Source organism: Salinicola halophyticus (assembly GCF_003206695.1).
Lineage (GTDB): Bacteria > Pseudomonadota > Gammaproteobacteria > Pseudomonadales > Halomonadaceae > Salinicola > Salinicola halophyticus.
On record NZ_PZJN01000010.1, the window covers coordinates 1 to 57,671 of the forward strand.

Consider the following 57,671-nt stretch of genomic DNA (forward strand, 5'->3'; position numbering starts at 1 on the left):
GCTCGGAGGCATCCGGTTGCGACGAATCGATCGGGTTTCGCGTGGTCAGGCCAGCGGCTCGTATATCCCCGCCTCCCCCTTCCGGCCCGGCGACACCTTTAGCCGTATCGACCGGTAATGTAATCCTCGGTCCGCGATTCGCTCGGCTGGGTAAATATCTTGGTCGTGTTGTCACACTCGATCAGGCTGCCCAGATACATGAAGGCGGTGATATCCGAAATACGCGCCGCCTGCTGCATGTTGTGGGTCACGATGACGATCGTGTAATCCTGCTTGAGCTCGTTGATCAGATCTTCGATATAGCCGGTCGAGATCGGATCCAGCGCCGAAGTCGGCTCGTCGAGCAGGATCACCTCCGGTTTCACCGCAATGGTACGCGCGATACACAGGCGTTGCTGCTGACCGCCGGACAGCGCCTGCCCGCTCTGCTTGAGCTTGTCCTTGACCTCGTTCCAGAGTGCCGCCTTTTTTAGCGCCCACTCGACCCGCTCTTCCAGCTCTCGGGCCGACAGCTTTTCGTACAGACGAATCCCGAAGGCGACGTTATCGAAGACCGACATCGGGAACGGCGTCGGCTTCTGAAAAACCATGCCGACGCGCGAACGTAGCAGATTGAGATCGACGCCCGACTGATAGATGTCGTAATCGTCGAGCAATATCTGTCCTTCGGTGCGGATCCCCTCGTAGAGGTCATGAATCCGATTGAAGCAGCGGATCAACGTCGACTTGCCGCAACCCGATGGCCCGATGAACGCCGTCACCTGACGCTCGGGAATTTCCATGGAGACGTTCTTGATCGCCTGGAATTTGCCATAGTAGAGATTCAGATCGTCGACGCGCAATTTGGTGGCGATCTGCGGCGCTGGCACCTCACCGGGACCGTCGGCGTCGCGTTTCTGCTTGAGTTGAAGTTCGGCTGTCATGGCAGTCTCGCAGCTGGAAATCAGGAACGCTGGCGCGAGAAATAGCGCGCCGCAATGTTCAGAATCAGAATGGCAGCGGTCAGGATCAACGCCCCGCCCCAAGCCAGCGCCACCAGGTCGGGAATGAAGGCGTTGATCGTCATGTTCTGGTAGATGGTCATCGGCAGGTTGGCCATCTCGCTACCCAGGTCGAAGAAGTTCCACTGGTTGGAGTTCAGCGAGGTGAACAACAGCGGTGCCGTCTCGCCACTGATCCGCGCGAAACCCAGCAGAATCCCGGTCAGGATGCCCGCACGCGCCCCGCTGTAACACACTCGTACGATGATCCAGTAGCGGTGGGCGCCGAGCGCCGCCGCGGCTTCACGCAACGAATTGGGAATCAGGCGCAGCATGTCCTCGGTGGAACGGATCACCACCGGCACGATGATCACCGTCAGTGCCAGTACGCCGGCCCAACCGGAGAAATTGCCCATCGGTACCACCACCATGGCATAGATGAAAAGGCCGATGATGATCGACGGCGCCGACAGCAGAATGTCGTTGATGAAGCGGATCACCTTGGCCATCATCCCCTTGCCACTGTACTCCGCCAGCCAGGTACCCGCCGCCACGCCGATGACCGTCCCGATCACCGTCGCCGCGCAGGTCATGATGAATGTCCCCCAGATCGCGTTGCCCAGGCCGCCACCGGTCATCCGCGTGCGCTCGACGAAGGTCGCAGGCGAGATCGCCCCCAACCCTTTGGTCACCAGCGTAAACAGAATCGCGAACAGAAAGGCGAACCCGATCAGGGTCGCCACCTGACACAGCACCATCACTAACTGACTGAGCCGTTTGCGGCGGCGATAAAGCGGCGTTTGACTGATATTCATGGTTCTCTCCTGCCGCTCAGGCATGTCGACCGGTGCTGTTGCGCAGCAGATAGCGCGCGAAAGCCAGTACCGCGAAGGTGATCAGGAACAGAATCAGACCCAATGCCAGCAGCGCCGAGCGCTGAGAACCGTCAGATTCGGAAAACTGATTGGCGATCAGGGCCGCGATCGAGGTGCCCTGCCCGGTCAAGGTGGTGTTGAGGAACAGGTTATTACCGATGACGAACGTCACGGCCATGGTTTCGCCCAGCGCACGCCCGAGTCCCAGCACGACCCCACCTACCAGGCCAGTCTTCACTGACGGCAGGATAACGCTGCGGGTGACTTCCCAGGTAGTGCAGCCCAGACCATAGGCGGACTCACGCATAACCGCGGGCACGGTATTGATCACGTCCCGGCTCACGGCGGTAATGAACGGAATGATCATCACCGCCAGAATGATACCCGCCGTCGTCAGACCGGTGCCGGCAGGAAAGACCGTGGGGAACCAGGTGCGCAGCAGTGGCGCCAGCACCTCCATGCCCCACATGCCATAGATGATCGAAGGTATACCCGCCAGCAGCTCGATCAAGGTACTCAGCGGCTGGCGCAGAAATCCGGGGCATTGCTCGGTCAGAAAGATGGCAATGCCAAAAGAGATGGGTACCGCTATGACGATCGCGATGAACGACGTCAGCAGCGTACCGTAGATTGCCGGCAGCGCGCCGAAGACTTCGACGTTGGCCGCCCAGCGATTTTCCGTAAAGAAGTCCAGGCCATAACGTTGGATCGCCGGCCAGCTGGACACCATCAGTGACGCGATAATTGCCCCGAGCAACAGCAGCACCGCAAAAGCGAAGGCGAACAACATGCGCTCGAACCACACATCGATGCGGGCCTTGCGCTGAAGCCGCTTCTGGGTGGCATCGCTGAGATGGCCCAGGCCGCTGGCTTGAATCGCGTTGGAGGTGGACATCTTCATTCCTCATCGACTAGCCATCATGCCGCCAACCGGCGGCATTCGATACAGCGCCGCGACGGGGGCGGTTGCCCGCCCGCCGTCGCGGCATGTCATTCAGAGATTACTTGGTCCAGACAGCGTTGCCATCCGAATCCTTGATCTCGCTCCAGCTGTCACGAACCATGTCGGCAACATTCTCCGGCATCGGCACGTAGTCCAGCTTCTTGGCCATGTCGCCGCCATTGCTGTAGGCCCAGTCGAAGAACTCGAGTGCCTGACGAGCAGCGTCGGCGTCCTGGACTTCCTTGTGCATCAGGATGAACGAGGCACCGGTGATCGGCCAGCTCTTGTCGCCCGGCTGATTGGTCAGCACCAGGTACATGCCCGGCGCCTTTTTCCAGTCGGCATTGGCGGCAGCGGCCATGAACGAATCCATATCCGGCGCGACGACCTTGCCGGCCTGGTTCTTCAGGTGCACCAGGCTCAGATCATTCTGTTCCGCGTAGGCATACTCGACATAGCCAATTGCGCCGTTGGTGTTGGAAACCTGGCTAGCCACACCGGCGTTCGCCTTGGCGCCTACACCGGCAGGCCAGGCAACGGATTTACCTTCACCCACGGTGTTGGCGAAATCTTCGCTGACCTGCGCCAGATAATGGGTAAACAGGAAGTTGGTGCCAGAGCCGTCAGCACGGTAGACCGGCGTGATCTGGGTATCCGGCAGATCCATATCCGGGTTCAACTTGGCGATGGCCTCGTCGTCCCAGTTGGTGATCTTGCCCTGATAGATATCGGCCAGTGTCGGGCCATCCAGATTGAGCGAGTCGCCCTCGATGCCTTCGACATGGAACGCGGCGACCACGCCACCCATGACCATCGGCCACTGCATCAGGCCATTCTTGTCGAGCTCTTCCTTGGTCATCGGCGCGTCACTGGCGCCGAAGGTGACGGTCTTGGCAACGATCTGCTGGATGCCACCGCCGGAACCGATCGCCTGGTAGTTGAGACCGATGCCGGACTCGTCCTGGTAGGCGTCTGCCCACTGCGAATAGACCGGATACGGGAAAGTTGCACCGGCACCGGTAATGGAGTCCTGGGCCTGGACACCGGCGGCGCCGAGAACCATGGAGCCGGAGATGAGCGCTGCGAAGACATGTTTAAGCATAGCGATATCCTGTTTCCACCTTGAATGCGTGAGCGATAACGACGTTGCGAAGGTTGCCAACACTCTCAGCGCACACCGTACTTCAGTGTCGTGACAGTTTTATGACACCCATGCAACTACGTTAGCGAAGGTCTCGAGATCGTGCTCGTCTCTAGCGAAAAAGCCATCGCGATCGCCTGAAGCTTCAGGCTCGCCAATGAGCATCAATATGGCTTGAGGCTTGAGTACTGCAACCTTCGCGCAGCCACGATGACAAGATTTGATGACAGCAGGATGACAATCGTCAGGCCGGGTAACGATGATGCGGGTTCAGGTAACGGCTCAGGCAGTGCTTTCGTCCTGTCCCACTCGCTGTTTGAGTGCCCGACCCGCCAGAACTCTGACCCCGACATTGGCCAGCAACGTGGCTCCCAGCATCGTTAGCACCGTTGGCCAGGCGCTGGCCAGCTCGAATGCCCCGACCAACGCGCCGGAAACGGCGCCGCAGGTGAACTGGAGACATCCCTGCAGAGCGGTGGCGGTGGCGCTCATGTGAGGGAAATGATCGAGCATCGAGGACATGGCATTGGGGCTGATCAGCCCCTGCATGCCGACGAAGACCACCATCAGTGGCGCCACCGTATAGATGGAATCCAGCCCGGTTGCGACCATGGTGACCAGCAGGAGACCGGCGGTGAGCTGAACGCCCAAGCCCAACAGCAGGTTCTGCTGGGGGGTGCGGACCTTCAGCAAGCGGATGTTGAGCCGGCTGGAGGAGGCCATGATCAGAATATTGGCGCCGAAGACGAACGGATACAGCGTGGTCGAGAGACCGTAATGCTCCATATAGAGATACGGCGAGCCGGTAATGAAGGCGAACATGCCGGCGAACGACATCGATACCGCACCGATATACCCCATCGCCTCGCGATGACGCAGTACGCTCCTGTAATTACCCAGAATCTGGCGTACCGACGGCGCCTGCGGGTCGCGGCCATGAGTTTCGGGAAGATGCCGACCGAGCAGCCAAAGTACGAACGCGGCGTAGACCGCCAGAAACAGAAAGATCAGCCACCAATTCGCCAGATGCAGCAGCGCGCTGCCGATGGCTGGCGCGATCAGCGGCGCCATCATCAGAATCATCATCATGGTGGACATGACCTTGGCAGCCTCGCGCCCACTGAAGCGGTCACGCACGATCGCCGCAGAATTGACCACGCAAGCGCCGCCCCCCAGGGCCTGAACGAAGCGCCAGCTCCATAGCGAGGCCAAAGAGCCTACCTGCGTCAGCGCTAAGCTTGCGATCAGAAACACCACCAGGCCGGTCATCAGCACCGGCTTGCGTCCGTAACGATCGGACAGTGGCCCACAGACCAGCTGTCCGAACGCGAACCCGAGCAGAAACACGCTGAGCGATAGTTCCGTGTGATGCACGCTGGCACCGATCGAAGCTGCCAGCGATGGCATCGCCGGCAGGTAGGCATCGATCGCCAATGGCGCCAGTGCCGTGTTGGCAGCAACCAGCAGAGCCAGACGGCGGGCGGTCAAGGTCGTCACACTATCTCCTTCAGAACGAACCGGACATCATCGAGAACGCGCCGGTAAACCAACGAAAGCCATGCAACTAGCGCAAAAAACGCCTCACCGGGGCGGCAAGGCGTGGCGGGGATCAAGGGATCGCTGGCAACGTGGCAGTAATGACACCGCCCAGGCATGAGCGCCTAACGCCCTTAGCTGTGCGAAGAAGCCTTGGTCCGCTGTGATTCGAGCAGCTCGACGAACGGCTGAAATTCATGTCGATTGTGCTCGCTCATGTGCATGAGGATCCGGTGGGCTTCGAGAATCCGCCGCTGTATGGCGCTCTCATCGGCTTCGACGTGCGGCAACACATCCAGCTCCGAGGGCTCGGTCAGCGGCGCCTCGAGCAGAGTGAAATAGCGGGCAAACCCCATCACATCCAGCATGCGGCGCACATCGGGATGTTCGGCGATGATCGTCGGCGGATCGTCGAGCCGCCCCTGCACCGCCATCGCCACCTTGGCCAGAAACCCTAACGCGGTCGAGTCGACGTTGGTCGCCTGGCGCAAATCCACCATCACTGCCCGCAAGCCGGGCAGCTCGGCCAGACGTTGCGCCTCCGCATCCAGCGTGGCGCACAGTGTCAGCCGCACGTCACCGCACAGCTTGAGCACGAATACGCCCGACTCGAATGCCGCCTTGATCCGCCCTTCATTCATGGTCGAAACCGCTCAGTGTCATCATACTGAGATCATCCGGCAGTTGATCTCCCAGCGCCAACCCGTCCCTCAGGTCATCGACGCCGGTACAATGTGTCGTGCGGTGCTCGAGTTCCTTGAGCCGCGCGCTTAATGAATTCTCCGGCAGACATTCCAGTACGCCGTCGGAGCAGAACCAGAGCCGAAAGGACTCGGGCAGTGGACAGCCATAGATGGGGTATTCGACATCCGGAAACAAGCCCACCGGCGGGCCTTTCCCCCCCAGATAGGCACTCCGTCCCTCGGCCTGAAGAATCGGCATCGGCAACTGTGCGCCGAGCGCATAGTGCAGAAAACGGCGCTCATGGTCCAGCACGCCGGCAAAGACCGTGGCGTGCTTGCCGATGCCGGTTTCCAGCAGCTCTCGATTCAGCTCGCCCAGCCACCGTGACGGGAAGGCTTCCGGCAGCAACGTGCGCCACTGGGCCAGCCAGCGATTGCACAGATATTTCAACAGCACGGTGACGAATGCCGACGAAGCTCCGTGCCCGGCGACGTCCGCGAAATAGAAGAAGCTGTAACGCTCGTCGCAGCGTTGAAAATCCAGAAAATCACCCGACAAATAGAGCGAGGGGGCAAACCAGTAATCGCAGCGGACGCCGAGATGGCGGATGCCGGACGGCGGCAGCAGCTTGCGCTGCACGTGCCCGCCCGCGCGCTGATCCTCGCGAAGCATCTCGAGATGTTTCTCGAGCCGGTCGTTCAGAGCCTCGAGCTCTTTCCGACTCTGGCTATGTTCTCGCGATAGACGATCCTGCTCCAGCGCCCGTTCCACCAGCCGTCGCAGAATATCCGCATGTTTCAAGGGCTCGACCAGATAATCGATCAAACCGGCATCGATCGCCTTGTGCAGATCGCCGTCGCGCTGACTTTCGCTGATGACAATGGTGGGTTGCCCCATCGCCAGCTGCTGCCAACCGTCGTGGGACACGGCGCGCACATGCGCTACGACCAGATCGCAGTGCCCCGGCAAGGCCGCGATCGACGCCGCGGCGTTCAATACCACGTCGAGACGCGACAGCGCCTCGATCAGCCGCTCGCGATCCGGCCCGGGCAGGTCGATCAAACCGATCACGGGCAACTCATCCAGCGGCATATTGGACACGGGCTACTCGGCGAAGTCGTCTTCACTGTATTCGAAATCGTCACCGAAACCGCCGCTGGCGAACGGATCTTTACCCGCGGCTCCGTTGGTGACCTCGAACTGACGACGCTGCAGATAGGCATCGCGAATGAAGCTGTAGCGATCTCCCTGGATCAGCTTCTCCTGGTCGAGCAGGCCGGCTCGCAGATCCACGAAGCGCAGGAACGTGAGACCGTAGCGCCACTTGTCGTCCTCGACATAAGTGACCGGGTACGTGTAGGCGTCGACCGGCAAACCGCTGGTATCGCGAACCGTGCTGGGCCCCAGCAGCGGCAGTACCAGATAGGGGCCTGAATCGAAGCCCCAGACACCCAGAGTCTGACCGAAATCTTCCGTGTTCTCATTCAGGCCCATTCGCGTTGCCGGGTCGAGCACGCCGCCCACGCCCAGCACGGTATTGACCAGGAAACGGCCGGATGCGACGCCAGCATTGCCCCACTGCCACTGCAGGACGCTGTTGAACACCGTGCGAATCTCGCCCAGGTTGGAGAAGAAATTACCCACGCCGTCCTGCACCGGATCGGGCGTGACGGTGTCGTAGCCCTGCGCGACCGGCTTCAGCGCATAGCGATCAAGGGTATCGTTGAACTGATAGACGCCCCGGTTGAAGCCTTCCCATGGATCTTGAGGATTGGAATCTTCCCCGGTCGAGGCGCAGCCGCTCAGCGCCGCTGCCATGCAGACGCCGCCCAGCCAATGGATCGATTTCATTAACACGCATTCCCTTTACGCAGTATCACACTGCCCGCACTGTAGCCCGCACCGAAGGAACACACCACCCCTACATCGCCCTCCTGCAGATCGTCGCGATGGAGGTGGAACGCGATGATCGATCCGGCGGAACTGGTATTGGCATAGCGGTCCAGAATTATCGGCGCCTCAGCCAGTGAAGGTTCGCGCCCCAGCACGCGCTGGGCGATCATGTCATTCATGTGACGATTGGCCTGATGCAGCCACAGTTTCTTGACGGAATCTCCCGTCAGCGACTGACTTTCCAGATGTTCGAGAATCAACGCCGCCACCAGCGGGCAGACCTCCTTGAACACCTTGCGCCCTTCCTGGACGAAAAGCTTGTCCAGCGCCCCCTCATCTTGATCCGCCAGACGATTCAGAAAGCCGAAATTATTGCGAATGGCATTGGAGAACCGTGTGGTCAGACGCGTGCCGAGCACCGTGAAATGTTCCCGATCCTGAGCGAGATGATCCGCTTCCAGCACGATGGCGGTGCAAGCGTCACCGAAGATGAAATGGCTGTCCCGATCACGAAAGTTGAGATGCGCGGAACAGATCTCGGGATTGACCACCAGCACCCGCTCGAGGCTGCCGGCGCGAATGGCATTGGTCGCCATGTCGATGGCAAACGTCGCGCTGGAACAGGCCACGTTCATGTCGAAAGCGTAGCCGCCGGCACCGAGCGCCGCCTGCAGCTCGACGGCCACGGCCGGGTAAGGACGCTGCAGGTTGGAACAGGCGACGATGATCAGGTCGAGCTGATCGGCACGGATTCCGGCCTCGTCCAGCGCCTGCCGGGCCGCTTCCATGCCCATTTCGGCCTGCACCGACAGCGTATCGTTGGCCCGTTCGGGAATTCGCGGGCGCATGCGTTCGGGGTCCAGAATGCCGCTGGCTTCCATCACGTAGCGACTTTCGATACCCGACGCCTTGACGATGAAGGCTTCACTGGAGTGCGCCAACGGTTCGCGCTCGCCGCGTGCGATGGCTCCCGCCTGACGGGTATTTTCCGCATCGACCCAGGCATTGAAGCTGGCGACCAGCTCGGCGTTGCCAATCGAATCCGGCGGCGTGAACAGGCCAGTCGCGGTAATCACGGCTTGCGTCATTGACTCTCATCTCCCGCGGCCTCTGCCGCTATTACGGTTTACGTGTTCCCACTTGCGGTGGATGCACTGAAGCGAATCCGGTCGCTCACACGGTCTGCCCGGTGATCTCCTGCCAGCGGCGGGCCAGACGTTTTTCCGATACGGTTTCGAGCGTGCCCAACTGCTGCGCGAATAGCGAGACGCGCCACTCCTGCAGCCACCAGCCGAATTCGACCAGCTCGGCATCCACGATACCGTCGCGGTACGTACTCTGGCGGCGGGCGTCGACCCGGGCTTCCCAGGCCTGGACCTGCTGCATCGACAACTGATCGCGACGCAGATCGCGGGGCGCCTTCTCGAGCCGGAGCTCCGCCGCCTCCAGATAGCGCGGATAGTGCGACAACCACGCACCGGCATCACGTACGAAACCTGGGTAGACGAGACGCTGCATCTGCGCCTTGAGGTCACTGTAGGTGAGGGCGAGCGATAGCGTGACATTGCCTTTCAATGCCTTGGTCACCGCCAGATGCGCCTTGAGCGCCTTGTCGATATCGCCCAACAGCGCTTCGGCGTAGGCCACCAGCTCACCGCGCCAGGCCTCGAGGCGAATCTCGAAAGCCTCGCGGGAGCGCGGCAACGGATCGGCGGCCACCGTCTGCGCCAGACACGCATCGATCAGGTCACGGGCAAGCTGTTCCCGAGTCCCAACCTTGGCGAACAGCAGCGCGCACTGCTTGAGCGCGGGCAACTCACGCTGGATGTAGCGCAGGGTATCGGGGAGCCGACGCCGCGCCAGCTGAACGATCCCGTCGCGATGGGCGGCCTCGGCGCGTTGCGCATGATCGAACCAGGCGATCTGCAGCCCATCCCCTTCTGCCACCATGGCAGGATAGACCTCGACCTGAATGCCGGCCTGGCTGGTGGTGCGTGATGCCGGCAGCGCCTTCTCGGGAAAGTCTTCGAGGCGTTCAGCGGTCTCTTTCGGGGTTTCCGCCATCGCCCTGGCCCCTTCCGCAGCAGCCTCGCCGAAACGCGTCTGCAGCGCGCGCAGGTCGCGCCCCTCGCCCAGCACCTTGCCATTGTGATCGACCACGCGCAGGTTCATAACCAGATGCGGATCGAGCTGATCGTGGCGCCAGGACGATGCTTCGAGGCGTGTGCCGGTCTTGATTCGCAGAAACTCCCCCAGCGCCTCCTCGACCGGACGCTGATCCGGTACCAGGGTCGCCAGCGCGGCATCGACCCAGTCCGGAATCGGTACCACCTGCCGGCGCATGGCCTTGGGTAATGCCTTGAGCAGCGCAATGCATTTTTCCCGCAACAGCCCTGGCACCAGCCAGGACAAGCGGCCTTCCGGTAATTGGGCGAGCATCACCGCCGGCACGGTCAGGGTGACGCCGTCATCGCTGGCCCCGGGCGCGAAGTGGTAACTCAGCGGGTAACGGACGCCATTGAACGTCAGCTCATCGGGATACTGCTCGACGCTGACGTCGTCGGCCTCTCGCGCCATCAGCGCGGCCTTGTCCAGCTTCAGAATGTCCGGCGACTCGCGCTCGGCGAGCTTGCGCCAGTTCTCGAAGCTGCGTCCGCCAGCGATCTCCGCCGGCACCCGCTCGTCGTAAAACGCGAAGAGCGTTTCCTCGTCGATCAGGATGTCGCGCTTGCGGGCCCGGTCCTCGAGATTCTCGACCTCGGCGACCATCGCCCGGTTGTGCTCGAAAAACGCGGCCCTGGTCTGATAGTCCCCTTCCACCAGCGCGCGGCGCAGGAATATCTCGCGCGCTTCCTGTGGATTCACCTTGGCATAGTCGACCCGGCGACCGGTGACGATCGGCAGTCCGAACAGCGTGACCTGCTCCAGCGCCACGACCTGGGCGCGCTTGCGCTCCCAGTGTGGTTCGCTGTAGGTACGCTTGATCAGATGCGCCGCCTGCGGCTCGATCCACTCCGGCTTGATTCTCGCCGCATCGCGAGCGTAAAGGCGGCTGGTTTCCACCATCTCCCCGGCCATGACCCATTTGGGCGGCTTGCGTGAAAGCCCGGATGCCGGATGAATCAGAAAGCGTCGATTCCGCGCCCCCAGAAACTCGCGACTCTCCGGCTGCAACTGCCCCAGGTTGGAGAGCAGACCGGCGAGCAGCGCCTGGTGCAGGCGCTGGGTATCGACCTTGGGCAGGCCCTCGGGCTCGCTGTTCGCAGTGGCGCCAGCAGTCTCCGCGACACCGTTCGACGTCGTCGTATCGCCCTCGGGCGGGGACGCCGGTGCGGCCTCGCGAGGCTGCATGGCGGATGACAGCTCGAGTTTCATCTCGCGGGTCAGCTGACGCAGCTGGCGGTAGGTATCGTGCCACTCGCGCAGACGCAGATAGTTGAGATACTGGTCGCGACACCAGCGTCGCAGCTGGCTGCCGGAGAGCGTCTCGCGCATGGCATCGAAGCCGTGCCACAGATTGAGCCAGGCAACGAAATCGGAGTTGGGATCCTCCCACTGCTTGTGGCGCTGATCTGCGGCCTGGCGCTTATCCGCTGGCCGCTCGCGAGGATCCTGGGCCGCCAGCGCGCTGACCACGATCAGTACTTCGCGCAGACAGCCGAACTGTTCTCCCGCCAGCACCATCCGCGCCAGACGCGGGTCGATCGGCAGCCGCGCCAACTGTCGCCCCAGGTCGGTGATACGTTCGCCACCATCGACCGCCCCCAGCTCGAACAGCAGTCGATAGCCATCCTTGACGAAACGCGCATCCGGCGCATCGACGAACGGAAAATCGAATACATCGCCGAGCCTGAGCGACAGCATCGACAGGATCACCGAGGCCAGATTGGTGCGCTGAATCTCGGGTTCGGTGAACTCGGGGCGCGAGAGAAAGTCCTCTTCGCTGTAGAGTCGCAGGCAGACGCCCTCGGCCACGCGCCCGCAGCGCCCCTTGCGCTGATTGGCACTGGCCTGGCTGACCGGCTCGATCGGCAGCCGCTGGACCTTGGCGCGCGCACTGTAACGGCTCATGCGGACCAGGCCCGGGTCGATGACGTAGCGTATCCCCGGTACCGTCAGCGACGTCTCGGCGACATTGGTGGACAGCACGATGCGCCGCCCCGCGTGGGACTGGAACACCCGATTCTGCTCGGCGTTGGAGAGCCGCGCGTACAGCGGCAGAATTTCGGTGCTCTTGAGCTCGGCTCGGCGCAAAAGTTCCGCGGTCTCGCGGATGTCCCGCTCGCCGGGCAGGAAGATCAGAATGTCGCGCGGCCCGCTGTACCAGCGTTTCTCGCGCTCGATGCGTTCGATCTCGTCGACCGCCGCCAGGATCCCTTCCTGTAGCGTCAGATCCTCTTCTTCCCGCGATTCGCGCACCAGCGGGCGGTAGTGCACCTCCACCGGAAAGGCGCGGCCGGATACTTCCACCACCGGTGCCGGCCGGGTCTCGCCGTCGCGCTCGATGGCGAAATGACGCGACAGCCGGTCGACGTCGATGGTCGCCGAGGTGATGATCACCTTGAGATCGGGCCGCCGTGCCGTCAGGCGTTTGAGATAGCCGAGCAGGAAATCGATGTTGAGGCTGCGCTCGTGGGCCTCATCGATGATGATCGCCTCGTAGCGCATGAGATCCGGGTCGTGCTGCGTCTCGGCCAGCAGAATGCCGTCGGTCATCAGCTTGACCAGCGTGTCGTCGCTACTCTGGTCGGTGAAGCGCACCTGATAGCCGACCTGTTCGCCGAGCGGCACCCGAAGCTCCTCGGCCAGGCGCGAGGCCACCGAGCGCGCCGCCAGCCGGCGTGGCTGCGTGTGTCCGATCATCCCGCGCCGACCCAGCCCCAGCTCTAGGCAAAGCTTGGGTAGCTGGGTGGTCTTGCCGGAGCCGGTCTCGCCTGCCACGACCACGACCTGATGCTCGCGCAGCGCTTCGAGAATGGTCTCGCGCCTGGCGGCGACCGGCAGCGATTCTGGATATTCGAGCGTCACCGGCTGGCGCCGACGCCGCTCGACGGCCTCACTGGAGGCTGCAAGGCGTGCTTCGATCTCCTTCAGCGATCGATCGATCGGCTTGCCGTCACGGGCACGCCGAGCCAGGCGCTCGAGCCGCTGGCGCTGTTCATGGGCGTCGCGAAGCAGGCAGGCGTCCAGGCGAGTTTGCAGATCATTCAGGGCTTGCAGAGACGGGGAAGCGATAGCGCTCAAGAGATCCTCTACGTCGGCGAGACAACGGCGAAAACGGGGTCGTCACCAAAGGCGGTGACGAACCCGTCATTGTAGCGCCGTCAGCGGATCAACTCACGTCCGAAGAGGAATGACCCGTTTTCGCCGGCTTTTCATCGGGTGTTTCACCGGGCTTTTTATCGACCTTTGCACCGCTGTTTTCACCGGCCCTGTCATCAAGCTTCCCGGATCGCGGAGAGGCGTCGTTCGATGACGCGTCACGCAACTCCCGCCGCAGCACCTTGCCGACGTTGCTCTTGGGCAGTTCATCGCGCAGTTCCACGAACTTGGGCACCTTGTAGCCGGTCATCTCCTTCTTGCACCACTGACGAAGCGCTTGAGGATCGAGGCTGTCATTGCGGGCGACCACGAACAGCTTGACCGCCTCGCCGGTCTCCTCGTCGGGCACCCCGACCGCGGCGACTTCGACGACATCGGGATGGCTCGCGACGACCTCCTCGATCTCGTTGGGGTAGACGTTGAAGCCGGAGACCAGAATCATGTCTTTCTTGCGATCGACGATCTTGACGTAGCCATCGTCGAGAATCTGAGCCATATCCCCGGTGCGCAGCCAACCATCGGCGTCCAACGTCTTGGCGGTATCCTCCGGGCGGTTCCAGTAGCCCTTCATGACCTGCGGGCCCTTGACGCAAAGCTCACCCTTCTCGCCACGCGGCAACGCGCGACCCTCGTCATCAATGACCTGAATCGCGGTGCCGGGCACCGGTTTGCCGATGGTGCCGATCTGCGGGGCTTCCGGCGGGTTGACCAACGCGATCGGCGAGGTTTCGGTCAAGCCGTAGCCTTCGACGATGCCCAGGCCGGTAGCCTGCTCCCAGCGCTGCGCCACCGTGGGCGTCAGGGCCATGCCTCCGGAAATCGTCAGCTTGAGGCGGGAAAAGTCGAGCGCCTTGAAGTCATCACGCTGACACAGCGCATTGAACAGGGTGTTGAGTCCGACGAACACGGTGAACGGCGTCTTGGACAGCGTCTTGACGAAGCCCTCGATATCGCGCGGATTGGGAATCAGAATGTTGTGATGCCCGGAAACCATCGCGAACAGGCAGTTCACCGTGAAGGTGTAGATGTGATAGCACGGCAGCGGCGCAATGATCGTTTCCTCTCCCTCGACCAGCGTCTTGCCCACTACCTGCTGGGTCTGCAGCATGTTGGCGATCAGATTGCGATGGGTCAGCATCGCGCCCTTGGCGACGCCGGTGGTCCCGCCGGTGTACTGCAGCGCCGCCACATCATCGCCGCGGCTGGCCACGACCTCGGCCGAATGTCGGCTGCCGGCAGAGAGCGCATCTCGAAAGCTCACCGCGGCGGGCAGCGAATAGGCCGGCACCAGTTTCTTGACATGGCGTACCACACCGTTGACCACCAATCGCTTGGGCCACGGATGGAGATCCGCCATTTCGGTCACGTAGACATGGCGAATGTCGGTCTGATCGAGCACCTTTTCCAGCTTGTGCGCCATGTTGGCCAGCACCAGCACGGCCTTGACGCCCGCGTCACGAAACTGGTGGCGCATCTCGCGCTCGGTGTAGAGCGGGTTGGTGTTGACTACCACGAGCCCCGCCCGCAGGGCGCCGAATACCGCGACGGGGAACTGCAGGACGTTTGGCAGCTGTATCGCGATTCGATCGCCGGGCTCCAGGTCGGTCTCCCGTTGCAGCCAGGCGGCAAAGTGGCCCGAGAGCCGATCGATGTCACGATAGCGCAAGGTATGACCCAGACAGCTGAAGGCAGGCTTGTCCGCAAAGCGGCGGCACGCTTCGGCGATGATATCGTTGATCGACTCGAACGCCTCCATGCCCTCCAGCGGCGCTCCCGTTTCGATGCACGGGCTGACGCTATCGCTCATAGGATCTCCTTGATTCGTGACGGTTATCGTCCTTATAACAGGATCACGACGGCAAGGCGCTGCCACCAAGGTGGTAGGCGAGCGGCAGCGCTGCCTAGCGGAGCCCGATTCACATCGATCTTGCCATCAGGTCCGAGCTTCGATCGAGCTGGCGATGGGTGCTCGAGCCCGACGCTCAGATCGATGGCTCCGAGCGTCGAGCCAGCCGGCGGCGCTTGACCGCGCCCCGCCAGCGTAGCAGCACCCACAGCAGCAGGATGATCGCGATGACGATCCACGTTACCGGACGCTGCGCGTAGGTCTCCAGGTAAGGTTTGGCGATCCGCCACCCCTGCCGAGTCTTGTCGACCGCGATGTCGGCCATCTGCGAGGCGGTCAGGCCATCGAGAAAGGCGTCACTCTCCTCGTCGCCGCTGCCCACGCTATCGTCCTGCTGGCGAGATTCGCTGACGATACCGCGATCGAGATCCGCACCGCTCAGACCGACGGCGGCGTCGGGATTGAGCCGCACCACCGGCAGATCGAAGTGCAGCGTGCGACCCTCGACCTGCGCCTCCGCGACGATCTTGACAGGCAGTGACTCGTTGGGATCTGTCTGAGGCACGTCAATCGTCCACTCACGATCCCCGGTCTGGCGCACGTCGAGCGACCGGCCGGTCAGACTCGCACTGAGCTGGGTGTTGTCGACGTTGAGATCCGGGTGATTGGCGCGAACCACGATTTGGGTGCCATCCGGGCTCAGCACGGCACTCAACGCCGCCACCACGTTGACCGGCTGCACCTGCTGGCGAATCATCTGGTCGCTGCGGGCGGTAATGGTCAGGCGCGCGTTGCCGAGCTGCTCGACGCCCGGCAGCTCTCCACGGAAATGATCATCGGACGCCGATAGCGGGGTCTCGGCGAGCGAGGCGCCATCGAGATCACGTAGCTCGGCGTTAATGCTCAGCCCCTCGGGACGTGCATCGGCGTCGAGCGTCTCGCCGTCGGCTTCAAGCCATACCTCCAGCGGCGTCGAGAAACCGCGATAGAGCGTTGCCGGGAGCTGGTCGCCACGCAGCACGGTGTCGGCCTGAATGCCGATACGGCTATCGGCACCGATATCGCCCTCGATCTGCCATTGGCCCGGCGTCGGGTCGGGTACGGTGATCAGGTCGTAGCGGTCGCTACTCTGCCACTCCACGGAACCCGGGTGATCATCGCGCGAGTAGCGTCGACCGTCGGGACCGACCAACACCGGCGAATCCACGCCCGGCGCGTGAAACAGCAAGGCGTTGAACTCATCGATATCGTCATCGACGCTGAAGCGCTGCTGCTCGTCGAGGGGTATCTGATCACCGGGCAGAATACGATCGAGCACATCGAGGAACGCCCGCAACAGCTCCTCGGGCGTATTGGCGACGGCTGCCAGCCCACCGGTGGTCTGGGCGACCTGTTCGAGCAGCGGCAAGTCGACATTGTCGGAGAGCGCGATGGGATGAACGACGACGCCGCGCGATGCCAGTTCCGGCGCCAGCTCACGGATGATTCGCTGGCGCGACGCGTTGTCGTGGCCGGCCTTGTCGCTACCGGAAGCCGGCAGATCGACCATGCCATCGGTCAACAGGATCAGATGGCGATTGGCGCTATCCGGGCCGGCATTCGCCACCTGACGCAGCGCGCGTTCGATATCGGTGAACTGCTGATAGTCGGTCAATTGCGGCGCCATGTCGCTGGCACGCTGACGCCAGGTATCGGCCACGTCGCCGCTGGGCAGCGGATTGGAGACCGTCGTGCCGAACGTCCAGATCGACCCCCGGGCGCTCGGCGGCAGCAGCGTCGCGGCAAGCCCCAGGGCTTCGGCACGAAGATTGTGGGGGTCGTTGTGCTTCATGCTGCCGGATACGTCGACGACCATTCGCACGTCCGGCGCGGACTGCGCCGACGCCCAGGTGGGAAGAAGCCCTGCCATCAGAGTCACGATCAACAGCAACGCCCGCATTTCTCGCATCCTTGTCGAAACCCGTATCAGAACGCAACGAGAATCGCCCCGTCCGCTCATTCATCGTCTCGCGATCAGTTGACGACCGGCTCGCGCCGACCGCCCGACCTGCCTCGTCCCGCATCGCGCCGGCCGGGCGCGCGCTTCGCGTCTGTCCTGGTCCGCGCGTCGGCATTCCGGCGCTGTACCGGTTTGCGCCGACCGCCCGAGCCGGCGTCGCTATCGTCGTCATCGCGGCGGCGTAGCAGGCGCCACGCCAACAGCCCCAGCGCGCCGCCGATAACCGCGCCCGCCAGCAACAGAGGAGAGGCGCCGGCAACCTGCCCGCCGTCGTGCTGAACCACCCCTACCGCCATTACCACGATAGCCGGCGCCAGACCGGAGTAGGTTTGGCCCGGCTCGAGTAGCGGCAGCGAAAACGGTGCCACCATCCACAAGCTACCGGCGACGACGCCTACCAGCACCAGTCGCGGCAGCAGCGGCAACAGCCGTACGCCCAGATAACCGGTGACCAGAACGATCAGAGACAGTACGCCATAACTCAGCCAGAGTTGCGGCAGGGAATCGGAAAACAGCATGGTAGTGACTCTCGATTCATACGATTTGTGCCATGGTACACTTCAGGCCGAAAAAGCACAGCTCAAGCCAGGAAGCACGGTCGCACAAGCGCCCCGCCCGACCCTCGCGTCGACGCGCCGCGTCCCTGACCGGCGGTAAACTCCTGGCTGTCGTGAGGCAAAGCTTTCTTTCCGATCGATGCTTCGAACGTCATCGCGGCACGGGCTTGTCATCGCCCGAACTCATCGCCGTCCGAACTCTTTACACACGCCGGGTTCGCCGCACCCCGCTCGCAAGGATTCTGCCCGATCATGACCCGCTCGCAGACGACATCGACGCCTCCCGCGATTCACTTTCGTCGCAGTGACGACCCCGATTGGCACTGGCTGGAGTCGCGAGACGATCCTCAGGTCAAGGCTTTCCTGCGGGCTGCCAACCGTGAAAGCGATGTTTTTTTCGCGCCTCTGAAGGCCCTCGAAGAGGCGCTCTATGAAGGCCATCTGGCACGGCGCGAGCTTCAGGTCACCGGCTTGCCGACGGCGCTGGAACGCTTTCGCTACTGGAGCGAGACCGCCAGCGATGCCGATTATCCGCTGTGGTGGCGCCAGACGCTGGACAGCACCACCGCTCCCGAGCTGCTGCTCGATCTCGAGGCCCGCTCGCAGGCCCACGATTTTCTCGAGCTCGGCGACATGGCGATCTCCTCCGACGAGGAGTGGCTGGCCTGGACCGAAGACGCCAGCGGCAACGAATATTTCGATCTCTACCTGAAGCGCTTGCCGGACGGCGAACCGCAACGACTGCGCCGGCGCATCGGGCCGGACCTGGTATGGGCGGAAGACAATCGCACCCTGTTCTTCACGCGTTACGACGCCACCCAGCGCCCGGCCAGCGTGTGGCTGTTGCGCCCCGAGGACGATCACAGCGTGAAGATCTTCGAGGAGACCGACGTCGAATTCTGGGTCGGGCTGGGCAAGACCCGCTCGCGTCAGTGGCTGATGCTGGAGACCGCCTCGAAGGACACCGCCGAATGTCATCTGATACCGGCCCATGCCCCGCTGACGCCGCCGGCATGCGTACGGCCGCGAGAGACCGGGGTCGAATATGCCCTCGAGCATCGTGCCGATACCTTCTATGTGCTGCACAACCGCGAAGGCTCCCATTTCCGGCTGGACAGCGCGCCGGTCTCGCGCCCGGATGCCTGGACGCCGCTGATCCCGCACCGCGATGACGTCACGCTCGAAGGGGTCGACGCCTTCGGCTGGGGCCTGGTCGTCACCGAGCGCGACCATCACGAGGCACAGGTCTATCTGCGCGTGATCGAGCTGGCGCACGATGCCGAACCCTCCAGTGAAGAGCTTGCCAGTATCGCGCTGACGGCGAACGAAACGCCCGGTAAGCGACTCCCTTTATTCGATGCACCCTGCAGCCTTGCGCTCGGCGACACCCCGGATTTCCATACCCGCAAGCTGCTTCTGCGCGAGGAGTCCTTCACTCTGCCGGGGCGCTGGATCGAGCACGATCTCGACAGCGGCGAGCAGCGCCTGCTCAAGGCTCAGCCTCTGCATGGCGACCTACGGCCAGAGGATCTGGCCTGTCGCCGGCTCTGGGCAGAGGGCCACGACGGCGAACGCATACCCGTTTCGGTGGTTGCAAGAGCCGACAGGCTCGGCCAGTCACCGATGCCGACGCTACTCTACGGCTATGGCGCCTATGGCGAAGTGCTGGATCCCTGGTTCTCGATTGCGCGTCTAGAATTGCTCTCACGCGGCGTCGCGTTCGCCGTCGCCCATGTCCGCGGTGGCGGTGATCGTGGCGAACCGTGGTATCTGGCGGGCAAACTCGAGCATAAGGAAAACAGCTTCAAGGACTTTCTGGCGGCACGCCATGCGCTGGTAGGAGAAGGGCTTTCCGACCCCGGTCGAATCGCGGCCTACGGCGCCAGTGCCGGCGGCCTGCTGGTCGGGGCGAGCCTCAATATCGAGCCGGAGGCATTCTGCGCGGCCGTACTCGACGTGCCGTTCGTCGATGTACTGCGCACCATGGAAAACCCCGATCTACCGCTGACCACCGCTGAGTACACCGAATGGGGCAACCCGGACGAGCCCGCCGCGCGGCGACGCATTCGCGACTATTCACCGCTCGACAATCTCACCGCCCAGCCCTACCCCAGCGTACTGCTGCAGGGGAGCTGGCACGATTCGCGCGTTCCGTACTGGGAGCCCGCCAAGCTCTACGCGCGCATGACCGAGCTTGGCAGCGCCCGGGGGCCGATCGTTCTACGAACCGACATGGCGGCCGGACACGGCGGCGCCTCGGGTCGATTCAAGGCGTGGCGGGATAACGCGCGTCAGGATGCTTTCGTGCTGTGGGCCCTGGGATTAGGGCAGAGACTGGATGCGGCATCGCCTGACTCGCCCGAAAAGCCGACCGCGATCGCCCAGCGGAACGATCGCTAACCCCATCATGGCCAGCGTGGCCGAGCGCAGGCAGTTTTCAGACAAAACCTAGGGCCGTTCGTCGAGCGGAATGATGTCGATGATATGCGCCTCGTAGTCGGCCTCATCGACCTCGGCCTCGCTGACGCCAAAGTGGCGCACGCTCATCTGACGTTCGTGCATGCGGCGATCATTGCCGCTGCGCAACGGATGCCAGCTCGCCAGCTTGCGGCCCTCGGCAAGACGTCGATAAGCGCAGCTGTGCGGTAGCCAGTGGAACTCATCGATATTATCGAGACTGAGCTGAGTGCACTCCGGAACCTTTTCAAACCGGTTGTCGTAGTCGCTGCAGCGACAGCTACCGATGTCCAGCAGTCGGCAAGCCACATTGAGCGTGGCGACATCGCCGGTATCCGCGTCTTCCATCTTGACCAGGCAGCACTTGCCGCAACCGTCGCAAAGCGCCTCCCATTCGGGTTGCGTCAGTTCCTCGAGAGAAAAGCGCTCCCAGAATCGTTCGCGCATATCGATTTCCTCACAGGGCTTTTGAACAGGGCTTGTGAACAGAGTTTGGGAACGGACCTTTGGCACCAGGAGTTGCAGTGAACCTGGGCCAGACCCGTCAGGATCACCCATCTCGCGGAGTGAACAGGTCCAGCATTTCCGGATCCTTGGCCGGCGGCATCTGCAGATAGAAGCCCCGCTCGCGGATCGCCGCCAGCACCTGGGCCACATCGACGCGAGCCAGCGGGCGCTCGGGCCGCAACAACATCGTCATTACGGCAATCGGCGGACCAAACTGCTCGCGCAACGCCGGTGGCACCGGCGTCATGCCCTGGGCCTTGTCGAGATAGAGATACATCTCGTCGCGTCTCGGGCTCTTGACCACCTCGCAGATCAATCGATCCGCGACGCTTGGGTCGACACTGGGGTCATTGACGCCCCGGCGCGAGTCGCTCACGCCGTGGCCTGCTCGGCGAGCGCCTGCTGCCATGGCGCCGAAAGCTGCTCTCCGCGCCAGCCACTCGGCAACGGCAACGGTGCCTGGCTGAGATGAGCGCTGACCAGCGCTTCCATTTCCGCCCGATTGGCGAGACGCTCCGGCGCTACACCCAGCGCCTCGGCGCGCGCCTGAACCACCTGTTTCAAAGCCTTCAGCCGGCGCTTGAACGCAGAGGTGGTCGGCACCGGCAGCGGTTCGCCAAGATCGGATTCGTCACGATGATGAGCCGTCTTCACCAGCGCCAGCAGCGCGTCGCCCTCGCGCTTGATCAGACCAGGTGTCATGCCGTCGATGGCCGCCAGCTCATAACGATTCTGGGGCATCGCTTCGGCGATCGCGAACAGCAGATTGTCCTTGACCAGCCACCCGCGCGGCACGTCGCGACGCCGCACCTCGTCCTCGCGCCAGAGCGTGAGTTCACGGTACGCTTCGATCTGGCGCGGCGTCAGGCGCCATAGCTGACGATGCCGGGTGTACCACTGCTCGTGGGCAGCCTCATCGCGACCCAGACTCAGCGCCGCGCACTCCTCTGCGAGCCAATCTTCGCGCCCCAGCTGAATCAGCGCCTGACGCTGCTGTTCCCAGATCGCCGGGAGAAACACCACATCGAGCGCGGCGTAATCGAGCTGGGCCGGCGTCAACGGCCTGTCGAGCCAGTTGGAACGCGTCTCTTCCTTGGGCAGATCGACATTGCAGCGCTGCGCGACCAGCCGTCGATAGCCCATTGCCGCATCGGTGCCCAGAAAAGATTCGGCAACCTGCGTATCCACCAGTGGCGCCAGCGTGACGCCCGCCCACAGCGACAGCACGTCGAGATCCTCGCTACACGCGTGAATCAGCTTCAGCGGCCCTCCGCTCAGCAGCAGCTGGAACGCCTCGCTGACCGCCACCGCCTGCGGATCGATCAGGTAGACCACGTCCCCCGCCGTCAGTTGAAGCAGCGCCGGCACCGGAAAGAAACTGGATTCACGGAAGAACTCGGTATCCAGCGCCACGACATCCGCCGTGATCAGTGCATCATGAGCAGCCTGCAACTCTTCCGGGGTATCGACCCAATGTAGCGAATACTCAAAACTCATTCAGGTTCCTTGCGGCCACGCGCGCGACCCGTGGCAGGCCACGAGATGGCCGGTCTCGGCAAAAGCGCGGGCATCGCGGCAATGTCTCATTCGTGGGAAAACGGCTGCCGACCCTGGAACGCTCGGCTCAAGGTGCCACCGTCGACGTACTCGAGCTCGCCACCCATGGGCACACCATAGGCCAGACGTGAAACGGTCGCTTCGCGACCCACCAGATGCTCGGAGATGTAGTGCGCGGTCGCTTCGCCCTCGATGGTCGGGTTGGTCGCCAGGATGATCTCGCTGACGGTTTCGTGGGAGAGTCGCAGCTCCAGCTGGTCCAGGCCGATATCGTCGGGCCCGATGCCGTCGAGCGGCGACAGGTGACCATGCAGCACGAAGTACTGGCCGCGATACCCTCCGGCCTGCTCGATCGCCAGCATGTCGGCCGGCGACTCGACGACGCAGAGCAGCGCCGAATCGCGACGCGGATCCTGGCAGACGCCACACAGCGTCTCTTCGGTCAACGTGCGACATCGTTCGCAATAGCCGACCCGTTCGATCGCCTGGGTCAGCGCCTCGGAAAGCCGCCGCCCGCCGTCGCGATCGCGCTCCAGCAGATGCAGTGCCATGCGCTGGGCGGTCTTCGGTCCGACACCGGGCAGAACTCGCAGACTCTCCAGCAATTGCTCGACCAGCGGAGAAAAGCTCATCAGAACGGCAGCTTCATCCCGGCGGGCAGGTCGAGCCCGGACGAGACCTCTTCCATCCGTGCCTTGGACTGGGTCTCGACCTTGCGTGAGGCGTCGTTGACCGCCGCTGCCAGCAGATCCTCGAGCAGCTCCTTGTCTTCCTGCATCAGCGACGGATCGATCTCGACCCGGCTGACATCATGACGGCCGTTCATGGTGACCTTGATCATGCCGGCTCCGGCCTCACCCGACACTTCCATCTGGGCGATCTCTTCCTGAACCTGCTGCATCTTTTCCTGCATTTCCTGAGCCTGCTTCATCAGGTTGCCCATGCCACCCTTGAACATGACGAACTCCTTCGAGATTGAATCCATGGCTTGCGAGCGTCACACACGTGCGGTGGTGACGCTCTCTTCGATCAAACGGGCGCCGAAACGCGCCTCCAGTTCCTGAATATGCGGGTCACCCCGGAGCGCTTCAACGGCACGGAGATGGCGTTCGCGTGACTCGCGGTCGCGCTTGGCCTTGGCGGTTTCGCGAGCGCCATCCAGCTCAGCGACATCGATCTCTAGGCGGCGGACATAGCCGAGCCCCGCCAGGGCCTTGCGGATACGTTCGACATGAAGCTCCGACAGCATCGCCGACTGCCCCGGATCCAGCGTGATCCTGAGCACGCTGCCATCGTCGCTGTCGACGACGCAGTGCGCAGCGAGATTGCGGGTCAGGCCGCCGATGTCGAGCTGGTCGAACTGCGCCAGCCACCGCGCGTGATCGAGCGGCTCCGTCGCGGCGGCCGCAGCCGTCTGGGCGATCGGTTCGCGCTCGTCGACCGCCGATGCGAGTTGCGGCGTCGCTTCGACCTCATCATTCGACGTTGGCAGAGAGGGCGCCAATTCGGTCTGTGGCGCAGGCGCAGCGTGCGACAGCGAATCCGCCCGCTCTGCCCAGGCGTAAGCATCGCTATCGACACTGGCGCCGTTATCGAAATTATCGCCGTCGTCGAAATTGGCGTTGCTATCGAATTCGGTTTCGGTAGCGAAATCGCTCTCGGTCTCGATATTGCCGGCACCATCATCGTCGTGATCGTCATCGACGCGATCCGCGGCATCGACGGCGTCACTGGATGGCACGTCTGCCGACGCGGATTCCGGTCCCCGAGCCGCCGGGGATACCGGCGTTTCCGGCGCTGACACCCCTTCTTGCCGCGCCTCGACGGGCTCGGCATCAGTCGCCCATGGCGGCCGGTCATCCATCGCCGGCGGGCTGTCATTCGTCACCGACTGGGCCGGGGCGACATTCTGCTCGACCTGATCCTCCGCTTGAACGGGTTCTTCGCCCTCACCGGTCGCTGTCTCGATCTCTTCTCGCTGACCAGGCCGTGACTGGTCCGTTTCTGACGGACCGCCTTCTGAGCTAGCACCTTCTGACTGATCTACCGCTGACGGTGCAACCTCAGGCCGATTCATCTCCTGATGGCCGGGCGCCTGCTGGCTCGCGGTTTGGCGCGCCACTTCGGGCTGGCCGCCAGCGTGCTGGCTGCCCCGCAGCGGCAGATCGGTCTGCGGCGGTGTCGGCACGCCCTGAGGCCGGAACGCCAGCATGCGCAGCAGCGTCATTTCCAGCGCCGAGCGGGTATCCGGGGCGTTGTCGATGTCTCCTCGCCCCTGCAGCGCGATCTGGTAATAGAGCTGAACGTCCTCAGCCGTGAAGCGCCCGGCCAGTGCCAGCAGTTCGTCGCGATCGCCGTGGCCATTGTCCAGGGCGCCGGGAACCATCTGCGCGATGGCCAGCCGATGCATCAGCCCGGACAGTTCATCGAGCACCCCGGCAAAATCGGGCCCCTGTTCTGCCAGCGCCGCGACCTCGGCCAGCAGCCGTTCGGCGTCGACATCCGCCAGCGCCTGGGCCAGCGCGATGAGATGCGCGTGGTCCAGCGTGCCGAGCATGGCGGCCACGTCTTCGCGCCGCACTTCGCCGTCACCAAAGGCGATGGCCTGATCGGTCAGGCTCATGGCATCGCGCATCGAGCCGTCGGCCGCCTTGCCGAGCAGCCATAACGCCTGGGGATCGAAAGCGACCTGCTCGGCTTCGAGAACACGGGTCAGATGCTCGACGACCCGTTCCGGCGGCATGTTCTTGAGCGTGAACTGCAGGCAGCGCGACAGCACCGTCACCGGCAGCTTCTGCGGATCGGTGGTCGCCAGCAGAAACTTGACGTGAGGCGGTGGCTCTTCCAGCGTCTTGAGCAACGCGTTGAAACTATGCGTCGACAGCATGTGCACCTCATCGATGAGGTACACCTTATAACGCCCCTGGGTCGGCGCGTACTGCACGTTGTCCAGCAGTTCGCGGGTATCTTCCACCTTGGTGCGCGAGGCGGCGTCGACCTCGATCAGATCGACGAAACGGCCGCTGTCGATATCGCGGCAGGTCTGGCACTGGCCACACGGCTTCGAGGTTACGCCCTGCTCGCAGTTGAGACACTTGGCCAGAATGCGCGCCAGCGTCGTCTTGCCGACACCGCGGGTACCGGTGAACAGATAGGCGTGATGCAATCGCCCCTGATCGAGCGCATTGACCAGCGCACGGCTGACATGCTCCTGACCGACCAGTTCGTGGAAGGTACGCGGGCGCCATTTACGGGCCAGAACCTGATAACTCATGCGGCGCGATACTCCTCGCTGATAGGCTCGCGGCTAGGCGTGATCGAAAGGAGTCGGCGCGGGCACGATCAAAGCTCATATCGAAACCACGGTCGAAACGTGCGTGCCAGCGTCGATGATCCGGAAGATCCGACAGTGATCGGGCCATTCTAGCAGGGTCGGGAGAAAACTGACGAGGCGGGAGGCGGCGACTTGGTCGCCTGAATCAATCCATCGCTGGCCAAATTGAACAGAGGCTCAAAATGGAGGCGGCCCCGACCAGCCACATCCCGGCACACGCGACCACCACTACCGTTGCTCCCTTCCGGGCCTGGCGGGGTTTGCGGTTTTGCGTTGCGGGAGGACCGGTAAGGGCCACCATAGCTCGATTCATCAATGCCGGATCTAGCAATCACATGGATGAGATCGAAAGCCGACAAAGCCTGTCTCTTCAAGACGTTGCCGAGCGGGACGTACTATACCAGCGCGATTGCCGGCCGGCAACCGGTGACCGGGATAGCGCTAGCCGATTAGCGGATTTTGCCGACTCGATCCACACGCGGGCCGATCCCAGGCCGAGCCCGGGCTGACGATGCCCGGCTCATCGGGTCGATGGCTTCACCCGCGGCAAAGGAGTGCTATGGTGAATGACGCCCAACATCCATATTTCACCGGGAGCTTCAGCATGGAATATCGTCGTCTCGGCCGCACCGGCCTCAAGGTTTCTCCTTTATGTCTCGGCACCATGACCTACGGCACGCCCCAGTGGCGCGACTGGGTTCTGGACGACAGTCAGAGCCGCCCTTTCATCCAGCAGGCACTCGATGCCGGGATCAATTTCTTCGACACCGCCGACATGTATTCCGACGGCGAGTCGGAACGCGTCGTCGGCAAGGCACTGAAGGATTTCGCGCGGCGGGAAGAGGTCGTGCTGGCGACCAAGGTCTACAACCCGACCGGCAATAAATCTCCCAACGAGCGCGGGCTGTCGCGCAAGCACATCCACCACGCCATCGATGCCTCGCTCGAGCGCCTGGGCATGGATTACGTCGATCTCTACCAAACCCATCGCTGGGATTACGACACGCCCATCGAAGAAACCATGGAAGCGCTCCATGAGGTCGTCAAGGCGGGCAAGGCACGCTACATCGGCGCATCCAGCATGCATGCCTGGCAGTTCGCCAAGGCTCAGTACGTTGCCGAGCGCAATGGCTGGACGAAGTTCGCGACGATGCAGCCGATGGTCAACCTGATCTACCGCGAGGAAGAGCGCGAGATGATTCCGCAGTGCCTCGACCAGGGCGTGGGTGTCATTCCCTGGAGCCCGCTGGCTCGCGGCATTCTCGCCGGCAGCAAGCCGGTGGGCAGCGAAGGCAGCACCACCCGCGCCAAGAGCGACGAGCAGATGCGCAATTGGAAGCTGGGCCTCGATCGCGACACCCCGGTGATCGAGGCGCTGCAGAAGGTCGCCGAGTCCCGCAACGTTTCGCCCGCGCAGATCGCGCTGGCCTGGGTGCTGCAAAAGCCCGGCATTACCGCACCGATCGTCGGCGCCAGCAAATCGCATCATCTGGACCAGGCGCTGGCCGCACTGGAGATCACGCTGACGGCGGACGAGGTCTGGCAGCTCGAGGCGCCCTACGTGCCGCACGAGGTCGTGGGATTCGAGTAGTCATTGGATCCGAATAGTCGTTGGATTCGAGTAGGTGGTGGGCTTCGAACAGCCGCCGCTTCGACCAGGCGTTCGCAGGCGCCGGCCCGGCCCGAGTGGCGGATCGCCATGGGCAGTGGCATCATGCCATGAGTTGTCAAAAGATCGTCATGGTCCCCAGAAACAGCGAGGTAGTGCACGCTAATGTTTGAGAAGATCGAGCGGGTTCCCGGAGACGCCATCCTTGGACTGATCGAAGCTTACAATCAGGATTCCAATCCGCAGAAGGTCGATCTCGGGGTCGGCGTCTATCGGGATCCCGATGGTCACACCCCGATCATGCGCGCGGTGAAACAGGCGGAGGCGCGCCTGCTGAAGAGCGAGACGACCAAGAGCTATATCGGCTCTCACGGTGATCCGCGCTACGGCAAGGCGATTCTGCCCCTGGTGCTGGGTGCCGGCTCACCGGTGCTGGCCGCCAATCGCGCCAGTGCCACCCAGTCACCGGGCGGCACTGGCGCGCTGCGTCTGGCGGCGGATTTCATCCGTACCCAGCTGCCGGGCAAGAGTGTGTGGCTCTCCAACCCGACCTGGCCCAATCACATCGGCATCTTCGAAGGCGCCGAGATTCCGATCCAGCGCTATCCCTACGTCGATGCCGATAATCGCCTCGATTTCGACGGCATGCTGACGGCGCTCAAGCAGATTCCGCAGGGCGATGTCGTGCTGCTCCACGCCTGTTGCCACAACCCGTCCGGCTTCGATCTGAATCAGGATCAGTGGCGTCAGGTGCTGGCCGTTGTTCAGGAGCGAAAGCTGCTGCCGCTGGTCGACTTCGCCTACCAGGGTTTCGGTGACGGTCTGGATGTCGACGCTTTCGGCGCCCGCCTGCTGGCCGACAATCTCGACGAGATGCTGATCACCAGCTCCTGCTCGAAGAACTTCGGTCTTTACCGCGAGCGCACTGGCTGCCTGATCGTGATTGCCAAGACCGCCGAGCAGATGGAAAACGTTCGCTCCCAGATGGCGATCGTCGCCCGCGAAAACTACTCCACGCCACCGTCTCACGGCGCTGCCATCGTGGTCGACATCCTCGAGTCAGAGGAACTGACCCAGCTCTGGAAAAGCGAACTGACCGAGATGTGCGATCGCATCAATACGCTGCGTCGCGATCTAGTCGATTCGCTCAAACCCTACGGGCTCGATCAGCGCTTCGCTCACGTGGCCGAGCAGCGCGGCATGTTCTCCTACACCGGCCTGTCCACCGAGCAGGTCAAGCGTCTGCGCGACGAGTTCAGCATCTATATGGTTGGCTCGGGCCGGGCCAACGTTGCCGGCTTCACTAGCGAGAACCTGCCCTACGTGGCCAAGGCGATCGCAGCGGTGGTCGACTGAACCTGATCCGACGCGGAAATGACGTGGCAGATCGAAAAAATCCCGGCCTAGGCCGGGATTTTTTTGCGTCATACCGCCATCGATGTCTCGTACGTTAACGCCATGACGTCGTGAGCGTGATGGCTGGCGAACATCATTCGGTCAGCGTATCGGTGCCCATCGCCTGCTCGAACCGCTCTCGCGTGACACCGCCCGCTTTGGAATCACCGAGCTGCTGAAACATCGTCTGCTGATTGGCGCTGACGGCTTCTTCCTCGTCGATCACGCCATCACCATCGACATCGAGCTGGTCGAAGCTCAGCGCGTTGGGTCGCTGATCGACCGGCGTCTGGGCGCCGCCATCGGTGAAGCCGGCATTCTCTCGCCCCACGCCCCCGGACTTCTCGATCGAGTCGTGATCGACCTGCGACGCATTGGCCGGTGCTTGAGGCTCATCGCTATCCTGCTGAACGGCGAGGCTGGAGTCATTGGCACCGCCTCCACTTTCTTGCTCCTGCTCCTGCTCCTGCTCCTGATTCTGGCTCTGGGCCTGAGCCCAGACCGGTAATGTCAGGCCGCCGGCCAGCAAACCCACACACAGGCAAGACGCCAGTCGCCTACCCATCGTTCGCGTACGCATCGCTATTCCTCTTGAGACGGTAACGCTCCTGAGACCCACGGAAGTGGCAAAAATTCAGGCGTCACTCATCCCATTTCGGTGCGAACGAAGGATTGGCCTGGCGGTCGCCCCGATCGAGACGGTCGATCTGCTCAATCTCGTCGTCGCTGAGACGAATGTCGATCGCCTCGAGGTTCGACTTCTGATTGGCCGGTTTGGTCGAGGACGGAATCACGATGATATCCCGCGCCGCGATCCAGGCCAGGGCGATTTGCGCCGGAGAGGCGTCATGGGCCTCGGCGATGCGCTTGAGCACGGGATCGTCCATCACCTTGCCCACCGCCAGCGGCATGTAGGCGGTCACGTCCAGGCCTTTCGCCTGACAGTGTTCGACCAGCCTTCGATTGGCCAGAAACGGATGCACCTCGATCTGATTGGTAACGATGTTCTCGCCGCCCGGCAGGCCGAGGGCTTCATCGATCTGGGCAACGGTGAAGTTGGAAACTCCGATATATCGCGTGAGGCCGCGGGCTCGAACGGCATCGAGCGCGGCGATGGTATCGGCCATCGGCACCTCGTCATCGGGTGACGGCCAGTGAATCAGGACCAGATCGAGCTGCTCGAGGCCGAAGTTCTCCAGGCTTTGTTCGACGGCGGCAGTCAACGCCTTCGGCTCGAGCTTGTCCCACCAGATCTTGGTCGTGATGAACAGCTCGTCCCGAGCAATGCCGCTTTGCCGAATCGCCTTGCCCACGGCGACTTCGTTTTCGTACATCTGAGCGCTATCGAGATGGCGATAGCCGAGCTCGAGCGCCGAGGTCACCGAATCGATCACCGCCTGTTCCTTGAGGCGATAGGTTCCCAGGCCGGGTTGCGGCAGAATATGACGTGCCATGAACATTCTCCTTGGATTCGAGATCGATGGGGCCGAACGACGACTGAAGAAGTGCAGACGAAAAACGACGTCTTCAAGCCCCACCCGCTCTCCATGCTAGACTGAAGTTCGACTTCCTGCCCGGATCGAGGCATGCCAGAAACTCAGCCGTCATCTACCGATCGCCACCGCTCGGCGCTTCCCGATAAAGATCGCTCCGCTCCGGGTCACCCCGGTACTCGGCAAGTCAACGTCGTACTCGTCGGCAACGGTGATTGCCATCTTCACATTGCCGCCCATGCCCAACGTCTCGCTCGGCAAGGCGCCAACGTGACACTGGTGACGCGGCAGGACTTCGCCTTCCCCGATTGGCTCGGTGGCATGCTCGGCGGCGAATGGCAGCTCGATGATGTCCGCCTGCCCGCGGCTCGCATCGCCGCCCACGGTGGCACCCATCTCGTGGCGGAAGTGCTGGAAGTCGATCGGCAGCACCGCCGGATCACGCTCGATGATAGTCGTCAGCTCGACTATGACTGGCTATCGGTCGATCTCCCCACGGTCGTCGACGAACATGCCATTCCCGGCTTCTACACCGCCAAGGGTGTATTCACCGCCTCGGCCGACGATCTGTGGTCGTTACGCCAGCGACTGGAAACGCAACTTGCCGATGCGGCAGCCGAGCTGCCCAGCGTTGCCGTCATCGGTGACGGCCCGGCCGGTGTCGAACTCGCGGCCAACCTGCTGGCGCTGGGCGAGCGCTACGGCCGCCGGCTGCCGGTCACGCTGATCGACAACGACCGTCGCCCTATCCCCGGCGCCTGCCGACGCGCCAACCGCTGGTTGATGCAACGACTCCTTCGTCGAGGGCTGCGTCTGGAGCTGGTAGCAACGGCGACCCGCTATGATCGCAATCAGTTGATTCTGGACGACGGTAGCGCGGTCGATGCCGACCTGCTGCTGGTGACCGATCATCTACGACCGTCGCCGGCGCTGGCATTGTTCAACCTGACCCGCGACGAGAGCGGCGGGTTTGCCGTCGATACGAGGCTGCGCAGCCAACAGGACCCATGCCTGTTTCTGGCGAGAGAGAATCCCGCCGGGCTCGCCGAGATGCCGACGGCGCGAGAGCGTGCCGCCCTGCTGCTGGAATCCCTGAGTCAAGCGATCAGCGGGGAAGCCCGCACGCTTCACTATGATCAGTTCGAACGCTGGAAGGCGCTTAATCTGGGTGACCTGCGCGATATCGCCTGGCGCGGTTCGCTGTGGTGTCGCGGTCGCTGGGTTCGGCGCTGGAAGCATCGCCGCGACCGCCGGGAAGTGACGCGCTATTTGGGGAACGCGTGAAGGCAGCGCTCGAAATGGGTATGGATATTCAGAATAAAGCCATCGAAGAATCGATGGCTAAGGCAGCGCTAGTTACCCAACACATTGGTTGTCGCTTTCTTTGACGCTTTTGCAGCCTTCTTCTCTTTCGCTGTCAGTAGAGGTTTCTTCTTGGCGTTTTTCTTGCTGTCCTGTCCTTTACTCATGACCTATTCCTCACAAACCTACAGCCAATGTTGCCAACCCGACTGCTGGGCTACGAACTGATTCATCAGACGGTCAAGCTGACGCGACAACCAGTATGGCCCTATGCACGATCAATAGACAGAGATGGGAATACAGAGAAATAGCCCGCCGGCAGTCGACGTCCAGAAATGACAAAGCCCAGAAACGACAAAGCCCCAGCGAAAACGCCAGAGCTTCGTCTGCAATCTGAATCCCGCCGTTGCGGGCTTTGCCCTAGTCAGTAAAGGCTTGCCGAAGACCACGGGTCGAAGACGCCGGGTCGAACCCGAGCCGACAGCTACAGCAGCTTCAGACCCCGTTCGAGATCGGCCTTGAGATCATCCAGCGTTTCCAGCCCGACCGCGATGCGTATCAAGCCGTCACGGATACCGGCGGAGGCGCGCTGTTCGTCGGTGAGACGGCCATGGGTGGTCGTGCCGGGATGGGTGATCGTCGTCTTGACGTCGCCCAGATTGCCGGTAATCGACATCACGCGCGTATTGTCGATGACCTTCCATGCGGCCTCCTGGCCGCCCTTCACCTCGATGCCCATGACGGCGCCGAATCCCTTCTGCTGACGCTTGGCCAATGCGTGCTGAGGATGGCTCTCGAGGCCGCTGTAATAGACACGCTCGATGGCAGGTTGGGATTCGAGCCATTGGGCAAATGCCAGCGCATTGCGACTATGGGCATCCATGCGCAGGCTGAGCGTTTCCAGGCCCTTGAGAAATATCCAGGCGTTGAACGGACTCATGCACGGACCACAGGTACGCACCACGCCGTAAAGCTGCTCGAGCTCGGCGTTGCGACCCACCACGGCGCCACCGATCGCCCGCCCCTGACCATCGAGATACTTGGTGGCGGAGTGAATGACCAGATCGGCACCCAGATCCAGCGGCCGCTGCAACACGGGGGTCAGGAAGCAGTTGTCGATCGCAAGCCAAGCGCCGTGCCGATGCGCCAGCTCGGCCAGCGCCGCGACGTCGACCAGCTCGTTGAGCGGATTGGAAGGCGTCTCGGCGAACAGCAGCCGGGTATTGGGCGTGATCGCGGCTTCCCATTGCGTCAGATCGTTCAACTCGACATAGCGCGGCACGACGCCGAACTTGGCCAGATACTTGTCGAACAGGGCAATGGTCGAACCGAACACCGAACGCGAGACGATCACCTCGTCGCCGGCTTTCAGCAGTGCCAGCACCGTGGAGAGAATCGCCGCCATCCCCGAGCTGGTGGCAACGCAACGTTCGCCACCCTCGAGTGCCGCCAGGCGCTGCTCGAAGTTGCGCACCGTCGGGTTGGTGAAGCGGGAGTAGACGTTGCCCGGCTCCTCGCCCTTGAACTTGCGCGCCGCTTCCGCCGCGCTGCCGTAGACGAAGCTGGAAGTCGGGAAGATCGGCTCGCCGTGCTCCTGCTCGTGGGTACGCTCATGCCCCGCGCGAATGGCAAGCGTCTCCAGGCCTAATGTTTCCGAGCCCGGCGTTTCCAACCCCGGCGTGAGATCGTCGTCAAAACTCATCCAGCAGCTCCCGAAAAGACAGGACCCGGTCAAGGTATCACCGGGCCGAAAGGTTCAATCGTCTGGGCTATCAGTCGTCTTCACTGTCATTGTGCAGATCGACGACGGCGTTGAGGCTCTCGCGACCGGATTTGGCGGCGTCGTTTCGTGCCGCTTCCAGCGCCGCCAGATAGGCATCGTCGACATCGCCGGTGACGTAGTTACCGTCGAACACCGAACAGTCGAAATCGTCGAGCGCCGGATTGACCTCGCGGCAGGCCGCCTTGAGATCCTCCAGATCCTGATAGATCAACCGATCGGCGCCGATCAGCTCACCGACTTCGGCATCGGTACGCCCGTGAGCGACCAGTTCGGTGGCCACCGGCATGTCGATACCATAGACGTTGGGATAGCGCACCGCCGGTGCCGCCGAGGCGAAATAGACCTTGTTGGCACCGGCATCGCGCGCCATCTGGATGATCTGCTTGCAGGTCGTCCCGCGCACGATCGAGTCGTCCACCAGCATCACGTTCTTGCCGGCGAATTCGCTGGCAATGGCGTTGAGCTTCTGGCGGACCGACTTCTTGCGCTGGGTCTGGCCCGGCATGATGAACGTCCGGCCGATATAGCGGTTCTTCATGAAGCCTTCGCGGAAGGTCACGCCGATGTGCTGGGCCAGTTCCAGCGCCGTGGTCCGCGAGGTATCGGGAATCGGGATCACCACGTCGATGTCGTGATCCGGCCATTCGCGCTGGATGCGATCGCCCAGCTTGCGGCCCATCTGCATCCGGGTGCCGTAAACATAGGCGCCGTCGAGCATGGAATCGGGCCGCGCCAGATAGACGTGCTCGAAGATACACGGCGTCAGACGCGACTTCTCGGCACACAGCTGGGTATGGATATTGTTATCCATGTCGACGAAGATCGCCTCGCCCGGCGCCAGATCTCGCACCAGTTCGAAGCCGGCCACGTCGAGCGCCACCGATTCGGAGGCGATCATCACGTCCTGGCCCTCCGCGGTCTCACGGGTGCCGTAGACCACCGGGCGGATACCATGCGGATCGCGAAACGCCACCAGGCCGAAGCCGTTGATGATCGACACGGCAGCGTAGCCGCCACTGCAACGGCGGTGGACGCGCCGAACGGCATCGAAGATGTCTTCCGGCGTCAATGTCACGCCCTGCTTGCCCAACTCGTGGGCAAACACGTTGAGCAGCACCTCGGAATCGGAGCTGGTGTTGATATGACGCAGGTCCGAGGAGAACAGCTCCTGCTTGAGCTGGTCGGAGTTGGTCAGATTGCCGTTGTGGGCCAACGTGATGCCATAGGGGGAATTGACGTAGAACGGCTGGGATTCGGCCTCGCTCGCCGTTCCGGCGGTCGGGTAGCGCACATGGCCGATACCCACATGGCCCTGCAGACGCTTCATGTGACGCGTATGAAACACGTCACGCACCAGCCCGTTGTTCTTGCGCAGCAAAAAGCGACCCTCATCCCAGGTCATCATGCCGGCGGCATCCTGTCCGCGGTGCTGCAAAACCGTCAACGCGTCATAGATCAACTGATTGACCGCTTCATTGGCCATGAGGCCTACGATACCGCACATGCCGCCTTACCTCGCTTGGTCGCGCCCCTTTCAGGGAGCCGGTTTCTCGGCCGGAACAGGAACGTCAATCGTCACGCCTTTCCCGTCCCGACTGTATGAAGAGCTAGATGAAGAGTTGTATGAAGAGCTGTGTGAAGGTCTGGGTAAAGCGCTGTCGCTTCCCGGCAGCGTCATCGGCAACTGCCGCATGGCGTCCTCGGCGGCCGTGGCATCGACATCCCAACTCTGCAACTGCACGACCGCCCATTCGCGTAGCGATTCGAACGACGGTCGCAACTGCGCCTGTTGCCACGCCCCCAGCTGCGTCAGCGGTGTCAGCCCGATGACCACCGTGACGATAATCAGAATCGCCGCACCGCGAGCCAGACCGAAGATCGCCCCGGCCACGCGGTTGAAAAAGCCCATGCCGACCCATTCGATCGCCGCATTGAGCAGCCGGATGATGAAACCGCAGATCATCACCACGATGAAGATGACCAGCACGAACCCCAGTACCAGTCGCGCATCGGGATGCGAGATGTAGGGTTCCAGCAGATCGGCGATCGGTTTGGCGAAGACCCGTGCCGCGAGCAGCGCCACGATCCAGGCACCAAGTCCCAACGCCTCCCTCACCAGGCCGCGCATGAAACCTGCCAGCATCGATACCGTCAATACCAGCAGGAAAACATAGTCGAGCCAGGTCAATGTCATCAGCTACCCGGTTTGCGGATCAGCAGCCCTTGGATGTTGGCCGCCTGCTTGAGCTCGGCGCGAGCTTTCTCGCCCGCGTCCGACGATTCGAAAGGCCCGACGTACACCGTGGTCAGATTATTGTCCCGGGGCTGCGAATAGGCCGTAAAGCCCTGATCCTTGAGCTTCGCCGCCAGGCGTGTGGCGTTGCCGGACTGGCCGAAACTGCCGACCTGCACCACCCAGCCGCCGTCGCTGCTCGCCGAAGTGCGTTCCGGCGTAGACGCCTGCTGCGTCGAGGCCGGTTTGCTTGGTTCCGGTTCGGGCTGTGTTTGCTCAGCCTGCGCGATATCAGCGATCGGGTCGTCCGAACTACCGCTGCCGGTGGCAGCATTGCCCTGGCCGAACGAATCTTCGCTACCGGCATTCAACTGGCTGCGAGTATCCGGCTCGGGCACCGGGTTGCTGCCGATACGGTCATCGCTGGAATTCCTGCTGGAGCTGTCCGGATTACCAGAACCCTGGCTACCCGAGCTCTGGCTACCCGAGCCTTGGCTACCACCGTCGGCGACCGAGGTCGGAGGCTGTGGCGACTCGATGATGCGCTGACGCGTTTCTCCGCCACCGACCGGCTGCTCGATGACCATGACGGGCCCGGGCTCCTGCTGACGCGGCTCGGGGTCATCGAACAGCATCGGCAGAAAAATGGCCCCCAATGCGACGAGTATGACCGCGCCGCTGATACGTTCACGCCATCCATATTTCATAGGACCTGGACCTCCTTGATAGCACCTGGAACTCCTTAGACAGGCTTCGACAGCCAGTGATCGACTTCACCGCAATTCGTCATCCCGTGGCGTCTGGAACGCTTCGAGCGCGCCAGCGACAGTCAGAAACGAACCGCATACTAACACTTCTTCATAGGGGGCAAGCCGAGATACCAACCAGTCGACGGCCGCTGCCGGGGACGAGGCCGGTGACAACGCCTGCGCGCCCCCGCAAGCGATGATTTCAGCCAGCTCCTCGCCTGAACGACCCCGCGGTCCCGGCAGTCCCACCGGCAGCCACACATCGATCACGGGTTGCAGTGCTTCGACCAGCGCTTCGGCATCCTTGTCCTTGAGCACACCGAGCAGGCCTATGCGTCGCGAGGGTCTTGGACGCCGAGCCAGGCGCGAGGCCACATATCGAGCTGCGTGTGGATTATGTGCCACGTCGAAGCACCAATTCCCCCGCCACTGCAGCCTGCCAGCCAGCCCAACATCGGACATCGCCAGTCGGGACTCGGCAGTCCGCGGCGTCACACCGCAGAGGTCCAGCGTCTGAAGCGCGACGGCGGCATTGTCAAGCGGCAGGCCGGGATCGGGCAAGCTATCGAGGTGATAGCGATCGCCCGAACCCGCTCTGCCCTGCCAGCGCCACGTCCCATCGCCGCCCTCGACATGATCGAAATCCCGGCCGAGCCAGTGGTCGTTCACGGCCAGCGCTTCGATCCGCTGCAAAATACTGGCGGGCAATTCACGGCTACCGAGCACCGCCGGCTTCGACTGCCGCAGGATGCCGGCTTTCTCGAAGCCGATTCCGTCGAGATCGGTGCCGAGAAAATCCGCATGATCCTGAGCAATGGTAGTGATGACGGCGACATCGCTGTCGATCACGTTGACCGCATCCAGGCGCCCGCCAAGTCCGACTTCGAGAATGGCGAGATCGGGACGGGCCTCACTGATCGCCACCAGCGCTGCCAGCGTGCCCGCTTCGAAATAGGTCAGACTGATGGGCTCGCCGGCCAGGCGTGCCGTCTCGACACGTTCGAAGCCGTCGATCAGGGTGGCGTCATCGGCCGCCACGCCGTCGAAACAGAGACGCTCGTTGTAGCGCAGCAGATGAGGCGAGGTATAGCTGGCCGTGGTCAGGCCGTGAGCCCGCGCCAGCCGTTCGAGCATGGCCACGGTGGAACCCTTGCCGTTGGTTCCGGCAACGGCCACCACGCGCTGCGCGATCGGCCGGTCGCTCAAACCCAGCCGGGCGGCGACGACCGCCACCCGCTCGAGCCCCATATCGATGGCGACGGGATGCTGACGCTCAAGACGAGTCAGCCAGTCGTTTAGGGTGGCGCTCATTAATGAAGAGCCCTTAACGCGGTGCCTGGGAAGCTTTCGGTTCTTCGGTCAGCGGCGAGAAATCCGGCGATTCTTCTACCGCCTGACCGATCGCGGGCTGATGCGTCAGCTTGCGCAGAATGCTGCCCAGCCGCTCACGCAGCTCGGTCCGCGAAACGATCATGTCGACGGTGCCGTGCTCGAGCAGAAATTCACTGCGCTGGAAGCCTTCCGGCAACGTTTCGCGCACGGTCTGCTCGATGACGCGTGGACCGGCAAAACCGATCAGCGCGTTGGGTTCCGCCACGTTGAGATCGCCCAGCATCGCCAGCGAGGCCGAGACACCGCCGAAGACCGGATCCGTCAGCACGGAGATGTAGGGCACACCCGCCAGCTTGAGCTTCTCCAGCGCCGCGGAGGTCTTGGCCATCTGCATCAGCGAGAACAGCGCTTCCTGCATGCGCGCGCCACCGGAAGCGGCAAAGCAGACCAGCGGGATCTCGTTCTCGAGCGCCAGCGTGGCGGCACGCACGAACTTCTCGCCGACCACGGCGCCCATGGAACCGCCCATGAACGAGAACTCGAACGCCACCGCGACGACAGGCAGGCCATCAAGCGTGCCGCGCATGGCGATCAGCGCATCGTTCTCGTCGGTCGCTTTCTGGGCCGAGGTCAGGCGATCCTTGTACTTTTTGGAATCGCGGAACTTGAGTCGATCGTTCGGCTGAAGATCGCCCGCGATCTCTTCACGCCCTTCGGCATCGAGGAACCAGTTGAGGCGCTTGCGCGCTGTCAGCCGCAGATGATGCTGACACTTGGGGCAAACGTTCTGGTGCTTTTCCAGCTCGGGGAGATAGAGCACCGCTTCACAGTTCGGGCACTTGCGCCACAGGCCGTCCGGCACGCTGGCGCGGCGGTCGTTGCGCTGGGTGCGGCTCATCGACGGGACGATCTTGTCTAGCCAGCTCATGTCAGGAACGATTCCCTATTTGCCAAAAGAGAAAGTGGTAACCAAAGCCATCACGAAAACGGCTGTCACGCAGACTTCGAATACCGAATGATATCAAATCGACGGCGTCGGCTCAGTGGGCCGCCTCACGGTCGAGCGCTTCGCGCATTTCGCCGAGAATCGACTTCAGCGCAGCGGGTATCGACGCCGGGTCATCGGCGCGCTCGGCGATGCGGCCAACCAGCGCGCTACCCACGATCACACCGTCGGCAACCCGGCCGATGGCCGCTGCGGTGGCGCCGTCGCGAATGCCGAAACCGACGCATAGCGGCAGCTCGGTGACTCGACGAAGCTTTGCCAGCTGCTCGCCGACGGCGTCGGCATCCAGCGTGGCGGCTCCGGTCACACCCTTGAGCGATACGTAGTAGAGATAGCCTTCGCCATGCTCGCAGATCGCCTTGGCTCGCGCGTCGGAGGTCGTCGGCGCCAGCAGGAAGATCGACTGCAGCCCGTGTTCGGCGAACAGCGCGGCGTTGTCGCCAGCCTCTTCAGGCGGCATGTCGACAACCAGTACGCCGTCGACGCCGGAAGCCTGAGCCTGACGCGTGAAGACGTCGTAGCCCATTCGCTCGATGGGATTGAGATACCCCATCAGCACCACCGGCGTGTCATCGTCGCGCTGGCGAAACTCGGCGACCATCTCCAGCACGTGCTGCAGTCGCGTACCGTGCTTGAGCGCTCTCTCGCAGGCCTTCTGGATCACCGGGCCGTCGGCCATCGGATCGGAGAACGGTACGCCGAGCTCGATCACATCGGCACCGGCTTCCACGCAGGCGTGCATGAAATCGACCGTGTGCGCGGGCGCCGGGTCGCCAGCGGTAATATAGGGGATGAGCGCCGTGCGACCCTGGGCCTTGAGCGCCGCGAAGCGCCGGTCGATGCGGTTGGATACGGTTCGATTCATGTCGACCCCAGTCAAAATTCGATGCCGTCGAGCTTGGCGACGGTGTGAATATCCTTGTCGCCACGGCCGGAAAGGTTGACGACGATATGCTGGTCCGGCGACATCTCTCCCGCCAGCTTCTTGGCGTGTGCCAGGGCATGCGCGGATTCCAGTGCCGGCATGATGCCCTCGACCAGCGTCAACTCGCGGAACGCCGCCAGCACCTCGTTGTCGTCCGCCGCCACGTAACGGACGCGGCCGACATCCTTCCACAGCGCGTGCTCGGGGCCGACGCCGGGGTAATCCAACCCGGCGGAGATCGACTGCGTATCGGCGACCTGGCCGCCTTCGTCGGACATCAGGTAGGTCCGGTTACCGTGCAGCACGCCGCGCGGCGCATTGGCGGTCAACGGCGCGGCGTGGCGTCCGGTGGCAACGCCTTCACCGCCGGCCTCGACGCCGTACATGATGACATCGTCATCCTCGACGAACGGGTAAAACAGCCCCATGGCGTTGGAACCGCCACCGACGCAGGCCACCAGCGCGTCCGGCAGCCGGCCGATCTGTTCCAGCGATTGCTGGCGCGCTTCGCGGCCGACGATGGCACTGAAATCACGCACCAGCATCGGATACGGATGCGGGCCGGCCACCGTGCCGATGATATAGAAGGTGTCGTCGACGTTGGTCACCCAGTCCCGCAGCGCCTCGTTCATCGCATCCTTGAGCGTGCGCGAGCCGGACTCCACCGGCACCACCTTGGCGCCCAGCAGATGCATGCGGTAGACGTTGAGCTTCTGACGCTCGACGTCTTCGGCGCCCATGTAGATTTCGCACTTCAGCCCCAGCCGCGCGGCGACCGTGGCCGTGGCGACGCCGTGCTGGCCGGCGCCGGTCTCGGCGATCACTCGGGGCTTGCCGGACTTCTTGGCCAGCAGGGCCTGACCGATGGTGTTGTTCACCTTGTGCGCGCCGGTGTGATTCAGATCTTCGCGCTTGAGCCAGATCTGGGCGCCGCCGATCTCGCGAGACCAGCGCTCGGCGTGATAGAGCGGCGACGGCCGGCCGACGTAATGCTTCAGATCACGGTCGAACTCGGCCTGGAATTCGGGGTCGTCCTTGAGGCTCGCGTAGATGGTCTCGAGCTCTTCGAGGGCGAAACTCAGGGTCTCGGAAACGAAGCGGCCACCGTAAGGGCCGAAGTGGCCGCGAGCGTCCGGAAGTTGCGTCAAGTCGTGGAATCGGCTCACGAAGGGACCCTCATGATGTGGCGGATGAATGGGGAGCAAGGGAGTCGGCCGCGGACGGCGCCCCCGCGAGCGAGGCGTTGACTGCCTGCACCCGTTCGCAGAAGGCGCGGACCCGCAGCGGATCCTTGATGCCTTTTTGGGCTGTCGCGGCGTAAACGGCATCGCCGGCGTCGACCGCAATGGTCACGTCTTGGGGCTCTGCGGCATTCAGCGCCTCGACCCCGCCGGAAACATCGACCGCATAGGGTCGTACCTGCGCCACCGCGTCGGCAACGTTGTCCGGCGTCAACCCCCCGGCGAGGATAACAGGTTTTGCCAGATCGCCGGGGATGCGGCGCCAGTCGAACGTCTCGCCGGTGCCACCCGGAACGCCGGGACGATAGGCATCGAGCAACAGGGCACCGGCGCCGGCATAGGTTGCCGCCGCGGCGTGGAGATCGAGCTCGTCACGCATGCGTAGCGCCTTGATCCAAGGCTTGCCGAAGCGCGCGCAGAAATCTGGCGATTCGTCGCCATGAAACTGCAGCAGATCGAGATATGGCAGGCAGACCTCGACATCCGCCACGCTCGGGTCGACGAACAGACCCACACGCGTCACGAAGGGCGACACCGTAGCACTCAGTGCCGCCAGCGTATCGGTATCGATCGCCCGCGCGCTACCGTCCCACATCACGAAACCCAGCGCATCGGCCCCGGCGGCGACGGCCACGGCGATGTCTTCGCGGCGGGTCATGCCGCATATCTTGATTCTGACCGGGTTCATGAAGAAACCTCCAGATCCGCATGGGGATGGTGGTCGACGACCCGCCCCTGGTCATCGATCCACTTCGGCCACACCCGCCGGCGGCGCATCAGCGGGGTGTCGGGTATCTCGCCACGTTCGCCGGTCCACTCACCCAGGAAGGCCAGCAGATTCGGCCCCACCGGTTCTTCCGGCAGCTCGAAGCGCTCATCGTAGCGTACATCGACGAAATGCAGCCCGCAGGCCGGCGCGGTGACATCGCCACGCCTGCGATCCCGCAGCGCCAACAGGCGTGCCGGATAGTCCTCGTCCTGGTCGCCACGCCCGACCGCCACCAGCACGCCGGCAAGGTTGCGAATCATGTGGTGAAGAAATGCGTTGGCCTGGACGTCGATCATCACCAGCGGCCCGAAACGACGGACGTCGATGAAGTGTAGATGACGAATGGGAACGTTCGACTGACAGCTGGCCGCCCGGTAGCTCGAGAAATCGTGCTCGCCGATCAACGCCTGGGCGGCCCGATGCATGCGATCGGCATCCAGCGGCTCTCGACACCAGGTGACGTTGTGACGCTCCATGACCGGTCGCGTCGGCTGGTTGAGAATGACGTAGCGGTAACGCCTGGCCAGTGCCGAGAACCGCGAATGAAAGTCGTCGGCAATCGGGGTCAACCAGCGCACTGCGATATCCCGCGGCAATTTGGCATTGGCACCGTAGAGCCACGCTTTCTGGGACCGCAGCACCGGCGCATCGAAGTGAACGATCTGACGCGTGGCATGGACGCCGCTATCGGTTCGCCCGCTGCAGAGAACACGCACCGGCGCGTCGGCGATCTTGCTCAATGCGGTCTCGAGCGCGCCCTGCACCGAGGCGGCGTGGCGCAAGCGCTGCCAGCCGCAGTAATGCGTGCCATCGTACTCGACGCCAAGGGCCATGCGGCCGCTCAGTGGCTGGTTGTCGTCCTGCCGGGAGAAAAACGCCATCGAAACCTGTGCAGCCCAAAGTCGTTAGGGGCACTCATTATCCCGATGCGACGACTGGAATTCCAGCGCCTCAACGTCCCACTCTGCGGGAACGTTGCGCAGTCCACCCGAAGGCTTGTTGGTCGGAGGCCTCGAACCCGCCCCGTGCGCGCTGTGTGCGCCGCCGTCGCGACCCGCGTTCCAGGACGCGTGACCGTCGAGCGGTGCGGCTTGCGGGTCGTCGTCAACGCTCTCCATTTCAACGGGCTCGAGAGAGAGCGCCGAAAAATCGAGGGTCGACCGTGGCGGCGTCTCGTTCGCCACTGCGGATGACGCGTCCCGTGCGGGAGATGAACCGGAAGCAGATGGCAGTATTTCGTCGTCGGCGGTGACGTTCAACTCCAGCGTCGGCGCTTGGTAATCGATACTCGGAGCCGTCAACGACGTTTCCGCCATCTCCGGCGAGCCTGACCAGTCATCATCGAACAGCCCTGATACCGGCTCCTGTCGATTATCGCGGGCCGGAAGTCGAAAATCGGCGGCGTGCATCTCGGGTGACGCGGCCTGGGACTCGAACAGCGCATCGACGTCTCGCGCGTTGCCGCTCCAGACATGATGGTTGTCGAACTCGTTCCTGTTCGCGTTTTTGTCCTCGTCCGAGTTCTCGCCAGCGCGCCTCTCCTCGGCCTCACCTTCGGCGTCGACTGCCGTCGCTTCCTGCCAGCTCTCCTCGACGTATCGCGCGCGGTAATCGTCGACCAACGCCTGCCCTTCGCGACGCTGCTCCGGCGAGGCGTCATCGCCAAAGCCGGCTAGCGTCTCATCCAACGCCTCCATCTCCCGCAGTTCGCCCAGCGCTCTCAGCAGCCCCAGACGGAGATGCGCATCTTCGGCCTGCGCCAGCTGCCGCTGGAGCCAGTCGCGCGCTTCCGCATGACGGCCGTAGGCCATATAGATATCGGCCTGACTGATCGAGGCGGAATCGGAATCGCCGGCGACGGGACGGCGCGACGCGGCTGCCGGCTTCGACACCGTCTCGGCCGGTGACGTCTTGGACGCTGGCGTCGCCGATGACAAGGACGATGATGATGTTTCGACGTGGCCGGCGCGTTGACGGCGGCGTTGCCAGGCCCATAGCCCCAGCAACAGGATCAATATCGCACCGCCGATCCAGTCGAGATTTTCCAGCAGACGCTGCGACCATGATGATGACGGCGGCGCCCCCGGGGTCGCCGCCGCGGCATCGGCAACGACTGCCGATGTCGCCACCTTGACCATCGTGTCCTTGACGCTTTGTCGATCAGAGGGCGACCCATCAGAGCCAGATCCACCGACGCGCGATTGGTCAGATCTTGCCACGTCGGCCGCCGCCGGTGGCGTACCGACGGCGGCCAGTGCGCTCTGCAGCGCGTCGCGCTCGGCCTGCAAGCTGGCGATCGTCGCGCGCTGACGCTCGGTTTCGGCGTCAAGGTCGGATACGTGCTGCTGCAGCGTCGCGAGCCGCGCCGAGCGCTGCGAGCCGGATGAGTCACCGGCCCCAGACGAGATCGCCGTGTCGGATGTCGCCGAAGTCGCCACCTGACCCACGATGTCGATGAGCGGCCGGCCGTCTTCGGTTCTCGACAGCCCGGCGAGGGTCGCGGCGGCGTCGCGCCGAGACATTGCGGCGACGTCGTCGGACGCCGGCACGTCGAGACTGACCCCCGCTCGCAGTCGATCGATGTCACCCTGAACGAAAGCCGCAGGGTTGGACTGGAACAGCGCCACCATCAGCGACTGACGGCTCACGCCGGGCTTCGGCAGCAGCGAGGCCGCCAACGTCGACAGCGAGTCTCCGGGGCGAACGATCACCTGCCCGGGCCAAGCCGACGATCCGCGCCGGGCCTGCCCTGGAGACCTATTCCCGGTAACGGCGACGGATACCGGCATGGCATCGGTCGCCGACGATGCTACCGCCTGGCGGCGTGGCGAGTGGCTGCGATCGCCCTCGATCAAGGGTGGAGTACTGGCGTAATCGACCGGGTCGAACAGCAGTGAAATCTCCCGCTGCCACTGTCCCGCCGGCCAGGTGACGACCAACAGCAGATCGAGAAAGGGCTCCTTGACGCGGCGTGGGCTTTCCAGCACCACGCTGAGCGCCCTGCCTTCTCGCACGACCTTGGCCGACACCGTATCCGTCAACGCACTTCGGGTCAGCCCGGACTGGCGATAGGCGGCATCGTCGGCGATCGTCACCGATATCTGCGACGCTTCGAGGCCGCTGCCATCGGTCAGCGGCAACACGACATGCAATGGCCGATTGAGCGGCGAAAGCTGTTGCGGTTCACCGACGCCGAGCGCGTGAACCGACGACGCCAGCGTCAAACAGAGCCAGCCAACCACGAATGTGAGCCATTGCCGCATGTCGTTTCCCGCCCTCGCAGTGGAGTCCGTATCGACTCCCTCATCGGCAAGCGCTCAGTAAACTTTAACATTGCGTAACAATATGGTGCAGTCGGCCGTCCCGAACGCCAAGGGCCGGCATAAGCGCAAAAAGCCCTGCCAGCTTGGCTGACAGGGCTTTGCTGACAGGGCTTGGCGAAACTCGAATGATGCTCAGGCGCGTTCGCGCAGAATCTTGAGCATTCGCTTGAGCGGTTCGGCAGCGCCCCACAACAGCTGGTCGCCAACGCTGAACGCGGTCAGGTACTCACCGCCCATGGCGAGCTTGCGCAGACGCCCCACCGGGATGGTCAAGGTGCCGCTGACCGCCGCCGGGGTCAGCTGCTCGAGGGTCGCGTCCTTCTCGTTGGGCACGACCTGGACCCAGTCATTGTGCTTGGCCAGCCGGTCCTCGATCTCGTCGATCGGCACGTCCTGCCTGAGCTTGATGGTGAAGGCCTGACTGTGCGAGCGCATCGCGCCGATTCGCACGCAAAGCCCGTCGATGGGGATTGGGTTGGCACCGGTGGCGAGAATCTTGTTGGTCTCGACGCCGCCTTTCCACTCTTCCTTGCTCTGGCCGTTATCCATCGCCTTGTCGATCCACGGCAACAGGCTGCCGGCCAGCGGCGCGCCGAAGTTATCGACCGGGAACTGACTGCCGCGCATGCTGGCGGTGACATCGCGGTCGATATCCAGAATCGCGCTGGACGGCGTCGCCAGATCCTTGGCGACCGCCGAATGCAACGCACCCATCTGTCCGATCAGTTCGCGCATGTGCTTGGCGCCGGAACCCGAAGCGGCCTGATAGGTCATCGAGGTCATCCACTCGATCATGTTGGCCTCGAACAACCCACCCAGGCCCATCAGCATCAGGCTGACCGTACAGTTGCCGCCGACGAAGGTTCTGGCGCCCTTGGCCAACTGCGCGTCGATGACGTGACGGTTGACGGGGTCGAGCACGATGGTCGCCTCGTCAGCCATGCGCAGCGTACTGGCCGCATCGATCCAGTAGCCTTTCCAGCCGGCCTCGCGCAGCGGCTTGTAGACCGCGCCAGTGTAGTCGCCGCCCTGACAGGTGACGATCACGTCCATCGCCTTGAGCGACTCGATATCGTTGGCGTCCTTCAATGCCGGTACGTCGACGCCGATGCTCGGCCCGGCCTGGCCGGCCTGGGAGGTGGAGAAGAACACCGGCTCGATCCCGGCGAAATCGTTGTCGTCCAGCATGCGCTGCATCAGCACGGAACCGACCATCCCGCGCCAGCCGACGAATCCGACTTTCAACATAGTTGGCGTACCCCGAAGCGTTTTTGAATGTCCTGAATCGACACGACGACCCGTTCGAGTCGTCGCATCCTGTCAATCTTGAAAGCGCATTATAGCGCATCGGCCGCGAAGTTCCGTCCGATGGCGACGCGCTCAGGCCTCGGCGAATGCCGCCAGTACCGCATCCCCCATTTCGCTGGTGGAAACCTGGCGGGTGCCCGGATAGGCAATGTCGGCGGTGCGCAGGCCCTGATCCAGTACCTGACCGACAGCGCGCTCGATGCGCTCGGCAAGCTGAGGCTCCCCCAGCGAATAGCGCAGCATCATCGCCACCGACAGAATCGTCGCCAGCGGATTGGCCAGGCCCTGACCGGCGATATCCGGCGCGCTGCCGTGGCAGGGTTCGTACATGCCCTGCTGACGCTCGTTGAGCGACGCCGATGGCAGCATGCCGATCGAACCGGTGAGCATGGCGGCGGCGTCGGAGAGAATGTCGCCGAACATGTTGCCGGTGACCACCACGTCGAACTGCTTGGGCGCGCGCACCAGCTGCATGGCGGCGTTGTCGACGTACATGTGCGACAGCTCGACGTCGGGATATTCCGGCGCCAGGCGGTTCATCACTTCGCGCCACAGAATGGTGACTTCGAGCACGTTGGCCTTGTCCACCGAGCAGAGCTTCTTGCCACGCTTCTGCGCCATTTCGAAGGCGACGCGACCGATACGCTCGATCTCGGACTCGGAATAGACGTAGGTGTTGAACCCGACCCGCTCGCCGTTACGCTCCTCGATGCCGCGCGGCTGGCCGAAGTAGATACCGCCGGTGAGCTCGCGCACGATCATGATATCGAGCCCGGAAACCACTTCCGGCTTCAGCGTCGAGGCTTCGGCCAACTGCGGATAGAGCAGCGCCGGGCGCAGATTGCCGAACAGATTGAGATTCTTGCGCAGTCCCAGCAGGCCCTTCTCGGGGCGCTTGCTCAAATCTTCCAGCGTGTCCCATTTCGGGCCGCCGACGGCGCCGAGCAGGATCGCGTCCGCCGCCTTGGCTTTGACTAGCGTCGACTCGGGCAGCGGATCGCCCTCGGCATCAAAGCCGGCACCGCCGACCAGCGCCTCTTCCAGCTCGGCGTCCAGCCCGGCTTCGCGGCAGGCATTCAGAATCTTGACCGCCTCGGCGGTAATTTCCGGGCCGATACCATCACCGGGCAACACCAGAATTTTCTTACTCATGCATTGTCCTCAAGCGTGTTCCTTGATTTGTCACTTCGTGGCCCACAGCACCAGCATATCCGTGGTGAAGGAGCCGTCATCGCTGATCTCGAAGGCATCGCGCACTTCCTGACCGACATCGCGCTGCAGGTGGCGAATGGCATCGCGCATCACATCCGGGGTACGCATCCGCGCAATCCAGGTCTCGAAATCCAGGCGCAGGCGCTGGCGCGAGCTGGACGTCATCACCAGCCCCGCTTCACCGACCATCTGCGCCCATTCGCTCGGGGCGTAGTCGCGCACATGACTGGTGTCGCGCAGCATCTCGACGGTCTGCAGGAAGCTGTCGAACAGCGGCTGCTCGGACGCCGAGACGTCGATGAATGCCGCCAGCCCACCCGGCTTCAACACCCGTCTCGCTTCGCGCAGCGCCAGCCCGACGTCGCGCCAGTGGTGGGCGGAGAAGCGGCTGCAAACCACGTCGAAACTGTCGTCCGCGAACGGCAGCGACTCGGCGATACCCTGCACCGTGCGGATATTGGTGAATCCACGCTCGATGGCCGCCTCGCCGACCACCGCAAGCATTCGCGGCGACAGGTCGTAGGCCACGACCTCCGCCGCCAGATCCGAAAGTTGGAAGCTGACATGACCGGCACCGCAGCCGAGATCCAGCACGCGAGGCGCATCGACTGGCGCGTCGAGCTGGCCGATGCGTTCGCGAAGCTGCGCGAACTCTTCACCCTGGGCATGCACCTGACTCGACAGGTAGGCCGCAGCCTGGCCTCCGAACTGGCGCTCGACGACGGCGCTGTGGTCGCCGTGCCCTGTCACGTCAGGCATCCCGGAACAACCAGGGGTTCGCCGGACGATGGCGGCTCTCGAAATCGCGAATGGCCCCGGACTGCTCGAGGGTCAGGCCGATGTCGTCGAGCCCTTCCAGCAGGCAGTGCTTGCGGAACGCATCGACCTCGAACGGGATCGCCTCGCCGCTCGGTGTGGTGATCGTCTGCCCCTCGAGATCGATGTCGAGGCGATAGCCTTCCACGGCTTCGGTCTCCTGGAACAGCCGATCGACGGTGGCCTCGTCGAGAGCGATCAACAGGATCCCGTTCTTGAACGAGTTGTTGTAGAAGATGTCGGCAAAGCTCGGCGCGATCACCACGCGGAAACCGAAATCATCCAGCGCCCAGGGCGCGTGCTCGCGCGAGCTTCCGCAACCGAAATTGCGCCGCGCCAGCAGCACCTGCGCATCGCGATAGCGCGACTGGTTGAGCACGAAATCCGGATTGAGCGGACGGCCCGTGGCGTCCTGGCCCGGGTACCCTTCGTCGAGATAGCGCAGCTCATCGAACAGGTTGGGGCCGAAGCCGGTGCGCTTGATCGACTTCAGAAACTGTTTGGGAATGATCAAATCGGTATCGACATTGGCGCGATCGAGCGGTGCGACCAGGCCCTGCAGGCGTTCGAACTTTTTCATTGTCTGGCCTCCTCAGGCACTCATCGCGTCGGCGCGATCATAGTCATAGCTGCGGACATCGACGAAGTGGCCTTCGATGGCCGCTGCCGCCGCCATTGCCGGGCTCACCAGATGGGTGCGCCCACCGTAGCCCTGCCGTCCTTCGAAGTTGCGGTTGGACGTCGAGGCGCAGCGCTCGCCGGCGCCCAGCTTGTCGGCGTTCATCGCCAGACACATCGAACAGCCCGGCTCGCGCCATTCGAAGCCCGCCTCGACGAAGATCCTGTCGAGCCCTTCGGCTTCGGCCAGACGTTTCACCAGTCCGGAGCCCGGCACCACCATCGCCAGCTGGATGTTGTCGGCAACCTTGCGCCCTCTCGCCACCTTGGCCGCCTCGCGCAGGTCCTCGATCCGCGAGTTGGTGCAGGAGCCGATGAACACCTTGTCGAGCCGGATATCGGTGATCTTCTGTCCGGCGCTCAACCCCATGTACTCCAGCGCGCGGGTCATGCCCTGGGTGACGGTTTCATCGGCGGCGCCGGCCGGATCCGGCACTTCGGCGGAGACGTTGACGACCATTTCCGGGCTGGTGCCCCAGGTGACCTGCGGCTCGATCTCGGCGGCGTCGAGCTCGACGATCTTGTCGAAATGCGCGCCGTCGTCGGAAACCAGATCCCGCCACGCCTCGACCGCCGCCGACCACTGCTCGGCCGTCGGTGCATAGGGGCGGCCCTTCAGATAGTCGATGGTGTTGTCGTCCACCGCCACCAGACCCACGCGGGCGCCAGCCTCGATCGCCATGTTGCAGATCGTCATACGACCTTCCATGGAGAGATCGCGGATCGCACTGCCGGCGAATTCGATGGCGTAGCCGGTGCCGCCAGCGGTACCGATGCGCCCGATGATCGCCAGCACGACATCCTTGGCGGTGACGCCGAGCCCCAGCTTGCCCTCGACGCGCACCTGCATGTTCTTCATCTTCTGGGCGATCAGACACTGCGTCGCCAGCACATGCTCGACTTCGGAGGTACCGATGCCGTGAGAGAGCGCGGCGAAGGCGCCGTGCGTCGCGGTGTGCGAGTCGCCGCAGACCACGGTCATGCCCGGTAGCGTGGCGCCCTGCTCCGGCCCGACCACGTGGACGATACCCTGGCGCTCGTCGTTGATCCGGAACTCCTCGATCTCGAAGCTCTCGCAGTTGGCATCCAGGGTCTCGACCTGGATTCGCGACACGTCGTCGAGAATCCCGGCGTTACCGGCGCTGCGCTCCTTGAGCGTGGTCGGCACGTTGTGGTCCGGCGTCGCCAGATTGGCATCGCGACGCCACGGCTTGCGTCCGGCCAGACGCAGCCCCTCGAACGCCTGGGGCGACGTGACCTCGTGCAGCAGGTGACGATCGATGTAGATCAGCGCGGAACCGTCGTCGCGCTGGGTCACCAAATGCTGCGCCCACAGCTTGTCGTAGAGCGTCTGGCTTGCCATCTGTGTTATCTCCTCCGTCACGCTATCTCTCGCAGCTTGGTGACGTAACGCTTGCGAATCGAGACGTCATCTGACGCCGCGAATGATTGGATAGCCAAGATACGGCGCCTTCATGCATAAAATCAATTCATCTTGATTATGCTTTGGATTCCATAACAGAATTAATAAATTTATCCGTCGGGGATTGATGCCATGGACACCCAGAGCCTGCAGGCTTTTATCGCGGTCGCCGATACGGCGTCGTTCTCGCTGGCCGGGGAGCAACTGCATCTGACCCAGCCAGCAATCAGCAAACGTATCGCCACGCTGGAACATCAGACCGGCGCCCGACTCTTCGATCGGATCAATCGGCGCGTCAGCCTGACCGAGGCCGGTCGGCTGCTGCTGCCCCGCGCACGGCAGATTCTGCAACTGGTCGAGGATAGTCGCCGGACGTTGAGCAATCTGAGCGGCAGCGTCGAGGGCAGTCTGACGCTCGCCACCAGCCACCATGTCGGCCTGCACCGGCTGCCGCCGATCCTCAAGGCCTTTACCCAGCGCTACCCCGACGTCGATCTGGATCTACGCTTTCTCGATTCCGAACAGGCCTATCACGGCGTCGTCGCCGGCGAGATCGAGCTGGCCGTGGTGACGCTGTCACCGCACCCCAACCCGCAGGTCGAATCGGTCCCGGTGTGGATCGACCAGCTACGCTTCGTGGCGGCGCCCGAACACCCGCTGACGACGCGCGGCGAGCTGCCGCTATCGACACTGGTGAACTATCCGGCGGTACTGCCGGGGCCGCTCACGTTTACTCGCGACATCGTGGTGGGTTCGTTCAATCGGGCCGGGCTGGCAATCGATGTGGCGCTCTCCACCAACTACCTGGAGACGCTGAAAATGATGGCGGGTATCGGGCTGGGCTGGAGCGTGCTGCCGGAGAGCATGATCGACGACGAGATCGCGGTACTGCCGGTGTCGCATCCGCCGATCGAGCGTCGACTGGGCTATCTGGTGCACAAGGGCCGCACGCTCTCCAATGCCGGACACGCGATGATCGCGGAACTGGAAAGCGCACGAACCCCAAAACCGACACCGAGCGACTACGCTTAGCCCCGCGTATTCAAGATACCGCCATTCAAGACGCATCCCTTCGAGATGCGCTCATTCAAGCAAAAGGAGTCGCCTCGCATGGCGCAGGACGAGCAGGACGCGCCCAGCCACTCGGCAGCGCAGGACGAGGCCGCCATCAAACCGCTGCGGCTGGGCCTGGTGCCGGCGCCGGAACTGCCGGAACGGGTTGCCAATCAAATCGCCGGAGAGCTACCTGACCTCCTCAAGCGCCACACCGACGACCGCCACGACTGGCAGGTCGAGTGCGTGACCGATGCGCTTGTCGGCGCTGATGACGGCGCTGCGGATGTGATCGAGCAGGCAGCGCAGCTCAAACGTGACAGGGACTGGCATTATGTGGTCTGCATTACCGACCTGCCGCTGTTTCTGAATGATCGACTAACGGTCGCCGAAGCCATCGGAAACCGGGGCGTCAGCCTTATCTCACAGCCAGCGCTGGGCGCCTCTCCGCTAAAGCGACGTTTGCGTGAAGCCATTCTCCAGCTGATCAATGAAATGCATCACGGTAGCGATGATGAGGATCGGGAGCGTCAGCAACAGCACCTGAACAGTAACGCCGAGGCGCGGAATCAGAGCGGCATTCGCAACAGTAGCTCGCGGCACTTGATGAGCTGGGGGCCGGCCGAATGGCTGGCACCGATCCAGCGCGAGACATCGAACGATAGCGGTGAAGACGGCTGCGAGGTGCGCTTCGTCAGCGCAGCACGCTGGCGCGGCCATGCCAGACTGCTCTGCGGCATGATCAGAGCCAACCGCCCCTGGTCGATACTGCCTGCGTTCCGCCGAATCATCGCAGTGGCCTTCGCCACCGGCGCCTATGCCCTGATCTCGCCCGGCCTATGGCAACTCAGCGCAGCATACGGGTTCTCCCGCTCCGCCATTCTGATGGTCGCCGCCATCGCGGCCATGGTGGTCTGGTTGATCGTCGATCACGGGTTGTGGGAGCCGCAACAACATACCGCCTCGAGTCGGCTAACGCGGCTTTACAACCTGACCACGGTGCTGACCTTGGCGGCAGGCGTCAGCTGCTACTACGCGATACTGTTCTTGCTGTTTCTCGTCGCCGCCATTCTGCTCGTGCCGTCCAGCCTGTTTGAGTCGACGGTGAGCCAATCGATCAGTTGGCTCAGTTTCCCCGCTCTGGCGTGGTTCGCCACCTCGATTGCGACCGTCGGCGGCTCACTGGGCTCTAGCCTTGAGAGCGACGAAACGATCCGCAGCGCTACCTATGGCTACCGTCAGCAGTTGCGCCAGCGCAAGGTCAAGGATCGACAAGCCGAGGACCAAGAGCAAGAGGCCCGGGAAAAAGACGAGCAAAAGAAAGGCGAGCAAAAGAAAGAAGAAGACACGCGGAATCAGGCAGAAAGGCAGGCCAGAGCATCGCGAAAACACCAACAGGACGACCAGTCGCCTTGATCACGACACCCGCCGGATGGCAGGCATCGTGCTACATCACACGACACCTCTCGGTCAGCGCTGGCCGAGGCGCGGCGTCTCGACGTGGACGTCGGCGTTCTGGGCGCGATGGCGCAGCAGGTGATCCATCAGCGTCAGCGCCATCATCGCCTCGGCGATCGGCGTGGCGCGGATGCCGACACAGGGATCGTGACGCCCTTTGGTCACCACTTCCACCGGCTTGCCGTTGACGTCGATCGAGCGCCCCGGCTGGGTGATGCTGGAGGTCGGCTTCAGTGCCAGATGGGCGACGATCGGCTGGCCGCTGGAGATGCCGCCAAGCACACCGCCGGCGTGATTGGAGAGGAAGCCTTGCGGGGTCATTTCATCGCGATGCTCGCTGCCGCGTTGGGCGACGACATCGAAGCCATCGCCGATCTCGACCCCTTTCACCGCATTGATGCTCATCAGCCCGTGAGCCAGATCGGCGTCCAGCCGATCGAAGACCGGTTCGCCCAGCCCCACCAGCACGCCCTCGGCGACGACCGTGATCTTTGCGCCCACCGAATCCTGATCGCGGCGTAGCTGGTCCATGTAGGCTTCGAGCTCGGGCAGCCTGTCCGGATCCGGGCAGAAGAACGGATTGTCGTCGACGCCGTCCCAGCTCTTGAATTCGATCGGGATGGGGCCGAGCTGGCTCATGTAGCCGCGCACCTGAATGCCCTGCCCGGCCAGCCATGCCTTGGCGATGGCGCCGGCGGCCACGCGCATGGCGGTTTCGCGGGCGCTGGAGCGGCCGCCTCCGCGATAGTCGCGAATGCCGTACTTGTGGTGATAGGTGTAGTCGGCGTGTGCCGGACGAAACTGCTCGGCAATCTTGGAGTAGTCCTTGGAGCGCTGATCGGTGTTCTCGATCATCAGCCCGATCGGCGTACCCGTGGTTCGGCCCTCGAACACGCCGGACAGGATCTTGACCTGGTCCGGCTCGCGGCGCTGAGTGGTGTGGCGCGAGGAACCCGGCCGACGGCGATCCAGATCGTGCTGCAGGTCCGCCTCGCTGAGCTCGAGTCCCGGCGGGCAACCGTCGACGATCGCGCCCAGCGCGGGGCCGTGGCTCTCACCGAAAGTGGTGACGGTGAATAGTTTGCCGAAGGTGTTGCCGGACATGCGCGATCCTCAGGAAAGAGATGAAAATATCGGTTCAGGCCGAGGGAGTGGCAGCGAACTGATCGGCGTAGCTATCGAGATCCTCGGCGCTGAGCGCGAAGACCCCTTCGCCGCCGCGCTCGAACTCCAGCCACAGGAATGGTACCTCGGGGAAGGCCGCCTCCAGATGGCGCTGCGAGTTGCCTACCTCGACGATCAGCATGCCACCGTCGTTCAGATAGGTCCGGGCTTCACGCAGAATGCGCCGGACGATATCGAGCCCGTCGCGACCGGCACCCAGCGCCAGGCCCGGCTCATGGCGATACTCCGCCGGCATCGTCGCCAGATCGCGCGTATCGACATAAGGCGGGTTGCTGACGATCAGATCGTAATGCTGACCGGCCACACCCTCGAACAGATCGGAGGCCACCGCGCGAACGCGCCGACCGACATCATGCCGTACGATATTCGCCTTGGCGACCTCGAGTGCCTCGACGCTGATATCGACCAGATCCACTTCACAGGTCGGCAGGTGAAGCGCGGTGGCAATGCCCATGCAGCCGGAACCGGTGCACAGATCGAGCACTCGTCCCGGAGGCGTCTCGTCGAACCAGGCCGCAAACCCCTGCTCGATCAATTCGGCGGTGGGCGAACGCGGAATCAGCACGCGCTCGTCGACCTCGAACGGGAAGCCGGCAAAAAAGGCCTCGCCGAGCAGGTATGGCAGCGGCCGGCGCGTTTCGATCCGGCTCCTCACCAGCGCGACGATACGTTGGCGCTCGACACCCAGCAGGCGCGCGTCGAGCACCGCCGGATCAACATCCCACGGCAGATGCAGCGCACCCAGCACCAGCGCCACCGCTTCGTCCCAGGCGCTGTCGGTGCCATGACCGAAATGCAGTCGATGCGCGTGGAATTCGGTGGTGGCCCAGCGCAGGCAGTCGCGCACGCTGAACAGGTCTTCGACGATGGCTGCGTCGGCTAGCGTCAGGGTCGACTGCGGTGAGGACATCGGCAGGGCTCGCATCTGGCTGGAAAACGGACGACGATTGTACGCGCAAGGCTCACGCGTTCACAGTCGGCCATGCCCCGACGACCGGAATCGGGTACCCTTTTGCCCGCTGAACGACTCAAGCCATCGAGACCGCGATCCGCAGAGGCACGGCCATGACGAACTCCACCGGCGATGACGACCATCGCTTCGCCAATCACGACCGTCGCGACCGCCATGACAAGCCTGACAGCGCCTTTCGCGACGCGCTGAAAGCGGCCGGTATCCGGCGACTCAAGGTCAACCGGGCGCAGACCGGCCGGCCGCGGCGCAACGAACTCAATACCGGCGCCCGCCGTGAGGCGGCGGAACAGGCCCCGCCGCAGGTTCAGTCGAAGCTGTCGGACGGCGGCGTCGAGGCGGTCACGCCGCATCAGCGACTCGAGTTCTCGATTCCGGATCTGCCCCAGCGTACTTTTGCCCAGCTCAAGAAAGGCCACATCGCCTGGGAAGGTGGGCTCGATCTGCACGGCTACACGCTCGACGAAGCCCGTATCGAGCTCGAAAGCTTCATCGATGATGCCATCGCCGCCCGCGCTCGCTGCGTGCTGGTGGTTCACGGCAAGGCGCGCGGCTATCGCGGCAGCGGTGCGGACTACCCGGTGATCAAGAGCCACGTCAACGGCTGGCTCAAGAACTGGTCGCGGGTGCTGGCGTTCTGTTCGGCAAACGAGGTCGACGGCGGCACCGGCGCGCTCTACGTACTGCTGCGCACCCGGGCCGATTCCAGTAGCTGAAACGTCAAATGAAGCATCCAGACGGCGCTGATCAACCTGCCGAGCGAGATGGAGAGCGGGGCTCGCGCCGGCGGCCCTGCAGTGCTCCCGTCAACCGTGCCGCTTGGGCGACGACAATGGCAGTGGTAGCCGCCCCTGCGGATCGCCGCTGCTGGCAGGATGGCGGTGGTCATCGATCGGCTCGGCGGCAACGGCCGTGCAGTCCCGTCCTTGTTCGTGTCGATCCAGGGCCTGGGCGGTGAGATAGCGTCCGAGCTCGATCAGCGCCTCGGCGCGATGAAATTCGTAGGCACCGCAAACGCTCTTGGGCACCTCGATCAGAATGTCCGGCGGGTAGCCGGCAATCTTGTACTTGGCCAGCGCTGCCTGGGTAATATCGAACGAGGCCAGCATCATGTCGAGCTTGCTCCAGGCGCGTTCGGTCTGACTCGACCAGCTGCCGTTGTCCGCCAACTCATCGTCGTCGCCGAATGAAAAAACCATGCCCTGCACCCGCGTGCGCACATTTCTCAACCAACCGCTGAAACTCTTGCCTTCGGCTTGGCGCTCGATCTCGCGCGCCTGCTCCTGAGCCGCCTGATCGGCGGGCAACAATTCTTCCAGGGTGACTTGCCTCGGTGTCTGCGCCGTCGCGTTGACCGCCAGCACGATGTCCGCTTCGACGGAGACCGTGGGAATGATCGGGAGCGGATTCAGCAGACCACCGTCGACCAGCACATGGCCGTTCTCCTGGACCGGAGTGATGATCCCCGGCACCGCGATCGAGGCCCGAATCGCTCTCAACAGCGGGCCTTTCTGGAACCAGACCTCACGCTGACGGTTGAGGTCGGTCGCCACCGCGGTAAACGGCATCGGCAGATCTTCGATGCGGATATCCCCGACCAGCGATTCGAGCTTGGTCATCACCTTGCCGGCGCGCATGGCACCCATGGCGCTCCAGGTGATATCGACCAGACGCAGCACGTCGAAATAGTCCAGCCGACAGACCCAGTCTCGATACCCCTCGAGCTTGCCGGCGGCGTAGATGCCGCCGATCAAGGCGCCCATCGAGCAGCCGGAAATCGAGACGATTTCGTAGCCACGTGCCTCGAGCTCCTCGATCACGCCGATATGGGCATAGCCTCTCGCGCCTCCACTTCCCAGTACCAACGACACTCGAGGTTTCATGACAGGGACTCCCCGGTGATCGATTGATGCCAGCGTACGATTTCCGACGTCACTTGCGCTACTCTGACGCGCTCCAGATGCAGGTGATGCCCGCCGGAGACGATTCGCCGCTCCAGCCGGTCGATTCGACGACACGCCTCGCCGAGATAGGGGCGCTCGTTCAATACGCCGCCGGTCGCCTGCAACAGCAGCACCGGCGCGCGAATGGCCGCAACCGTCGCCAGCATCTGCGCCGAGCTCCAACGCAACAGCGACGGCTGGACCAGACGGCGGTCGGTGCGCCAGTGATAGCGCCCATCTTCACAGCTGACCAGGTTACGCTCGACGATTGGCCGCGCGGTATCGGCATCGATCCGAGTGACTCCACCCCGAACCCGCGCCGCCACGGCGTCGTCGATGCTCGCATAGCCGCCGCTGGCGCTACGTTCAGCACCGTCTCCAGCACTACGTCCAGCGCTACGTCCAGCATTATGCGGCGGCGGCCGCCGGCGCGCGCGCAATGCCGACTGCAGCTGCGCCACCGTCTCGTCGGGTTCGCTGGTGGTCGAGGCCAGCCCGTCGATCAACACTAGCCGGCCGACCCGCTCCGGTGCGGCGGCCGCGATCAGAGTGGCCACGCCCGCGCCCATCGAGTGGCCGACAAGCGTTGTCGCGCGCAGATCCAGTACGTCCAGGGCATCGAGAACATCGGGCACGTAGCCCCACAGCGGATAGTCGGCCCGCGCGCCCCGGTGCGGGGAGTGGCCGTGCCCCGGCAGGTCCAGCGCCACCAGCCGAATGCCCAGCGCCGTGACCAGGGCGGGCGCCAACCGGGAAAAGGTCGCCGCGTTGTCCAGCCAGCCATGCAGGGCCACCCAGGTAGGCGCGCCCTCCTCCCCCCAGCTCAACGCTGCC

48 protein-coding genes and 1 other RNA gene (1 of these 49 running past the window's edge) are annotated in these 57,671 nt (G+C 63.3%); 7 read left to right on the forward strand and 42 right to left on the reverse strand.

Annotated elements, in window-relative coordinates; all coding sequences use genetic code 11:
* Positions 1-98 precede the first annotated feature (98 nt).
* The 13 genes from pstB to DOM58_RS16110 all read right to left on the reverse strand — a co-directional run bounded on the left by pstB (position 99) and on the right by DOM58_RS16110 (position 17,737).
* The gene (gene pstB, locus DOM58_RS16050) at positions 99-923 is read right to left on the reverse strand and encodes a phosphate ABC transporter ATP-binding protein PstB (protein WP_083627728.1); all 825 of its coding nucleotides are present in this window, start codon (positions 921-923) and stop codon (positions 99-101) included.
* Positions 924-943: 20 nt separating this feature from the next.
* Positions 944-1,795: a phosphate ABC transporter permease PstA gene (pstA, locus tag DOM58_RS16055; protein WP_110693717.1), complete on the reverse strand. Its 852-nt coding sequence runs from the start codon at positions 1,793-1,795 to the stop codon at positions 944-946.
* A 16-nt stretch (positions 1,796-1,811) separates the two neighbouring features.
* Positions 1,812-2,750 (reverse strand): phosphate ABC transporter permease subunit PstC, encoded by a 939-nt coding sequence (gene pstC / locus DOM58_RS16060; protein ID WP_083627727.1) that lies wholly within the window; start codon positions 2,748-2,750, stop codon positions 1,812-1,814.
* Positions 2,751-2,856: 106 nt separating this feature from the next.
* Positions 2,857-3,900 carry a phosphate ABC transporter substrate-binding protein PstS gene (gene pstS / locus DOM58_RS16065; RefSeq protein ID WP_110693719.1) on the reverse strand — a complete coding sequence of 348 codons (1,044 nt, stop codon included), beginning with the start codon at positions 3,898-3,900 and terminating at the stop codon, positions 2,857-2,859.
* Positions 3,901-4,221: 321 nt separating this feature from the next.
* Positions 4,222-5,436: a Bcr/CflA family multidrug efflux MFS transporter gene (locus DOM58_RS16070; protein WP_110693720.1), complete on the reverse strand. Its 1,215-nt coding sequence runs from the start codon at positions 5,434-5,436 to the stop codon at positions 4,222-4,224.
* Between the two features lie 173 nt (positions 5,437-5,609).
* Positions 5,610-6,116: an STAS domain-containing protein gene (locus DOM58_RS16075; protein WP_110693721.1), complete on the reverse strand. Its 507-nt coding sequence runs from the start codon at positions 6,114-6,116 to the stop codon at positions 5,610-5,612.
* Entirely contained in the window at positions 6,109-7,251 is a 1,143-nt protein-coding gene (locus DOM58_RS16080) for a PP2C family protein-serine/threonine phosphatase (protein WP_110693722.1), read from the reverse strand. Before DOM58_RS16080 ends, DOM58_RS16075 begins: the two co-directional genes overlap by 8 nt.
* Positions 7,252-7,263: 12 nt before the next feature.
* Positions 7,264-8,010 (reverse strand): MlaA family lipoprotein, encoded by a 747-nt coding sequence (locus tag DOM58_RS16085; RefSeq protein ID WP_110693723.1) that lies wholly within the window; start codon positions 8,008-8,010, stop codon positions 7,264-7,266.
* Positions 8,010-9,140, reverse strand: a complete 1,131-nt coding sequence (locus DOM58_RS16090; protein ID WP_110693724.1) for a beta-ketoacyl-ACP synthase III — start codon at positions 9,138-9,140, stop codon at positions 8,010-8,012. Before DOM58_RS16090 ends, DOM58_RS16085 begins: the two co-directional genes overlap by 1 nt.
* Positions 9,141-9,225: 85 nt before the next feature.
* Positions 9,226-13,287, reverse strand: a complete 4,062-nt coding sequence (gene hrpA, locus DOM58_RS16095; RefSeq protein ID WP_245392312.1) for an ATP-dependent RNA helicase HrpA — start codon at positions 13,285-13,287, stop codon at positions 9,226-9,228.
* Positions 13,288-13,384: 97 nt separating this feature from the next.
* A complete protein-coding gene (locus tag DOM58_RS16100) occupies positions 13,385-15,181 on the reverse strand; it encodes an AMP-binding protein (RefSeq protein ID WP_110693726.1) in 1,797 nt (598 codons plus the stop codon).
* A gap of 175 nt (positions 15,182-15,356) precedes the next feature.
* Complete coding sequence (locus tag DOM58_RS16105; RefSeq protein ID WP_157957569.1) at positions 15,357-17,159, reverse strand: VWA domain-containing protein; 1,803 nt, start codon at positions 17,157-17,159, stop codon at positions 15,357-15,359.
* A 74-nt stretch (positions 17,160-17,233) separates the two neighbouring features.
* A complete protein-coding gene (locus DOM58_RS16110; RefSeq protein ID WP_110693728.1) occupies positions 17,234-17,737 on the reverse strand; it encodes a hypothetical protein in 504 nt (167 codons plus the stop codon).
* Between the two features lie 291 nt (positions 17,738-18,028).
* Here DOM58_RS16110 and DOM58_RS16115 point away from each other — a divergent pair, with 291 nt between their 5' ends.
* Complete coding sequence (locus DOM58_RS16115) at positions 18,029-20,176, forward strand: S9 family peptidase (protein ID WP_110693729.1); 2,148 nt, start codon at positions 18,029-18,031, stop codon at positions 20,174-20,176.
* Positions 20,177-20,224: 48 nt separating this feature from the next.
* Here the strand turns inward: DOM58_RS16115 and DOM58_RS16120 are convergent, their stop codons facing one another.
* From DOM58_RS16120 to ffs, 7 genes are all read right to left on the reverse strand, one after another.
* Complete coding sequence (locus DOM58_RS16120) at positions 20,225-20,680, reverse strand: YcgN family cysteine cluster protein (protein ID WP_075561721.1); 456 nt, start codon at positions 20,678-20,680, stop codon at positions 20,225-20,227.
* A 103-nt stretch (positions 20,681-20,783) separates the two neighbouring features.
* Positions 20,784-21,116 (reverse strand): YcgL domain-containing protein, encoded by a 333-nt coding sequence (locus DOM58_RS17780; RefSeq protein ID WP_280951149.1) that lies wholly within the window; start codon positions 21,114-21,116, stop codon positions 20,784-20,786.
* Entirely contained in the window at positions 21,113-22,237 is a 1,125-nt protein-coding gene (locus DOM58_RS16130) for a ribonuclease D (protein WP_110693731.1), read from the reverse strand. Before DOM58_RS16130 ends, DOM58_RS17780 begins: the two co-directional genes overlap by 4 nt.
* An 86-nt stretch (positions 22,238-22,323) precedes the next feature.
* Positions 22,324-22,929, reverse strand: coding sequence for a recombination mediator RecR (recR, locus tag DOM58_RS16135; protein WP_075561718.1), 606 nt, complete (start codon positions 22,927-22,929; stop codon positions 22,324-22,326).
* A complete protein-coding gene (locus tag DOM58_RS16140; protein WP_075561717.1) occupies positions 22,929-23,255 on the reverse strand; it encodes a YbaB/EbfC family nucleoid-associated protein in 327 nt (108 codons plus the stop codon). Before DOM58_RS16140 ends, recR begins: the two co-directional genes overlap by 1 nt.
* 39 nt (positions 23,256-23,294) lie before the next feature.
* Positions 23,295-25,571: a DNA polymerase III subunit gamma/tau gene (gene dnaX / locus DOM58_RS16145; protein WP_110693732.1), complete on the reverse strand. Its 2,277-nt coding sequence runs from the start codon at positions 25,569-25,571 to the stop codon at positions 23,295-23,297.
* A gap of 253 nt (positions 25,572-25,824) precedes the next feature.
* An RNA gene (gene ffs / locus DOM58_RS16150) (signal recognition particle sRNA small type) lies at positions 25,825-25,921 on the reverse strand.
* Between the two features lie 314 nt (positions 25,922-26,235).
* On the opposite strand from ffs, the gene DOM58_RS16155 reads away from it, so the two are divergent.
* Together DOM58_RS16155 and DOM58_RS16160 are read left to right on the forward strand one after the other, a co-directional pair.
* Positions 26,236-27,222: an aldo/keto reductase gene (locus DOM58_RS16155; RefSeq protein ID WP_110693822.1), complete on the forward strand. Its 987-nt coding sequence runs from the start codon at positions 26,236-26,238 to the stop codon at positions 27,220-27,222.
* 183 nt (positions 27,223-27,405) lie between these two features.
* Positions 27,406-28,596: an amino acid aminotransferase gene (locus DOM58_RS16160; protein ID WP_110693733.1), complete on the forward strand. Its 1,191-nt coding sequence runs from the start codon at positions 27,406-27,408 to the stop codon at positions 28,594-28,596.
* 133 nt (positions 28,597-28,729) lie between these two features.
* Here the strand turns inward: DOM58_RS16160 and DOM58_RS16165 are convergent, their stop codons facing one another.
* On the reverse strand, positions 28,730-29,215 hold the full coding sequence (locus tag DOM58_RS16165) for an EF-hand domain-containing protein (protein WP_157957570.1): 486 nt from the start codon (positions 29,213-29,215) through the stop codon (positions 28,730-28,732).
* A gap of 61 nt (positions 29,216-29,276) precedes the next feature.
* Entirely contained in the window at positions 29,277-30,089 is an 813-nt protein-coding gene (gene dkgB, locus DOM58_RS16170; RefSeq protein ID WP_425353402.1) for a 2,5-didehydrogluconate reductase DkgB, read from the reverse strand.
* 132 nt (positions 30,090-30,221) lie between these two features.
* Between dkgB and DOM58_RS16175 the strand changes: the two genes are divergently transcribed.
* A complete protein-coding gene (locus DOM58_RS16175; RefSeq protein ID WP_110693736.1) occupies positions 30,222-31,412 on the forward strand; it encodes an NAD(P)/FAD-dependent oxidoreductase in 1,191 nt (396 codons plus the stop codon).
* A gap of 502 nt (positions 31,413-31,914) precedes the next feature.
* Here DOM58_RS16175 and DOM58_RS16180 read toward each other — a convergent pair.
* The 16 genes from DOM58_RS16180 to leuC all read right to left on the reverse strand — a co-directional run bounded on the left by DOM58_RS16180 (position 31,915) and on the right by leuC (position 50,168).
* Positions 31,915-33,132, reverse strand: coding sequence for an O-succinylhomoserine sulfhydrylase (locus DOM58_RS16180; RefSeq protein WP_110693737.1), 1,218 nt, complete (start codon positions 33,130-33,132; stop codon positions 31,915-31,917).
* Between the two features lie 70 nt (positions 33,133-33,202).
* Positions 33,203-34,717 carry an amidophosphoribosyltransferase gene (gene purF, locus DOM58_RS16185; RefSeq protein WP_075561710.1) on the reverse strand — a complete coding sequence of 505 codons (1,515 nt, stop codon included), beginning with the start codon at positions 34,715-34,717 and terminating at the stop codon, positions 33,203-33,205.
* Positions 34,718-34,747: 30 nt separating this feature from the next.
* Complete coding sequence (locus DOM58_RS16190) at positions 34,748-35,407, reverse strand: CvpA family protein (protein WP_110693738.1); 660 nt, start codon at positions 35,405-35,407, stop codon at positions 34,748-34,750.
* Positions 35,407-36,153, reverse strand: coding sequence for an SPOR domain-containing protein (locus tag DOM58_RS16195; protein ID WP_110693739.1), 747 nt, complete (start codon positions 36,151-36,153; stop codon positions 35,407-35,409). Before DOM58_RS16195 ends, DOM58_RS16190 begins: the two co-directional genes overlap by 1 nt.
* 66 nt (positions 36,154-36,219) lie before the next feature.
* The gene (locus DOM58_RS16200) at positions 36,220-37,506 is read right to left on the reverse strand and encodes a bifunctional folylpolyglutamate synthase/dihydrofolate synthase (protein WP_110693740.1); all 1,287 of its coding nucleotides are present in this window, start codon (positions 37,504-37,506) and stop codon (positions 36,220-36,222) included.
* Between the two features lie 13 nt (positions 37,507-37,519).
* The gene (accD, locus tag DOM58_RS16205) at positions 37,520-38,455 is read right to left on the reverse strand and encodes an acetyl-CoA carboxylase, carboxyltransferase subunit beta (RefSeq protein ID WP_245392302.1); all 936 of its coding nucleotides are present in this window, start codon (positions 38,453-38,455) and stop codon (positions 37,520-37,522) included.
* A 112-nt stretch (positions 38,456-38,567) separates the two neighbouring features.
* Positions 38,568-39,398: a tryptophan synthase subunit alpha gene (gene trpA, locus DOM58_RS16210; protein ID WP_110693741.1), complete on the reverse strand. Its 831-nt coding sequence runs from the start codon at positions 39,396-39,398 to the stop codon at positions 38,568-38,570.
* An 11-nt stretch (positions 39,399-39,409) separates the two neighbouring features.
* Positions 39,410-40,624, reverse strand: coding sequence for a tryptophan synthase subunit beta (gene trpB / locus DOM58_RS16215; protein ID WP_075561705.1), 1,215 nt, complete (start codon positions 40,622-40,624; stop codon positions 39,410-39,412).
* Positions 40,625-40,634: 10 nt separating this feature from the next.
* Positions 40,635-41,387 (reverse strand): phosphoribosylanthranilate isomerase, encoded by a 753-nt coding sequence (locus DOM58_RS16220; protein ID WP_110693743.1) that lies wholly within the window; start codon positions 41,385-41,387, stop codon positions 40,635-40,637.
* Positions 41,384-42,349 carry a tRNA pseudouridine(38-40) synthase TruA gene (truA, locus tag DOM58_RS16225; RefSeq protein ID WP_110693744.1) on the reverse strand — a complete coding sequence of 322 codons (966 nt, stop codon included), beginning with the start codon at positions 42,347-42,349 and terminating at the stop codon, positions 41,384-41,386. The genes DOM58_RS16220 and truA overlap by 4 nt, the downstream gene beginning before the upstream one ends.
* A 24-nt stretch (positions 42,350-42,373) precedes the next feature.
* On the reverse strand, positions 42,374-44,731 hold the full coding sequence (locus DOM58_RS16230; RefSeq protein WP_110693745.1) for a FimV/HubP family polar landmark protein: 2,358 nt from the start codon (positions 44,729-44,731) through the stop codon (positions 42,374-42,376).
* A 192-nt stretch (positions 44,732-44,923) separates the two neighbouring features.
* Positions 44,924-46,039 carry an aspartate-semialdehyde dehydrogenase gene (gene asd, locus DOM58_RS16235; protein WP_110693746.1) on the reverse strand — a complete coding sequence of 372 codons (1,116 nt, stop codon included), beginning with the start codon at positions 46,037-46,039 and terminating at the stop codon, positions 44,924-44,926.
* A 132-nt stretch (positions 46,040-46,171) separates the two neighbouring features.
* Positions 46,172-47,251, reverse strand: a complete 1,080-nt coding sequence (gene leuB, locus DOM58_RS16240; RefSeq protein ID WP_075561701.1) for a 3-isopropylmalate dehydrogenase — start codon at positions 47,249-47,251, stop codon at positions 46,172-46,174.
* A 30-nt stretch (positions 47,252-47,281) separates the two neighbouring features.
* Positions 47,282-48,070 (reverse strand): class I SAM-dependent methyltransferase, encoded by a 789-nt coding sequence (locus DOM58_RS16245; protein WP_110693747.1) that lies wholly within the window; start codon positions 48,068-48,070, stop codon positions 47,282-47,284.
* A complete protein-coding gene (gene leuD / locus DOM58_RS16250) occupies positions 48,063-48,707 on the reverse strand; it encodes a 3-isopropylmalate dehydratase small subunit (RefSeq protein ID WP_075561699.1) in 645 nt (214 codons plus the stop codon). Before leuD ends, DOM58_RS16245 begins: the two co-directional genes overlap by 8 nt.
* A gap of 12 nt (positions 48,708-48,719) precedes the next feature.
* Entirely contained in the window at positions 48,720-50,168 is a 1,449-nt protein-coding gene (gene leuC / locus DOM58_RS16255) for a 3-isopropylmalate dehydratase large subunit (protein ID WP_110693748.1), read from the reverse strand.
* Positions 50,169-50,360: 192 nt separating this feature from the next.
* On the opposite strand from leuC, the gene DOM58_RS16260 reads away from it, so the two are divergent.
* Both DOM58_RS16260 and DOM58_RS16265 read left to right on the forward strand, forming a co-directional pair.
* Positions 50,361-51,260, forward strand: a complete 900-nt coding sequence (locus DOM58_RS16260) for a LysR family transcriptional regulator (protein WP_110693749.1) — start codon at positions 50,361-50,363, stop codon at positions 51,258-51,260.
* A 78-nt stretch (positions 51,261-51,338) separates the two neighbouring features.
* The gene (locus DOM58_RS16265; protein WP_110693750.1) at positions 51,339-52,697 is read left to right on the forward strand and encodes a Yip1 family protein; all 1,359 of its coding nucleotides are present in this window, start codon (positions 51,339-51,341) and stop codon (positions 52,695-52,697) included.
* A gap of 54 nt (positions 52,698-52,751) precedes the next feature.
* On the opposite strand, the gene aroC is transcribed toward DOM58_RS16265, so the two are convergent.
* Together aroC and prmB are read right to left on the reverse strand one after the other, a co-directional pair.
* Positions 52,752-53,843: a chorismate synthase gene (gene aroC / locus DOM58_RS16270; RefSeq protein WP_110693751.1), complete on the reverse strand. Its 1,092-nt coding sequence runs from the start codon at positions 53,841-53,843 to the stop codon at positions 52,752-52,754.
* A gap of 34 nt (positions 53,844-53,877) precedes the next feature.
* A complete protein-coding gene (gene prmB / locus DOM58_RS16275) occupies positions 53,878-54,834 on the reverse strand; it encodes a 50S ribosomal protein L3 N(5)-glutamine methyltransferase (protein WP_245392303.1) in 957 nt (318 codons plus the stop codon).
* A gap of 155 nt (positions 54,835-54,989) precedes the next feature.
* On the opposite strand from prmB, the gene DOM58_RS16280 reads away from it, so the two are divergent.
* Positions 54,990-55,610: a Smr/MutS family protein gene (locus DOM58_RS16280; RefSeq protein ID WP_110693753.1), complete on the forward strand. Its 621-nt coding sequence runs from the start codon at positions 54,990-54,992 to the stop codon at positions 55,608-55,610.
* A gap of 90 nt (positions 55,611-55,700) precedes the next feature.
* Here the strand turns inward: DOM58_RS16280 and DOM58_RS16285 are convergent, their stop codons facing one another.
* Both DOM58_RS16285 and DOM58_RS16290 read right to left on the reverse strand, forming a co-directional pair.
* Positions 55,701-56,777: a patatin-like phospholipase family protein gene (locus tag DOM58_RS16285; protein ID WP_110693754.1), complete on the reverse strand. Its 1,077-nt coding sequence runs from the start codon at positions 56,775-56,777 to the stop codon at positions 55,701-55,703.
* Positions 56,774-57,671, reverse strand: the 3' portion of a protein-coding gene (locus DOM58_RS16290; RefSeq protein ID WP_110693755.1) for an alpha/beta hydrolase. The gene runs 38 nt beyond the window's last position; 898 of the gene's 936 nt are visible here — the last part of the coding sequence; the start codon falls outside the window, past its right edge — the gene reads right to left on this strand; its stop codon occupies positions 56,774-56,776. Before DOM58_RS16290 ends, DOM58_RS16285 begins: the two co-directional genes overlap by 4 nt.

What these genes read in the sequence shown, in the direction of transcription:
- pstB (WP_083627728.1), bottom strand. Translation starts at nt 923, where the DNA reads ATGACAGCCGAACTTCAACTCAAGCAGAAACGCGACGCCGACGGTCCC.
- pstA (WP_110693717.1), bottom strand. Translation starts at nt 1,795, where the DNA reads ATGAATATCAGTCAAACGCCGCTTTATCGCCGCCGCAAACGGCTCAGT.
- pstC (WP_083627727.1), bottom strand. Translation starts at nt 2,750, where the DNA reads ATGTCCACCTCCAACGCGATTCAAGCCAGCGGCCTGGGCCATCTCAGC.
- pstS (WP_110693719.1), bottom strand. Translation starts at nt 3,900, where the DNA reads ATGCTTAAACATGTCTTCGCAGCGCTCATCTCCGGCTCCATGGTTCTC.
- DOM58_RS16075 (WP_110693721.1), bottom strand. Translation starts at nt 6,116, where the DNA reads ATGAATGAAGGGCGGATCAAGGCGGCATTCGAGTCGGGCGTATTCGTG.
- DOM58_RS16080 (WP_110693722.1), bottom strand. Translation starts at nt 7,251, where the DNA reads ATGCCGCTGGATGAGTTGCCCGTGATCGGTTTGATCGACCTGCCCGGG.
- DOM58_RS16085 (WP_110693723.1), bottom strand. Translation starts at nt 8,010, where the DNA reads ATGAAATCGATCCATTGGCTGGGCGGCGTCTGCATGGCAGCGGCGCTG.
- DOM58_RS16090 (WP_110693724.1), bottom strand. Translation starts at nt 9,140, where the DNA reads ATGACGCAAGCCGTGATTACCGCGACTGGCCTGTTCACGCCGCCGGAT.
- DOM58_RS16100 (WP_110693726.1), bottom strand. Translation starts at nt 15,181, where the DNA reads ATGAGCGATAGCGTCAGCCCGTGCATCGAAACGGGAGCGCCGCTGGAG.
- DOM58_RS16105 (WP_157957569.1), bottom strand. Translation starts at nt 17,159, where the DNA reads ATGCGGGCGTTGCTGTTGATCGTGACTCTGATGGCAGGGCTTCTTCCC.
- DOM58_RS16110 (WP_110693728.1), bottom strand. Translation starts at nt 17,737, where the DNA reads ATGCTGTTTTCCGATTCCCTGCCGCAACTCTGGCTGAGTTATGGCGTA.
- DOM58_RS16115 (WP_110693729.1), top strand. Translation starts at nt 18,029, where the DNA reads ATGACCCGCTCGCAGACGACATCGACGCCTCCCGCGATTCACTTTCGT.
- DOM58_RS16120 (WP_075561721.1), bottom strand. Translation starts at nt 20,680, where the DNA reads ATGCGCGAACGATTCTGGGAGCGCTTTTCTCTCGAGGAACTGACGCAA.
- DOM58_RS16130 (WP_110693731.1), bottom strand. Translation starts at nt 22,237, where the DNA reads ATGAGTTTTGAGTATTCGCTACATTGGGTCGATACCCCGGAAGAGTTG.
- recR (WP_075561718.1), bottom strand. Translation starts at nt 22,929, where the DNA reads ATGAGCTTTTCTCCGCTGGTCGAGCAATTGCTGGAGAGTCTGCGAGTT.
- DOM58_RS16140 (WP_075561717.1), bottom strand. Translation starts at nt 23,255, where the DNA reads ATGTTCAAGGGTGGCATGGGCAACCTGATGAAGCAGGCTCAGGAAATG.
- dnaX (WP_110693732.1), bottom strand. Translation starts at nt 25,571, where the DNA reads ATGAGTTATCAGGTTCTGGCCCGTAAATGGCGCCCGCGTACCTTCCAC.
- DOM58_RS16155 (WP_110693822.1), top strand. Translation starts at nt 26,236, where the DNA reads ATGGAATATCGTCGTCTCGGCCGCACCGGCCTCAAGGTTTCTCCTTTA.
- DOM58_RS16160 (WP_110693733.1), top strand. Translation starts at nt 27,406, where the DNA reads ATGTTTGAGAAGATCGAGCGGGTTCCCGGAGACGCCATCCTTGGACTG.
- DOM58_RS16165 (WP_157957570.1), bottom strand. Translation starts at nt 29,215, where the DNA reads ATGCGTACGCGAACGATGGGTAGGCGACTGGCGTCTTGCCTGTGTGTG.
- dkgB (WP_425353402.1), bottom strand. Translation starts at nt 30,089, where the DNA reads ATGGCACGTCATATTCTGCCGCAACCCGGCCTGGGAACCTATCGCCTC.
- DOM58_RS16175 (WP_110693736.1), top strand. Translation starts at nt 30,222, where the DNA reads ATGCCAGAAACTCAGCCGTCATCTACCGATCGCCACCGCTCGGCGCTT.
- DOM58_RS16180 (WP_110693737.1), bottom strand. Translation starts at nt 33,132, where the DNA reads ATGAGTTTTGACGACGATCTCACGCCGGGGTTGGAAACGCCGGGCTCG.
- purF (WP_075561710.1), bottom strand. Translation starts at nt 34,717, where the DNA reads ATGTGCGGTATCGTAGGCCTCATGGCCAATGAAGCGGTCAATCAGTTG.
- DOM58_RS16190 (WP_110693738.1), bottom strand. Translation starts at nt 35,407, where the DNA reads ATGACATTGACCTGGCTCGACTATGTTTTCCTGCTGGTATTGACGGTA.
- DOM58_RS16195 (WP_110693739.1), bottom strand. Translation starts at nt 36,153, where the DNA reads ATGAAATATGGATGGCGTGAACGTATCAGCGGCGCGGTCATACTCGTC.
- DOM58_RS16200 (WP_110693740.1), bottom strand. Translation starts at nt 37,506, where the DNA reads ATGAGCGCCACCCTAAACGACTGGCTGACTCGTCTTGAGCGTCAGCAT.
- accD (WP_245392302.1), bottom strand. Translation starts at nt 38,455, where the DNA reads ATGAGCTGGCTAGACAAGATCGTCCCGTCGATGAGCCGCACCCAGCGC.
- trpA (WP_110693741.1), bottom strand. Translation starts at nt 39,398, where the DNA reads ATGAATCGAACCGTATCCAACCGCATCGACCGGCGCTTCGCGGCGCTC.
- DOM58_RS16220 (WP_110693743.1), bottom strand. Translation starts at nt 41,387, where the DNA reads ATGAACCCGGTCAGAATCAAGATATGCGGCATGACCCGCCGCGAAGAC.
- truA (WP_110693744.1), bottom strand. Translation starts at nt 42,349, where the DNA reads ATGGCGTTTTTCTCCCGGCAGGACGACAACCAGCCACTGAGCGGCCGC.
- DOM58_RS16230 (WP_110693745.1), bottom strand. Translation starts at nt 44,731, where the DNA reads ATGCGGCAATGGCTCACATTCGTGGTTGGCTGGCTCTGTTTGACGCTG.
- asd (WP_110693746.1), bottom strand. Translation starts at nt 46,039, where the DNA reads ATGTTGAAAGTCGGATTCGTCGGCTGGCGCGGGATGGTCGGTTCCGTG.
- leuB (WP_075561701.1), bottom strand. Translation starts at nt 47,251, where the DNA reads ATGAGTAAGAAAATTCTGGTGTTGCCCGGTGATGGTATCGGCCCGGAA.
- DOM58_RS16245 (WP_110693747.1), bottom strand. Translation starts at nt 48,070, where the DNA reads ATGCCTGACGTGACAGGGCACGGCGACCACAGCGCCGTCGTCGAGCGC.
- leuD (WP_075561699.1), bottom strand. Translation starts at nt 48,707, where the DNA reads ATGAAAAAGTTCGAACGCCTGCAGGGCCTGGTCGCACCGCTCGATCGC.
- leuC (WP_110693748.1), bottom strand. Translation starts at nt 50,168, where the DNA reads ATGGCAAGCCAGACGCTCTACGACAAGCTGTGGGCGCAGCATTTGGTG.
- DOM58_RS16260 (WP_110693749.1), top strand. Translation starts at nt 50,361, where the DNA reads ATGGACACCCAGAGCCTGCAGGCTTTTATCGCGGTCGCCGATACGGCG.
- DOM58_RS16265 (WP_110693750.1), top strand. Translation starts at nt 51,339, where the DNA reads ATGGCGCAGGACGAGCAGGACGCGCCCAGCCACTCGGCAGCGCAGGAC.
- aroC (WP_110693751.1), bottom strand. Translation starts at nt 53,843, where the DNA reads ATGTCCGGCAACACCTTCGGCAAACTATTCACCGTCACCACTTTCGGT.
- prmB (WP_245392303.1), bottom strand. Translation starts at nt 54,834, where the DNA reads ATGTCCTCACCGCAGTCGACCCTGACGCTAGCCGACGCAGCCATCGTC.
- DOM58_RS16280 (WP_110693753.1), top strand. Translation starts at nt 54,990, where the DNA reads ATGACGAACTCCACCGGCGATGACGACCATCGCTTCGCCAATCACGAC.
- DOM58_RS16285 (WP_110693754.1), bottom strand. Translation starts at nt 56,777, where the DNA reads ATGAAACCTCGAGTGTCGTTGGTACTGGGAAGTGGAGGCGCGAGAGGC.